We start from the raw sequence: 53,386 nt of genomic DNA on the forward strand, positions 1-53,386 counted from the left end.
ACAACCGCAAACGCGGATGTTCGCCCCGGGTTCCGGGCCTTTACAGCAAAGATCACCTGGCGCCGATGAAGTAAGGCGTACAGAACCACTCCACAGGAGGACCCCAGTGGCGAAGGCGAAGTTCGAGCGGACTAAGCCGCACGTCAACATCGGCACCATCGGTCACATCGACCACGGTAAGACGACCCTCACGGCCGCCATTACCAAGGTGCTGCACGACGCGTACCCGGACCTGAACGAGGCCACCCCGTTCGACAACATCGACAAGGCGCCCGAGGAGCGTCAGCGCGGTATCACCATCTCCATCGCGCACGTCGAGTACCAGACCGAGGCGCGTCACTACGCCCACGTCGACTGCCCTGGTCACGCGGACTACATCAAGAACATGATCACCGGTGCCGCGCAGATGGACGGCGCGATCCTGGTGGTCGCCGCGACCGACGGCCCGATGCCGCAGACCAAGGAGCACGTGCTCCTGGCCCGCCAGGTCGGCGTCCCGTACATCGTCGTCGCCCTGAACAAGGCCGACATGGTGGACGACGAGGAGATCCTGGAGCTCGTCGAGCTCGAGGTCCGTGAGCTCCTCTCCGAGTACGAGTTCCCCGGCGACGACCTCCCGGTCGTCAAGGTGTCCGCTCTGAAGGCCCTTGAGGGCGAGAAGGAGTGGGTGGACTCGGTCCTCAACCTGATGAACGCGGTCGACGAGTCGATCCCGCAGCCCGAGCGCGAGGTCGACAAGCCGTTCCTCATGCCGATCGAGGACGTCTTCACGATCACCGGTCGCGGTACGGTCGTCACCGGCCGTATCGAGCGTGGTGTCCTGAAGGTCAACGAGACCGTCGACATCATCGGCATCAAGACCGAGAAGACCACCACCACGGTCACCGGTATCGAGATGTTCCGCAAGCTGCTCGACGAGGGCCAGGCCGGTGAGAACGTCGGTCTGCTCCTCCGTGGCATCAAGCGCGAGGACGTCGAGCGCGGCCAGGTCATCATCAAGCCGGGCTCGGTCACCCCGCACACCGAGTTCGAGGCGCAGGCCTACATCCTGTCCAAGGACGAGGGTGGCCGTCACACGCCGTTCTTCAACAACTACCGCCCGCAGTTCTACTTCCGCACGACGGACGTGACCGGCGTGGTGACCCTCCCCGAGGGCACCGAGATGGTCATGCCGGGTGACAACACCGAGATGACGGTGGCGCTCATCCAGCCCGTCGCCATGGAAGAGGGCCTGAAGTTCGCCATCCGTGAGGGTGGCCGCACGGTGGGCGCCGGCCAGGTCACCAAGATCCTGAAGTAAGCTCCGCTTGCTCCAGGTCACCAGCTGACCTAGGGGAGGCCCGTACGACTCCGGTCGTACGGGCCTCTTCTGCGTTCGGGCGCCGCCACGCGGCCGTGGAGTGGCGGCGGTCCGGGCGGTCCCGGGCACGCGAGTACGTGGACTCAGGTGCCCCTCGTGCCGCGCCCATGGGCTCCAGCAGTGCGCGGACACCACTTCGTCCTGGCACAACCGCACCACCGTCACGACACGCGGAGGAAGCGCCGATGACGTGGGACGAGTGGGAGCAGCTCAAGGCCGGAGCGGCACGGCGGATGCAGATCGACCAGCTGGCCGACCCGGCCGGTGGAGGAGGCGGAGACCCGCGTGGTCCGTGCGGCGGGTCGGGCCCTGACTTGAAGGCGTCCAAGGGGCCGCGGACGAAGGGCTTCCGGTGTGGCCGCAGAACTGTGGACCGGTCACGCACGCGGGGCCGACCGAACTCAAGACGGCCCACGCGAGGGCACGGGCCTCAGTACTCAGTACTGATTCACCTCCGCTCACCCCGGATCAGAGGTGACCTGCGCTCACCACGCCCGGCCGGCGCAGCCGTTGACGGAGGACGCTCTCGCCCCGGCGGAACGGGCCACAGCGTCGGCGTGACGGTATTCCGGCTCGGTGTCCGACCGCCCCGGGTTTGACGTACGTCACTCTCGGGGTAATCTCTTCCGCTCGATTGGCGGAGCACCTGTCCTGTATGGCAGACTGTCCGAGTTGCTCGGTCGAGTGTTGATGCTGTACGCCTCCCGCCGGGAGGACCGGAAGCGAGTCCCACAGTACTCGTCGCCCTAACTGCCATCACGGCAGCGCTGGGGCGGACGTACGGGAATCTTTCGGGAAGTGTGGTGCGGCACCGGCCAGGCACCCGGTGGGCCTTTCGCCCCCGGCCTACGGTTCCGGAAGGGCCGTGTGCATTCCCCGCAGGGATGTTCGAACAAGGGACATCCGTGTCAGCGGGAGCGCGACACGCCCGACCGCGTGGGTCGGAAGAAAGGATACGGAACCACCGGGTTCCAGAGCGTGAGAAGAGACAGGACTACTGAGTAGCCATGGCGGGACAGAAGATCCGCATTCGGCTCAAGGCCTACGACCACGAAGTCATCGACTCTTCGGCGAAGAAGATCGTCGAGACGGTGACGCGCACGGGCGCGTCGGTCGCGGGCCCGGTGCCGCTGCCCACTGAGAAGAACGTGTACTGCGTCATCAAGTCGCCGCACAAGTACAAGGACTCGCGCGAGCACTTCGAGATGCGCACGCACAAGCGCCTGATCGACATCCTCGACCCGACTCCCAAGACCGTTGACTCTCTGATGCGACTCGACCTCCCGGCCGGTGTCGACATCGAGATCAAGCTCTGAGGCCGGGTGATCTGAGAGATGACTAAGCAGATCAAGGGCATCCTGGGCGAGAAGCTCGGCATGACGCAGGTGTGGGACGAGAACAACCGTGTTGTTCCGGTCACCGTCGTCAAGGCCGGCCCCAACGTCGTCACCCAGGTCCGTACGAACGATGTCGACGGCTACGAGTCCGTCCAGATCGCTTTCGGCGAGATCGACCCGCGCAAGGTGAACAAGCCCCTCAAGGGCCACTTCGCCAAGGCCGACGTCACTCCCCGCCGCCACCTCGTCGAGATCCGTACCGCTGACGCCAGCGAGTACACCCTCGGCCAGGAGATCACCGCTGAGGTGTTCGAGGCCGGCATCAAGGTCGACGTGACCGGCAAGAGCAAGGGCAAGGGCTTCGCCGGTGTCATGAAGCGTCACAACTTCAAGGGCCTCGGCGCCGGACACGGCACCCAGCGCAAGCACCGCTCGCCCGGCTCCATCGGTGGCTGTGCCACCCCGGGCCGCGTGTTCAAGGGCCTCCGCATGGCGGGTCGCATGGGCAACGAGCGGGTCACCACCCAGAACCTGACCGTCCACGCCGTTGACGCGGAGAAGGGTCTGCTGCTCATCAAGGGCGCGGTTCCCGGTCCGAACGGCGGCCTCGTCCTGGTCCGCACCGCGGCCAAGGGGGCCTGAGGTAACCGATGAGCACTGTTGACATCCTTTCGCCGGCGGGCGACAAGGCCGGTTCCGTCGAGCTCCCCGCGGAGATCTTCGACGTGGAAAAGATCAGCATTCCGCTGATCCACCAGGTCGTCGTCGCGCAGCTGGCCGCTGCCCGCCAGGGCACTCACAAGACCAAGACGCGTGGCGAGGTCCGCGGCGGTGGCAAGAAGCCGTACCGCCAGAAGGGCACCGGCCGCGCCCGTCAGGGTTCGACCCGCGCGCCGCAGTTCGCCGGCGGTGGCGTCGTCCACGGCCCGCAGCCGCGTGACTACTCGCAGCGGACCCCGAAGAAGATGAAGGCCGCGGCCCTGCGCCACGCCCTCACCGACCGGGCCCGCCACAACCGCATCCACGTCGTCTCCGGCGTCATCGAGGGTGAGAACCCGTCGACGAAGGCCGCCCGGACGCTGTTCGGCAAGATCTCGGAGCGCAAGAACCTGCTCCTGGTCGTCGAGCGCGCCGACGAGGCCGCGTGGCTGTCCGCCCGCAACCTGCCCCAGGTCCACATCCTGGAGCCGGGCCAGCTGAACACGTACGACGTTCTCGTCTCGGACGACGTGGTCTTCACCCAGGCCGCTTTCGAGTCCTTCGTGTCCGGCCCGAAGGCCACTGACACCGAAGGGAGCGAGGTCTGATGGCCATCCGTCACCCCGCTATCGCCTCGAAGGCCGCCAAGGCCGCCAAGGCCGCGCGCGTCGCCAAGGCGCGTCGTCACGCCGCCGAGGGCAAGAACACCGTCGAGACCCCGCTGAGCAAGTCCTTCACGGACCCCCGTGACGTGCTGCTCAAGCCGGTCGTCTCCGAGAAGAGCTACGCGCTCCTCGACGAGAACAAGTACACGTTCATCGTCGCCCCGGGCGCCAACAAGACCCAGATCAAGCAGGCCGTCCAGGCGGTCTTCGACGTCAAGGTCACCGGGGTCAACACGATCAACCGCCAGGGCAAGCGCAAGCGCACGAAGACCGGCTTCGGTCAGCGTGCCGGCAGCAAGCGCGCGATCGTGACCCTCGCCGAGGGCGACCGTATCGACATCTTCGGCGGTCCGACCGCCTGAGGGCGGTCCGGATCGTCCGATATCGGACGAGGACTGAGAAATGGGAATCCGCAAGTACAAGCCGACTACGCCGGGCCGTCGTGGCGCCAGCGTCGCCGACTTCGTCGAGGTCACGCGGTCCACGCCGGAGAAGTCGCTGGTCCGTCCCCTGCACAGCAAGGGCGGCCGTAACAACGCCGGTCGTGTGACCGTTCGCCACCAGGGTGGCGGACACAAGCGCGCCTACCGAGTGATCGACTTCCGTCGTCACGACAAGGACGGCGTGCCGGCGAAGGTCGCGCACATCGAGTACGACCCCAACCGCACCGCGCGCATTGCGCTGCTGCACTACGCGGACGGCGAGAAGCGCTACATCCTCGCCCCGCGTAACCTCCAGCAGGGCGACACCGTGGAGAACGGTCCCGGGGCCGACATCAAGCCGGGCAACAACCTGGCCCTCCGCAACATCCCGGTCGGTACCACGATCCACGCGATCGAGCTCCGTCCCGGTGGCGGTGCCAAGTTCGCCCGCTCCGCCGGTGCCTCGGTGCAGCTGCTGGCGCGTGAGGGTGCCATGGCGACCCTCCGTATGCCGTCCGGCGAGATCCGCATGGTGGACGCGCGCTGCCGCGCCACCGTCGGTGAGGTCGGCAACGCCGAGCAGAGCAACATCAACTGGGGCAAGGCGGGCCGCAAGCGGTGGCTGGGCGTTCGCCCGACCGTCCGTGGTGTGGTCATGAACCCGGTCGACCACCCGCACGGTGGTGGTGAGGGCCGGACCTCCGGTGGCCGCCACCCCGTGTCCCCGTGGGGCAAGAAGGAAGGCCGTACTCGTTCGCCCAAGAAGGCGTCGAACAAGTACATCGTCCGCCGCCGCAAGACGAACAAGAAGCGCTAAGGACGGGTTGAGATGCCTCGTAGCTTGAAGAAGGGGCCCTTCGTCGACGACCACCTGATCAAGAAGGTGGACACGCAGAACGAAGCCGGCACCAAGAACGTCATCAAGACCTGGTCCCGTCGCTCGATGATCGTCCCGGCGATGCTCGGTCACACGATCGCGGTGCACAACGGCAAGACCCACATCCCGGTGTTCGTCACCGAGTCGATGGTCGGCCACAAGCTCGGCGAGTTCTCGCCGACGCGCACCTTCCGGGGCCACGTCAAGGATGACCGGAAGTCGAAGCGCCGCTAGTAGCGGATCGCATTCAGACACGTAAGTAACTGAAGGGACAACCATGGAAGCCAGGGCCCAGGCGCGGTACATCCGCGTCACGCCCATGAAGGCCCGCCGCGTGGTGGACCTCATCCGTGGCATGGACGCCACGGAGGCCCAGGCCGTCCTGCGATTCGCTCCGCAGGCCGCCTCCGTGCCGGTCGGCAAGGTGCTCGACAGCGCCATCGCCAACGCCGCGCACAACTACGACCACACCGACGTCGACAGCCTCGTCATTTCCGAGGCCTACGTCGACGAGGGCCCGACCCTGAAGCGGTTCCGTCCGCGTGCCCAGGGCCGTGCCTACCGGATCCGCAAGCGGACCAGCCACATCACCGTGGTCGTCAGCAGCAAGGAAGGAACCCGGTAATGGGCCAGAAGGTAAACCCGCACGGGTTCCGGCTCGGTGTCACGACCGACTTCAAGTCGCGTTGGTACGCCGACAAGCTGTACAAGGACTACGTCAAGGAAGACGTCGCCATCCGTCGGATGATGACGTCCGGCATGGAGCGCGCCGGCATCTCCAAGGTGGAGATCGAGCGCACCCGTGACCGCGTGCGTGTGGACATCCACACCGCTCGTCCGGGCATCGTCATCGGCCGCCGTGGCGCCGAGGCCGACCGCATCCGCGGTGACCTCGAGAAGCTCACGGGCAAGCAGGTCCAGCTGAACATCCTCGAGGTCAAGAACCCCGAGACCGATGCCCAGCTGGTCGCCCAGGCCGTCGCCGAGCAGCTCTCCTCCCGCGTCTCCTTCCGTCGGGCCATGCGTAAGAGCATGCAGTCCGCCATGAAGGCCGGCGCCAAGGGCATCAAGATCCAGTGCGGTGGCCGCCTCGGTGGCGCCGAGATGTCCCGCTCGGAGTTCTACCGCGAGGGCCGCGTGCCCCTGCACACGCTCCGCGCGAACGTGGACTACGGCTTCTTCGAGGCCAAGACGACCTTCGGCCGCATCGGTGTGAAGGTCTGGATCTACAAGGGCGATGTCAAGAACATCGCCGAGGTCCGCGCCGAGAACGCTGCTGCCCGCGCCGGCAACCGCCCGGCCCGTGGTGGCGCTGACCGCCCGGCCCGTGGTGGCCGCGGTGGCGAGCGTGGCGGGCGCGGTCGCAAGCCGCAGCAGGCTGCCGGTGCCGAGGCCCCCAAGGCCGAGGCCCCCGCGTCCGCTCCGGCTGAGAGCACCGGAACGGAGGCCTGACCGACATGCTGATCCCCCGTAGGGTCAAGCACCGCAAGCAGCACCACCCGAAGCGCCGTGGTCAGGCCAAGGGTGGTACGACGGTCGCGTTCGGCGAGTACGGCATTCAGGCCCTCACGCCGGCGTACGTGACGAACCGCCAGATCGAAGCGGCTCGTATCGCGATGACCCGCCACATCAAGCGTGGCGGCAAGGTCTGGATCAACATCTACCCGGACCGCCCGCTCACGAAGAAGCCTGCCGAGACCCGCATGGGTTCCGGTAAGGGTTCGCCGGAGTGGTGGATCGCGAACGTGCACCCGGGCCGGGTCATGTTCGAGCTGTCCTACCCCAACGAGAAGATCGCCCGTGAGGCCCTGACTCGCGCAGCCCACAAGCTGCCGATGAAGTGCCGGATCGTCAAGCGCGAGGCAGGTGAAGCGTGATGTCGGCCGGTACCAAGGCGTCCGAGCTGCGCGAACTGGGTGACGAGGAGCTGCTGAACAAGCTCCGCGAAGCCAAGGAAGAGCTGTTCAACCTCCGCTTCCAGGCGGCGACGGGTCAGCTCGAGAACCACGGTCGGCTGAAGGCCGTCCGTAAGGACATCGCGCGGATCTACACCCTGATGCGTGAGCGCGAGCTGGGCATCGAGACGGTGGAGAGCGCCTGATGAGCGAGAGCAACGTGACTGAGCAGAACACCGAAGCGCGCGGTTTCCGCAAGACCCGTGAGGGTCTGGTCGTCAGCGACAAGATGGACAAGACCGTCGTCGTCGCCGTCGAGGACCGTGTCAAGCACGCGCTGTACGGCAAGGTCATCCGCCGTACGAACAAGCTCAAGGCCCACGACGAGCAGAACGCCGCGGGTGTCGGCGACCGCGTCCTCCTCATGGAGACCCGGCCGCTGTCCGCGACGAAGCGCTGGCGCGTCGTCGAGATCCTCGAGAAGGCCAAGTAATTCCTGCGGGCAAACCCGCAGGTCAGTTCCGCCAGGCTCGGCAGGGGTCCTCGATCTGAGGCCCCTGCCGGGAACCGGCAGACGATCAGGAGATAGACGTGATCCAGCAGGAGTCGCGACTGCGCGTCGCCGACAACACTGGTGCGAAGGAAATCCTTTGCATCCGTGTGCTCGGTGGCTCCGGTCGCCGCTACGCGGGCATCGGTGACGTCATCGTCGCCACCGTCAAGGACGCGATCCCCGGCGGCAACGTGAAGAAGGGTGACGTCGTCAAGGCGGTCATCGTTCGCACCGTCAAGGAGCGCCGCCGTCCGGACGGCTCGTACATCCGCTTCGACGAGAACGCCGCCGTCATTCTGAAGAACGACGGTGACCCTCGCGGCACCCGCATCTTCGGCCCGGTCGGGCGCGAGCTGCGCGAGAAGAAGTTCATGAAGATCATCTCGCTGGCTCCGGAGGTGCTGTAAGCATGAAGATCAAGAAGGGCGACCTGGTCCAGGTCATCACCGGCAAGGACAAGGGCAAGCAGGGCAAGGTCATTGCCGCTTACCCGCGCGAGGACCGCGTCCTGGTCGAGGGTGTCAACCGGGTCAAGAAGCACACCAAGGCCAGCCCGACCGCCAGCGGTTCCCAGGCCGGCGGCATCGTGACCACCGAGGCCCCGATCCACGTGTCCAACGTTCAGCTGGTCGTGGAGAAGGACGGCAACAAGGTCGTCACGCGCGTCGGTTACCGCTTCGACGACGAGGGCAACAAGATCCGCGTTGCCAAGCGGACGGGTGAGGACATCTGATGGCTACCACCACGACTCCGCGTCTGAAGCAGAAGTACCGCGAGGAGATCGCGGGCAAGCTGCGTGACGAGTTCAAGTACGAGAACGTCATGCAGATCCCCGGTCTCGTCAAGATCGTGGTCAACATGGGTGTGGGCGACGCCGCCCGCGACTCCAAGCTGATCGAGGGCGCCATCCGCGACCTCACCACGATCACCGGTCAGAAGCCGGCCGTCACCAAGGCCCGCAAGTCCATCGCGCAGTTCAAGCTGCGCGAGGGTCAGCCGATCGGTGCCCACGTCACGCTCCGTGGCGACCGCATGTGGGAGTTCCTGGACCGCACCCTGTCGCTCGCGCTGCCGCGCATCCGCGACTTCCGTGGTCTGTCCCCCAAGCAGTTCGACGGCCGCGGCAACTACACGTTCGGTCTCACGGAGCAGGTCATGTTCCACGAGATCGACCAGGACAAGATCGACCGTACCCGGGGCATGGACATCACCGTGGTCACCACGGCGACCAACGACGCTGAGGGCCGCGCGCTCCTTCGTCACCTCGGCTTCCCGTTCAAGGAGGCGTGAGCGAGATGGCGAAGAAGGCTCTGATTGCCAAGGCTGCTCGCAAGCCCAAGTTCGGTGTGCGTGGCTACACCCGCTGCCAGCGCTGCGGCCGCCCGCACTCCGTGTACCGCAAGTTCGGCCTGTGCCGCGTGTGCCTTCGTGAGATGGCTCACCGTGGCGAGCTGCCGGGCGTGACCAAGAGCTCCTGGTAATCCCCTTTCAGGGATTCCGGAGACTCTCGGTAAGCATCTGGGTCGGCAGAGGCCCGTCTCCGCATGCCGTAGGCTAGCGGGGTTGGGCGTCTGCCGCCCGTACGACTTACTACGCCGTAGGTCCACCGCGCCGCACCCGTCCCGTCTCGGATCGGGGAGAGGGATGGCGCACCAGGAAACCCCGGCGAGAGAGGCCGAAGGCCAATTCATGACCATGACTGATCCGATCGCAGACATGCTTACGCGTCTGCGGAACGCGAACTCGGCATACCACGACTCCGTGACGATGCCGGCATCGAAGATCAAGTCTCACATCGCGGAGATCCTCCAGCAGGAGGGCTTCATCACGGGCTGGAAGGTCGAGGACGCCGAGGTCGGCAAGAACCTCGTCCTGGAGCTGAAGTTCGGCCCCAACCGTGAGCGCTCCATCGCGGGGATCAAGCGCATCTCCAAGCCCGGTCTCCGGGTGTACGCGAAGTCCACCAACCTGCCGAAGGTGCTGGGCGGCCTCGGCGTGGCGATCATCTCCACGTCGCACGGTCTCCTCACCGACAAGCAGGCCGGCAAGAAGGGCGTGGGTGGGGAAGTCCTCGCCTACGTCTGGTAGCGGAAGGGAACGGAGGAAACAGCTATGTCGCGCATCGGCAAGCTCCCCATCGCGGTTCCCGCCGGCGTGGACGTCACCATCGACGGCCGTACGGTCAAGGTCAAGGGCCCCAAGGGCGAGCTGACCCACACCGTCGTGGCACCGATCGAGATCGTCAAGGGTGAGGACGGCGTTCTGAACGTCACCCGCCCGAACGACGAGCGTCAGAACAAGGCCCTGCACGGCCTGTCCCGCACGCTGGTGGCGAACATGATCACCGGCGTGACCACGGGTTACGTGAAGAAGCTCGAGATCAGTGGTGTCGGTTACCGTGTGACCGCCAAGGGTGCGAACCTCGAGTTCGCGCTCGGCTACAGCCACCCGATCGTGGTCGAGGCCCCCGAGGGCATCACCTTCAAGGTCGAGGCGCCTACGCGTTTCTCGGTCGAGGGCATCGACAAGCAGAAGGTCGGCGAGGTTGCGGCCAACATCCGCAAGCTGCGCAAGCCCGACCCGTACAAGGCCAAGGGCGTCAAGTACGAGGGCGAAGTCATCCGCCGCAAGGTCGGAAAGGCGGGTAAGTAAGCCATGGCATACGGACAGAAGATCCTCAAGGGCGACGCTTACAAGCGCGCCGCGATCAAGCGTCGCCACATCCGGATCCGCAAGCACATCTCGGGTACGGCTGAGCGTCCGCGCCTCGTCGTGACGCGCTCCAACCGCCACATCGTGGCCCAGGTCATCGACGACATCAAGGGTCACACCCTGGCGTCGGCGTCGACCCTGGACACCACGATCCGCGGTGGCGAGGGCGACAAGTCCGCGCAGGCCAAGCAGGTCGGCGCCCTGGTCGCCGAGCGTGCCAAGGCCGCCGGCGTCGAGGCTGTCGTATTCGACCGTGGTGGCAACCAGTACGCCGGGCGCATCGCCGCTCTGGCGGACGCCGCCCGCGAAGCCGGCCTGAAGTTCTGAGCCGGTTCCGTAGCTAGCGGAAACAGAGAGAGGTAATTCCAATGGCTGGACCCCAGCGCCGCGGTGGCGGTGCCGGTGGCGGCGAGCGGCGGGACCGGAAGGGCCGTGACGGCGGCGCAGCTGCCGCCGAGAAGACCGCGTACGTTGAGCGCGTCGTCGCGATCAACCGCGTCGCCAAGGTTGTGAAGGGTGGTCGTCGCTTCAGCTTCACCGCGCTGGTCGTGGTGGGCGACGGTGACGGCACCGTGGGTGTCGGATACGGCAAGGCCAAGGAGGTGCCGGCCGCCATCGCCAAGGGTGTTGAGGAGGCCAAGAAGCACTTCTTCAAGGTCCCCCGCATCCAGGGCACCATCCCGCACCCGATCCAGGGTGAGAAGGCTGCCGGCGTCGTGCTGCTCAAGCCCGCGTCCCCGGGTACCGGCGTCATCGCCGGTGGTCCCGTGCGCGCCGTGCTCGAGTGCGCCGGCGTTCACGACATCCTGTCGAAGTCCCTGGGCTCCGACAACGCCATCAACATCGTGCACGCCACCGTGGCGGCCCTGAAGGGTCTCCAGCGTCCCGAGGAGATCGCGGCTCGCCGTGGTCTGCCCCTCGAGGACGTGGCCCCCGCGGCCCTGCTGCGTGCGCGTGCCGGGGCGGGTGCGTAATCATGGCGCAGCTCAAGATCACGCAGGTCAAGTCCTACATCGGCAGCAAGCAGAACCACCGCGACACCCTGCGCTCCCTTGGTCTCAAGGGCATCAACACGCAGGTCGTCAAGGAGGACCGCCCCGAGTTCCGCGGCATGGTGCACACCGTCCGCCACCTCGTGACGGTCGAGGAGGTCGACTGATCATGGCGGAGAACAACCCGCTGAAGATCCACAACCTCCGTCCCGCCCCGGGCGCCAAGACCGCCAAGACCCGTGTGGGTCGTGGTGAGGCGTCGAAGGGTAAGACGGCCGGTCGTGGTACCAAGGGCACGAAGGCCCGTTACCAGGTTCCGGAGCGCTTCGAGGGTGGCCAGATGCCCCTCCACATGCGTCTCCCGAAGCTCAAGGGCTTCAAGAACCCGTTCAAGACCGAGTACCAGGTCGTGAACCTCGACAAGCTGGCCTCTCTCTACCCCGAGGGTGGTGAGGTCACCGTCGAGTCGCTGATCGCGAAGGGTGCCGTTCGCAAGAACAGCCTCGTCAAGGTCCTCGGCCAGGGCGAGATCTCCGTGGCGCTCCAGGTGACGGTCGACGCCGTCTCCGGGTCCGCCAAGGAGAAGATCACCGCCGCCGGCGGCACGGTCACCGAGCTCGTCTGAGTCGCTCAGACGACGCCTCGATGACGTAGAACGAACCCGACCGGGGATACCTCACAGTGAGGTATCCCCGGTTGGTCGTTCCTAGGGAGGCAGTGTCGCCGGTATGGTGGCCTGCACTGTTCTTTTTCGTATTCGTCGAACCTCAGACCGTCACCCTTGACGCAGTTGCGCGGGGGTCGCAGGAGGCACCGTGCTCACCGCGTTCGCCCGGGCGTTCAGGACGCCCGACCTGCGCAAGAAGCTGCTCTTCACGCTGGGCATCATCGTGGTCTACCGGGTCGGTACCCACATCCCGATCCCCGGCGTCAACTACCAGGCCGTCCAGAAGTGTGTGAACGAGGCGTCGGGCAACCAGGGCCTCTTCGGCCTCGTGAACATGTTCAGCGGTGGCGCGCTGCTCCAGATCACGGTCTTCGCGCTCGGCATCATGCCGTACATCACCGCCAGCATCATCCTTCAGCTGCTGACCGTGGTCATCCCGCGCCTGGAGGCCCTGAAGAAGGAGGGCCAGGCCGGCACGGCGAAGATCACGCAGTACACCCGCTATCTGACGGTGGCGCTCGCCATCCTCCAGGGCACGGGCCTGGTCGCCACCGCCCGCAGCGGCGCGCTCTTCAACGGCTGCTCGGTCGCGTCGAGCATCGTTCCCGACCAGGCCATCTTCACGACGATCACCATGGTCATCTGCATGACCGCGGGTACGGCCGTCGTGATGTGGCTCGGTGAACTGGTCACCGACCGCGGTATCGGCAACGGCATGTCGATCCTGATGTTCATCTCGATCGCCGCGACGTTCCCGTCCGCGCTGTGGGCCATCAAGAAGCAGGGCACGCTGGCCGGCGGCTGGATCGAGTTCGGCACGGTCATCGCCGTGGGCCTGGTCATGGTCGCGCTCGTCGTCTTCGTCGAGCAGGCCCAGCGCCGCGTCCCGGTGCAGTACGCGAAGCGGATGATCGGCCGCCGGTCCTACGGCGGTACGTCCACCTACATCCCGCTGAAGGTGAACCAGGCGGGTGTGATCCCCGTCATCTTCGCCTCGTCGCTGCTCTACATCCCGGCGCTCGTGGCCCAGTTCGCGGGCAATGACAAGTCGGGCTGGAAGACCTGGGTCGAGCAGAACCTGACCAAGGGCGACCACCCGATCTACATCACCACGTACTTCCTGCTGATCGTTTTCTTCGCGTTCTTCTACGTGGCGATCTCCTTCAACCCCGAGGAAGTCGCCGACAACATGAAGAAGTATGGTGGCTTCATCCCGGGCATCCGGGCTGGCCGACCGACCGCTGAGTACCTCAGTTACGTGCTCAACCGGATCACCTGGCCGGGTTCGCTGTATCTGGGCCTGATCGCTCTCGTACCGACAATGGCGTTGGTGGGCTTTGGGGCAAGCCAGAACTTCCCCTTCGGCGGCACCAGCATCCTCATCATCGTGGGTGTCGGCCTCGAGACGGTGAAGCAGATCGAGAGCCAGCTCCAGCAGCGCAATTACGAAGGGTTCCTCCGCTGATGCGTATCGTCCTCGTCGGGCCGCCGGGTGCCGGTAAGGGAACGCAAGCCGTCCGGCTCGCTGAGAAGCTGGCCGTCCCGCACATCTCCACGGGTGACCTGTTCCGGGCCAACATCAGCCAGCAGACCGAGCTGGGCAAGCTCGCGAAGTCCTACATGGACGCCGGCAATCTCGTACCCGACGAGGTCACGATCGCGATGGCCAAGGACCGCATGGAGCAGCCGGACGCCGCGAACGGTTTCCTGCTGGACGGCTTCCCGCGCAATGTCTCGCAGGCCCAAGCGCTGGACCGGCTGCTGAGGGACGAGGACATCACGCTGGACGCGGTCCTGGACCTGGAGGTCCCCGAGGAAGAGGTCGTCAAGCGGATCGCCGGCCGGCGCATCTGCCGCAACGACTCGTCCCACGTCTTCCACGAGACGTACAGCCCGGCGAAGCAGGAGGGCGTGTGCGACGTCTGCGGCGGTGAGCTGTACCAGCGCGACGACGACTCCGAGGACACGGTCCGCAAGCGGCTCGAGGTCTACCACTCGCAGACCGAGCCGATCATCGACTACTACAAGTCGCAGGGCCTGGTCCGTACGATCTCCTCTCTGGGGCCCGTGGACGAGATCACGCGGAGGGCGCTGGAGGCCCTCAAGCGCGAGAAGGCCGAGCAGTAGAGCCCGGCCCTTTCCGGCCGCGGTGCCCTCCTCCTCCCGGATGACGTCCGGGAAGACCCCCTGGGCGCCGCGGCCGTACTGTTGTACAGGTAACCCAGTCGACGTGAGTGACGGAGAGCGCAGGCCCCCCATGGTGCAGATCAAGACCCCCGAGCAGATCGCCACGATGCGGGCGGCGGGCCTGGTCGTCGCCGCCATCCACGCGGCCACGCGCGAGGCCGCCGTGCCGGGTGCCAGCACCAAGGACCTGGACGAGGTGGCCCGCAAGGTCCTCGCCGAGCACGGCGCCCGGTCGAACTTCCTCGGCTACGGCGGCTTCCCGGCCACCATCTGCACCTCCGTCAACGACGTCGTCGTGCACGGCATCCCCTCCGAGGACGTCGTCCTGAAGGACGGCGACATCATCTCCGTCGACTGCGGCGCGATCGTCGACGGCTGGCACGGCGACGCGGCCTACACGGCGTTCGTCGGTTCCGGTCACGCGCCGGAGCTGATCGAACTGTCGCGGGTCACGGAGGAGTCGATGTGGGCCGGCATCGCGGCCATGAAGCCGGGCGGCCGCCTGGTCGACGTCTCCCGGGCGATCGAGACGTACATCCGCCGCCAGCCCAAGCCCGGCGGCGGCCGGTACGGGATCATCGAGGACTACGGCGGCCACGGCATCGGCACCGAGATGCACATGGACCCGCACCTGCTGAACTACGTCGACCGCCGGCGCGGCAAGGGCCCGAAGCTGGTGCCCGGTTTCTGCCTGGCGATCGAGCCGATGGTCTCCCTCGGCACCCCGCGCACCGAGGTCCTCGAGGACGACTGGACCGTCATCACCACGGACGGCACCTGGTCCTCCCACTGGGAGCACTCGGTCGCCCTCACCGAGCAGGGACCGCTGGTCCTGACGGCGCCGGACGGCGGCCGGGCGAAGCTGGCGGAGCACGGCATCACGGCCGCTCCGGATCCTCTCGCATAAGGATCACCCGCATGGGGCAGACTTCCTCGATTCGCCTTTCCGGGTGCGCCGACGTAGACTGACTCGTCGGCTCTCGTGCACCCGCATGTCCGCATGCTCCCGCAAGGGAATCCCAGGGAAACGCCCGAGCGTCGATCAAGGTAGTCGATTCGAAGGGCGAAGCGTGGCCAAGAAGCAAGGTGCCATCGAGATCGAGGGCACTGTCGTCGAGTCTCTTCCGAACGCCATGTTCAAGGTCGAGCTCCAGAACGGCCACCAGGTCCTGGCGCACATCAGCGGCAAGATGCGTATGCACTACATCCGTATCCTCCCTGACGACCGGGTCGTGGTGGAGCTTTCTCCGTACGACCTCACGCGCGGCCGGATCGTCTACCGGTACAAGTAGATCTTGCCCGAGCCCCGGGCCCGCCCGGAGCGATGGCACTGACCCGGAGAACCTCACCCCATGAAGGTCAAGCCGAGCGTCAAGAAGATCTGCGACAAGTGCAGGGTGATCCGCCGTCACGGCCGGGTCATGGTCATCTGCGAGAACCCGCGCCACAAGCAGCGCCAGGGCTGACGCAGGAACACCACCCTCTGCACCGCTATCGCAGAGATTCGCGCGACGCGAGCTGAATATGTTCATACGCAGGGCCCAAGTCGTCGCGAGCGGCTTGACACCCCCGGTCGGAGGCCGGGGACCCGGTTCGTACCTGGTACGGCGGCCGGGAACCGGTCCTGTGGAAGACCTCCGAAGATTCACCAGGAGCCATTGAATGGCACGCGTTTCCGGTGTCGACATCCCGCGCGACAAGCGCGTGGAGATCGCGCTCACCTACGTGTTCGGCATCGGCCGGACCCTTTCGAAGGAGACGCTGGCTGCGACCGGCGTCGACCCGAACGCCCGCGTCCGTGACCTGTCCGAAGAGCAGCTGGTCGCGATCCGCGAGTACGTCGACAACAACATCAAGACCGAGGGTGACCTCCGTCGCGAGATCCAGGCCGACATCCGCCGCAAGGTCGAGATCGGTACCTACCAGGGTCTCCGTCACCGTCGCGGTCTGCCCGTCCGCGGTCAGCGCACCAGCACCAACGCTCGTACCCGCAAGGGTCCGCGTCGCGCCATCGCCGGCAAGAAGAAGCCGGGCAAGAAGTAGTCCGCAGCGGACATCTGTCCACGGTCTTCGCTGTAGGACCGACCACCTCCCTAGGAGTAAGTAGATGCCCCCCAAGGGACGTCAGGGCGCCGTCAAGAAGGTGCGCCGCAAGGAAAAGAAGAACGTCGCTCATGGCCACGCCTACATCAAGAGCACGTTCAACAACACGATCGTCTCCATCACGGACCCGTCCGGCAACGTGATCTCCTGGGCCTCCGCCGGCCACGTCGGCTTCAAGGGCTCCCGGAAGTCCACGCCGTTCGCCGCGCAGATGGCCGCCGAGTCGGCTGCCCGCCGCGCGCAGGAGCACGGCATGCGCCGCGTCGACGTGTTCGTCAAGGGCCCGGGTGCCGGTCGTGAGACCGCGATCCGTTCCCTTCAGGCCACGGGTCTCGAGGTCGGCTCCATCCAGGACGTCACCCCGACCCCGCACAACGGCTGCCGCCCGCCGAAGCGTCGTCGCGTCTGACGCGTCGGCCGCGTGCCGGTCTGAGGTTTTCGGGCGGTACGGCTCCGTGAAAGGGCCGTATCGCCCGTACCCTTGCCATACCCGTGCGGTGCGAACCCACGGTTTTGTCGGACGTCAAATAGCGGGCGTCCACGAATGAAGGATCTGATCCACTCATGCTGATCGCTCAGCGCCCCTCGTTGACCGAAGAGGTCGTCGACGAGTTCCGCTCCCGGTTCGTGATCGAGCCGCTGGAGCCGGGCTTCGGTTACACCCTCGGCAACTCCCTGCGCCGTACCCTCCTGTCCTCGATCCCGGGTGCCGCCGTCACCTCCATCCGGATCGACGGCGTGCTGCACGAGTTCACCACCGTGCCGGGCGTCAAGGAGGACGTCACCGACCTGATCCTCAACATCAAGCAGCTGGTCGTCTCCTCGGAGCACGACGAGCCGGTCGTGATGTACCTGCGCAAGCAGGGCCCGGGTCTGGTCACCGCCGCCGACATCGCGCCCCCGGCCGGTGTCGAGGTGCACAACCCCGACCTGGTCCTCGCCACGCTCAACGGCAAGGGCAAGCTGGAGATGGAGCTGACCGTCGAGCGCGGTCGCGGCTACGTCTCCGCCGTGCAGAACAAGCAGGTGGGCCAGGAGATCGGCCGTATCCCGGTCGACTCCATCTACTCGCCGGTGCTGAAGGTCACGTACAAGGTCGAGGCCACGCGTGTCGAGCAGCGCACCGACTTCGACAAGCTGATCGTCGACGTCGAGACCAAGCAGGCGATGCGTCCGCGTGACGCCATGGCCTCCGCGGGCAAGACGCTGGTCGAGCTGTTCGGTCTCGCCCGCGAGCTGAACATCGACGCCGAGGGCATCGACATGGGTCCGTCCCCGACGGACGCCGCCCTGGCCGCCGACCTCGCGCTGCCGATCGAGGAGCTGGAGCTCACGGTCCGCTCCTACAACTGCCTCAAGCGTGAGGGCATCCACTCCGTGGGTGAGCTGGTCGCGCGCTCCGAGGCCGACCTGCTGGACATTCGCAACTTCGGTGCGAAGTCCATCGACGAGGTCAAGGCGAAGCTGGCCGGCATGAGCCTGGCCCTGAAGGACAGCCCGCCCGGATTCGACCCGACCGCCGCCGCCGACGCCTTCGGCGCCGACGACGACGCGGACGCCGGGTTCGTGGAGACCGAGCAGTACTGAGCACTCCGCGAGGAGGCCGGTTCTGCGGCTGCCGGCCCGCTGTGGCGGGTCGCGCGGTTCCCCGCGCCCCTGACGGGGCGCGGACCCTCCGGGTGCCTTGAGAGAGGCGCCCGGATCTCCGACGGGTGATCGCCCGCTCGGACACTGACCCCGGTACCTGACACGGCCGGGGCAGACACCTAGGAGAGACACCATGCCGAAGCCCACCAAGGGTGCCCGTCTGGGCGGCAGCGCCTCGCACGAGAAGCTGCTCCTCGCGAACCTCGCGAAGGCGCTGTTCGAGCACGGCCGCATCACCACCACCGAGGCGAAGGCGCGCAAGCTGCGTCCGTACGCCGAGCGTCTGGTCACCAAGGCGAAGAAGGGCGACCTTCACAACCGCCGTCAGGTGCTCCAGGTCATCACGGACAAGAGCATCGTGCACACGCTCTTCACCGAGATCGGCCCGCGGTACGAGAACCGTCCCGGTGGCTACACCCGCATCACCAAGATCGGTAACCGCCGTGGCGACAACGCGCCCATGGCCGTCATCGAGCTGGTCGAGGCACTGACGGTGCAGCAGAACGCCGTGGGTGAGGCCGAGGCCGCCACCAAGCGCGCGGTCAAGGAGTCCGACGAGGCCAAGGCCGAGGAGACCAAGGTCGAGGAGACCGAGGCTCCGGCCGAGGAGTCCAAGGACGCCTGAGGCTCTGCCTGAGCTGTGAGCGGGTCCGCCCTCCGGGGCGGGCCCGCTCTCGCGTTCTCCGCCCCCGGTCCCGCCCTGAGAGGATCCCTACGTGAGTGACGAAGTACAGCCCGGACTCGTACGCATCCGCCTCGACCTGTCCTACGACGGCAGCGCCTTCCACGGCTGGGCCAAGCAGGCCGGCGGGAGGCGGACCGTGCAGGGCGAGATCGAGGACGCCCTGCGGACGGTGACGCGGTCGAAGGAGACGTACGACCTGACCGTGGCCGGGCGGACCGACGCGGGCGTGCACGCCCGTGGGCAGGTGGCGCATGTCGACCTGCCGGCCGGGCTGTGGGCGGAGCACGGGGAGAAGCTGCTCAAGCGGCTCGCCGGGCGGCTGCCGAAGGACGTCCGGGTGTGGCGGCTGTCCGAGGCCCCGGCCGGGTTCGACGCCCGGTTCTCGGCGATCTGGCGGCGCTACGCGTACCGGGTCACCGACCATCCGGGCGGGGTCGATCCGCTGCTGCGCCACCACGTGCTGTGGCACGACTGGCCGCTCGACGTGGACGCCATGAACGAGGCGGCCCGGGCGCTGCTGGGGGAGCACGACTTCGCCGCGTACTGCAAGCGGCGGGAGGGCGCCACGACCATCCGGACGCTCCAGGAGCTGAGCCTGGTGCGGGGGGCCGACGGGATCATCACCGCCACCGTCCGCGCGGACGCGTTCTGCCACAACATGGTGCGTTCGCTGATCGGGGCGCTGCTGTTCGTGGGCGACGGGCACCGGGGCCCGGAATGGCCGGGGAAGGTGCTGGCCGCCGGGGTGCGGGACTCCGCCGTGCATGTCGTACGGCCGCACGGGCTGACCCTGGAAGAGGTCGGCTACCCCGCCGACGAACTGCTGGCGGCCCGGAACAAGGAGGCCCGGAACAAGCGGTCGCTTCCCGGGACCTCGGGTTGTGAAACCTGTTAGTTGCTACGCGCGCCGGAATCTGTGGATCCTGACGATCAGTTCACTCGTCAGCTTCTGCTGTCTGGTGGTGAGCCAGTTCAAGCTGGCGTCGTCCACGCCGGTGCTGTGGATCTACACACCGCTGCTGGTGTTCACGGTCTTCTACTACCTGGTGTCGTTGCGGGTGAACGGTTTCACCCGGGACTTCGACATCGCTCACCACCGGCGGCTGGTGCACGACTGGCGGCCCGAGGTGTATCCGACCGTCGACGTGTTCCTGCCGGTGTGCGGGGAGCCCATCGAGGTGCTGCACAACACCTGGCGGCATGTGCGGGCGATGGCCGACCGCTACCCCGGGGTGTGCGTGCCGTTCGTGCTCGACGACGGCGCGAACCCCCAACTGGCCGCGATGGCGCGGGACTTCCGGTACCGCTACGGCACCCGGGAGAATCGCGGCTGGTTCAAGAAGGCCGGCAACCTGCACTTCGGCTTCGGCCGGTCCGACGGCGAGTTCATCCTCATCCTGGACGCCGACTTCACCCCGCGGGCCGACCTGCTGGAGGAGCTGCTGCCGTACATGGACGACGATCCGCGAACCGGAATCGTCCAGTCGCCGCAGTACTTCCGTGTGCTCGACTCGCAGAACTGGATCGAGCGCGGGGCGGGCGCGGTGCAGGAGCTGTTCTACCGCTCCGTGCAGGTCTCACGGCAGGGCAGTGACGGCGCCATCTGCGTCGGGTCCTGCGCGATCTACCGGCGGGCGGCCCTGAAGACCAACGGCGGCACGACACTGATCGAGCACTCCGAGGACGTGCACACCGGCTTCGACCTGCGGGGGCTCGGCTGGGACCTGCGGTACGTGCCGGTCGCGGTGTCCACCGGCGTCTGCCCGGACACCGCGGGCGCCTTCTTCAACCAGCAGTACCGCTGGTGCTCGGGCTCGATGAGCCTGCTCGGCAGCAGGAAGTTCTGGCAGCGCAAGATCCGGCTGTCCAGCCGCTTGTGCTACATGTCCGGGTTCTTCTACTACATCCACACCGCGCTGTTCACCTTCGCGGCGCCGGTCATCCCGATCGTGCTGCTGCTGATGATGCCGGACAAGCTCAAGGTCGAGCACCTGCTCCTGGTGGTGCCGAGCATCGTCTACACCACGATCGTCTTCCCGGTGTGGCACCGGGCGCCCTACCGCCTGGAGGCCTGGGCGGCCCGCATGATGTAAAGCAAGGAAGACCGTCCCCGTGCGGCTCACCGTCACCGGCACCGGTTACCTCGGTGCCACCCGCGCCGCCGGCACGGCGGAGCCGGACTCCGGAAGGTGACCCTACGCGCCCAGCCGGAGTCGGCGGTGGTCCCGCTGCGGCCGCGCCCGAAGCGGCGCCGGCCGCCCGGCGGCTGCCGCCGCGCGGCTAGCGTTCGGCGGCGGCCGACGCCTGGATCCGGCCGCGGCGGTTGATCTGGTTGACGGTGAACTGGGCCAGGTCGTTGCCGGTGCGGAAGACCGTGGTGTCCTTGGTGGTGACGTCCTTGCCGTTGGTGAAGCCGGAGATCGTGAAGTAGGCGTAGCGGCCGTAGGCGTTGCGGGTCGAGCGGCAGAACGCCCCGTCGCAGAACGGCTTGACCCCCTTGCCGAACAGCGAGCGCACGATGCTCCTGTCGTCGGTCTGGGAGCGGGCCTTCGCGGCCTGGGCGGCGGTGTCGAAGACGGCGACGCCGACGGTGACCCCGATGCCGCCGTCGGTGTAGGTCACCCGCATCAGACGGGTGCAGCCGTTGGCGGTGAGGATCTTGGGCAGGGTGGCGCCGGCGGCCGTGGCACAGCTCGTGGTGTCGGCCGTCAGGCCCTTCTTGTACACCGTGCCGCCGACGGTCAGCCGCGTGCCCGGGAACAGCGTGTCGGGGCTGAGCGGGGCGGTGTCCTTCCTGGCGCTGGAGATGAACTCCTTGGGGTCCAGCGGCGGCGGGGCGCTGGTGGGCGCGAACGACGGCGTCGCGGTGCCGGTGCCGGGCAGCGCGGAGCCGGCGGGCGGACTGCCGGCGCCCGCCTTGCCGTCCCCGCCGTTCGCGGAGACGACGGCCATGGCGACCGCGGTGCCTATCGCGACGGTGGCGAGCGCGCCGCCGGCTGTGAACAGCAGCTTGCGGCGCTTGTTCCGCGTCTCCGAGGCCTCGGCGAGCGCGGCCCAGTCCGGCGACCCGTCGTCGGCTGCGCTGTTCCATGGCTGCTGGGAATGCGGTTTCCAGGGATCCCACTGAGACTGGGGTCCCCCCTGCCCGTAACTCATGGGGCGCATCTTAGACGGGGCGCGGGGGGTGCCGGAGGGCGTCGGGCGGCATGCCGTGTTTGTCCGCCGCCCGGTTCCGGGGCGTTTCGTGCGGGGTGTCGGGCGGACTCGTTTTGACCCGTCCGGGGGCTGACCGGTAACCTACTTCTTCGTTGTGTATTGGCTTGCTCATTCTCACGGGACGGGCCCTTACACCGGTCCACCGGGCCGATGACCAGCGACCAGCACGCGGTTTGCGTCACCGCTGTGCGGTCAGGGCTGTCGTGATCGTTTCGGTGACCTTGTTTAGGACCATTCACTCGAAGCGAAGGCTACGAACCGTGCGTACGTACAGCCCCAAGCCCGGCGATGTGACGCGCCAGTGGCACGTCATCGACGCTCAGGACGTAGTCCTGGGCCGTCTCGCCACCACCGCAGCGACCCTCCTCCGGGGCAAGCACAAGCCGATCTACGCGCCGCACGTCGACGCTGGTGACTTCGTCATCATCATCAACGCCGACAAGGTGCACCTGTCCGGCAACAAGCGGACCCAGAAGATGGCGTACCGCCACTCCGGCTACCCGGGTGGTCTGCGCTCCGTCCGCTACGACGAGCTGCTCGACAAGAACCCCGAGAAGGCCATCGAGAAGGCCGTCAAGGGCATGCTCCCCAAGAACACGCTGGGCCGTCAGATGCTCTCGAAGCTGAAGGTCTACAAGGGTGACCAGCACCCCCACGCTGCCCAGCAGCCGGTGCCGTTCGAGATCACCCAGGTCGCGCAGTAAGTCCGGCCACCCCCTAAGACCGTAGAGAATCTGAGGAGAATCGTGGCCGAGACCACTGCCGAGCAGCCGCTCGAAGAGCTTGACATCGACAGCTACACCACCGAGTCCGAGGTCCCCGTCGAGGGTGAGTACACCTCGGAGTCCCTGGCCTCCCGCTTCGGCGAGCCCCAGCCGGCCGCCGGCCTGGGCCGCCGCAAGAACGCCATCGCCCGCGTCCGGATCGTTCCGGGCACCGGCAAGTGGAAGATCAACGGCCGCACCCTCGAGGACTACTTCCCGAACAAGGTGCACCAGCAGGAAGTCAACGAGCCCTTCAAGGTGCTCGAGCTGGAGGGTCGCTACGACGTCGTCGCCCGCATCGCGGGTGGCGGTGTGTCCGGTCAGGCCGGTGCGCTCCGTCTCGGTGTCGCCCGTGCGCTGAACGAGGCCGACGTCGACAACAACCGCGGCCCGCTGAAGAAGGCCGGCTTCCTCACGCGTGACGACCGTGCGGTCGAGCGCAAGAAGGCCGGTCTGAAGAAGGCCCGTAAGGCTCCGCAGTACAGCAAGCGCTAAGCTTCGCTGCCTGCTCGTACGTGGTACGGGCTTCGGCTCCGCGTACTCCGAACGCCCCGGCGGCACGCCATATGTGCCGCCGGGGCGTTCGTTTATCCCAGCCAAGGGCGTATAACGACACAAGACGCTCAGAGGCTTGTGTGATCGGATGCCGAGGCGTCTGCCACCCGACGCGGCACCCCTCCGCTTCCGACAATGACGTTTCCTCAGGAGGACAAGTGGGACGACTCTTCGGCACGGACGGCGTGCGCGGTGTCGCCAACGCGGATCTGACGGCCGAGATGGCGCTCGCCCTCTCGGTCGCCGCGGCGCACGTACTGGCCGAGGCGGGCACCTTCGAGGGCCACAAGCCGACGGCGGTGGTCGGACGGGACCCGCGGGCGTCCGGCGAATTCCTGGAGGCGGCGGTCGTGGCCGGCCTGGCCAGCGCCGGCGTCGACGTCCTGCGTGTCGGGGTGCTCCCGACCCCCGCGGTGGCGCATCTCACCGGCGCGCTCGGCGCCGACCTCGGCGTGATGCTTTCCGCCAGCCACAACGCCATGCCTGACAACGGCATCAAGTTCTTCGCCCGCGGCGGCCAGAAACTCGCCGACGAGCTGGAGGACCGGATCGAGTCGGTCTACGAGTCCCACCGGCACGGCGAGCCCTGGCAGCGGCCGACGGGCGCCGGGGTGGGCCGCGTGCGGTCGTACGAGGAGGGCTCCGAGCAGTACATCGCCCACCTGCTGTCGGTCCTGCCCAACCGGCTCGACGGACTGAAGATCGTCCTGGACGAAGCGCACGGCGCGGCCTCGGGGGTCTCGCCGGAGGCGTTCGCCCGGGCGGGTGCCGAGGTCATCACCCTCGGCGCCGAGCCGGACGGGCTCAACATCAACGACGGCTACGGTTCCACCGACCTGGCCCAGCTGAAGGCCGCGGTCGTCGCGCACGGCGCGGACCTCGGTGTCGCGCACGACGGGGACGCCGACCGCTGCCTGGCCGTGGACCACACCGGCGCGGAGGTCGACGGCGACCAGATCCTCGCCGTCCTCGCGCTGGCGATGCGGGAGCGCTCCGCGCTGCGCTCCGACACCGTGGTCGCCACCGTGATGTCCAACCTGGGCTTCAAGCTGGCCATGGAGCGGGCGGGCATCCGGCTCGTGCAGACGGCCGTGGGCGACCGGTACGTGCTCGAGGAGCTGAAGGAGCACGGGTACGCCCTCGGCGGCGAGCAGTCCGGGCACGTGATCATCCTCGACCACGCCACCACCGGCGACGGCACGCTGACCGGCCTGCTGCTGGCGGCGCGGGTCGCGGCGAGCGGCCGCACGCTGCGGGAGCTGGCGTCCGTGATGGAGCGGCTCCCGCAGGTACTCGTCAACGTGCCCGACGTGGACAGGTCGCGGGTGGGCACCTCCGCGGATCTCGCCGCCGCCGTCGCCGAGGCGGAGCGGGAACTGGGGGAGACCGGACGGGTCCTGCTGCGCCCCTCCGGCACCGAACCGCTGGTCCGCGTGATGGTCGAGGCCGCGGACATCGACCAGGCCCGGGCGGTCGCCGGGCGGCTGGCCGACGCGGTGAAGTCGGCGCTGGGCTGACGCCGGGCAGAGGTGCCGGGGCGCCGCCGGTCGGCGGCGCCCCGGCACCTCTCAGGCCGGCTGGCCCCGCCGTCGCCAGAAGAACTTCTGGGCGAGCAGCGTCAGCGTCCCGGCGACGATGATGCCGATCAGGTTCAGCAGCAGCTGTTCCGAGGAACGCGCCGCCTGGTGGGTGTCGCTGTAGACCAGGGCCACGGCCGCGTTCGCGGCGGCGGGCACGGTCGTCACCGAGATGGCGACGCCGACCAGGGCACCCGACTTGGCGGACGTCAGCGACAGGGTGCCCGCGATCCCGGCGAGCACCGCCACGACGAACGAGAACCAGTCCGGGGCGTAGATGAAGCCGGTGTTGGGCCGGTCGCCCTCCAGCTGGGACTTGTGGAACAGGCCGACCGCGTCCATGAACAGGCTGAACGCGGACGTCAGCGCCATGGCCGCCGCGAAGCCCACCACCAGCGCGATCACCGACCGCCACGCCAGGCGTGGACGGCGCCGGACCAGGGCCGTGCAGATGCCGGCCAGCGGACCGAACTCCGGTCCCACCGCCATCGCGCCCACGATCAGGATGGCGTTGTCCAGCACCACACCGCAGGCCGCGATCATCGTGGCCAGTGTGATGAACGCTACATAGGTGAACGACAGCGTCGACTCCTCGTGGGTGGCCTCGGTCAGGCCCTCCCACAGCACCGCGTCCGCGCCCTCGCCCGGTGCCGCCTTCTCCGCCTCGTCGGCCCGGCGGGACAAGGAGAGGTCGATGCTCTCGACGGCGATCGAGCCGGTGTCGTCCAGGCCCAGGCGCCGCAGCCCGGCGATGAGCCCGTCACCCGCCTCGCGGGCCACGTCGCACAGGACGACGTCCCCGGCCGGGTCACGGGCGGTACCCGGCAGCACGACGAGGTGGGCGGTGCCGACCGTCTCCTCGATCAGCCGGACCACCTCGCCGGTCCGCTCCTTCGGGGTGATCAGACGCAGATGCAGCATGCGCCCCATCTAACAGGGCGGTTCACAGCTTGCGCAGGCGCAGGCGCTGCACCGTGTGGTCCGCACCCTTGCGCAGGATGAGACCGGCCCGGCCGCGGGTCGGGGCGATGTTCTCCACCAGGTTCGGCTTGTTGATGGTCCGCCACAGCATGCGGGCGTAGTCCACGGCCTCCTCCTCGGAGACCTGGGTGTACTTGCGGAAGTACGACGACGGGTCCTGGAAGGCCGTGCGGCGCAGCTTCCGGAAGCGGTTGAGGTACCAGCGCTCGATGTCCTCGGCGCTCGCGTCGACGTACACGCTGAAGTCGAAGTAGTCGGCGAGACCGACCCGGGTCCGGCCGTCCTTGCCGGGCAGCGCGGGCTGGAGGACGTTCAGGCCCTCCACGATCAGGATGTCGGGCCGGCGGACGGTCAGCTTCTCGCCCGGCACGATGTCGTAGATGAGGTGGGAGTAGACCGGCGCGGACACCTCGGCCTTGCCCGCCTTGATGTCGGCGACGAAGCGGGTGAGGGCCCGGCGGTCGTAGGACTCGGGGAACCCCTTCCGCGACATCAGGCCGCGGGCCTCCAGCTCCCGGGTGGGCAGCAGGAAGCCGTCGGTCGTCACCAGTTCCACCCGCGGGTGCTCGGGCCAGCGGGAGAGCAGGGCCTGGAGCAGCCGGGCGACGGTGGACTTGCCCACGGCCACCGAGCCGGCCACGCCTATGACGAACGGGGTGCCGGACTGGGAGCCCTTCTCACCGAGGAAGGTGTTCAGCGCCCCTCTCAGGCCGTCCGTGGCGCCGACGTAGAGGTTGAGGAGCCGGGAGAGCGGGAGGTAGATGTCCCGCACCTCGTCCAGGTCGATGACGTCGCCGAGACCGCGCAGCTTCTCCACCTCCTCGGCGGTGAGCGGCAGCGGAGTCTTGTCGCGCAGCGCGCTCCACTCGGCGCGGGTGAGGTCGACGTAGGGAGTCGCCTCCGGCCTGTGCCGGTGGGCGCTCCGGGGCATCGGGGAGACCGGTGAGATCACAGTCCATTGTTAACGGAGTCTGAACGGGGTGGCGGGGTGGGGTACGTCACGTGGGAGCTGAGGCTCAGGTCTGTCTGGGGCGAGTTGCCGTCTCGCTCGCGCTGCCGTCGGCCCGCTCCCACCAGAAGGCGGTTCCCCTCCCGGTCGCCGGGAGGGGAACCGCGAGGGGCTCGGATCAGCTTGTCGCGGCGGCGTCCTCGACGGCCCTCACCAGGCCGTTGGCGAGCTCGAACGCATTTTCGCGGTAGAAGCCCAGCTGGGTGTTGAAGGCCTCCTCGGACGCGAACATGCTGTGCACGGACAGGAGGACGGCGTGCAGGATGTGCAGTTCGCCGAGCGAGAGAACCACTTCGTCGCCACCGCGCAACTTGTCATGAAGCTCCTCGAGTTGCTCTCTGCCGCATCCCGCCCACACGGTGAGGGCGGGTTCGCCTTCCCGTCGATAGGCGAGCCTCGCCGTCACAGTTGTGGACGAGAACCGGCGTGGTGCCGGCGAGCACGTAGAAGGTGTGCAGGTCGTCGACCGTGAGGTCCGAGGGCGGAACCATGGTCTGGAACGCAACGAGGCATTCCTTTCTTGTCGCAGGGGTGCGTGGCCGGACGGGCCGCCGAGGAGCCGGAGGACGGAGAACGGTGACGTGCTGTCGTCCTCAGCAGGCTTGCGTTCTGTGCGCGGGGGTGCCGTCTGTGTCCGGCCGGACCGCGAGGAGATGGCCGATTTCCGCCCACGAGAAGTCGCCCGCCCGGACACCCGCCGGCGTCGCGTTCCGCTGTGGATTTCCGATTTCGGGCACGCGCTGACGGTTTCGTGCCGTCATCCGCCCGTAGGCTGCCGCTCATGTGCGGAATCGTGGGATACGTAGGGTCGCAGTCGGCGCTCGATGTCGTGATGGCCGGGCTGAAGAGGCTGGAGTACCGGGGGTACGACTCGGCGGGTGTCGCCGTGCCGGCGGACGGCGGGCTGGCCGCGGCGAAGAGGGCCGGGAAACTGGTCAACCTGGAGAAGGAACTGGTCGACCGGCCGCTGCCGGCGGGCTCGACCGGCATCGGGCACACGCGCTGGGCCACGCACGGCGGCCCCACGGACGCCAACGCCCACCCGCACCTGGACAACGCGGGCCGGGTCGCCGTCGTCCACAACGGCATCATCGAGAACTTCGCCGCGCTGCGGACCGAACTGGCCGAGCGGGGGCACGAGCTGACCTCCGAGACGGACACCGAGGTGGTCGCCCACCTCCTCGCCGAGGAGTTCTCGGTGACCGCCGACCTGGCCGAGGCCATGCGGCTGGTGTGCCGGCGGCTGGAGGGAGCGTTCACGCTCGTCGCGGTGCACGCCGACGAGCCGGACGTGGTCGTCGGCGCGCGCCGCAACTCCCCGCTCGTGGTGGGCGTGGGGGAGGGCGAGGCGTTCCTGGCCTCCGATGTCGCCGCGTTCATCGCCCACACGCGCTCCGCGATCGAACTGGGCCAGGACCAGGTGGTGGAGCTGCGCCGCGACGGTGTCACGGTGACCGGTTTCGACGGCCGCCCGGCCGACGTCCGCTCCTACCACGTGGACTGGGACGCCTCCGCCGCCGAGAAGGGCGGTTACGACTACTTCATGCTCAAGGAGATCGCCGAGCAGCCCAAGGCGGTCGCCGACACCCTGCTCGGACGCATCGACCCCGTCGGCTCGCTGACCCTGGACGAGGTGCGGATCAGCCCCTCCGAGCTGCGAGAGATCGACAAGGTCGTGATCGTCGCCTGCGGTACGGCCTTCCACGCCGGCCTGATCGCCAAGTACGCCATCGAGCACTGGACGCGGATCCCGTGCGAGGTGGAGCTGGCCAGCGAGTTCCGCTACCGGGACCCCATCCTCGACGCGCAGTCGCTGGTGATCGCGATCTCCCAGTCCGGCGAGACCATGGACACCCTCATGGCGCTCCGGCACGCGCGCGAGCAGGGCTCCAAGGTGCTGGCGATCTGCAACACCAACGGCTCGACGATCCCCCGTGAGTCGGACGCGGTGCTGTACACGCACGCGGGTCCCGAGGTCGCCGTCGCCTCCACGAAGGCGTTCCTGACCCAGCTGGTCGCCTGCTACCTGGTCGCCCTGTACCTGGGCCAGGTCCGCGGCACCAAGTGGGGCGACGAGATCCAGGACGTGGTCAGGGAGCTGTCCCGGATCTCGGTGGAGGTCGAACGGGTCCTGGAGACCATGGAGCCGGTGCGCGCGCTGGCCCGCACGCTGGCCGACAAGAACACGGTGCTCTTCCTCGGCCGGCACGTGGGCTACCCGGTGGCGCTGGAGGGCGCGCTCAAGCTGAAGGAACTCGCCTACATGCACGCCGAGGGCTTCGCGGCGGGCGAGCTGAAGCACGGCCCGATCGCGCTGATCGAGGAGGACCTGCCGGTGGTGGTGGTCGTGCCGTCACCGCGCGGCCGGTCCGTCCTGCACGACAAGATCGTGTCCAACATCCAGGAGATCCGGGCGCGGGGCGCGCGGACGATCGTGATCGCGGAGGAGGGGGACGAGACGGTGGTGCCGTACGCCGACCACCTGATCCGGATCCCGGTCACGCCGACGCTGCTCCAGCCGCTGGTGGCCACGGTGCCGCTCCAGGTCTTCGCGTGCGAACTGGCGACGGCGCGGGGCAACGAGGTGGACCAGCCCCGGAACCTGGCGAAGTCGGTGACGGTGGAGTGAACGGCCAAGGGGCGAACGGCCGGCCGCCGTTCGCCCCTTGCCCGACCGGTCCGCGTGGGTCACCAGTTGATGCAGGTCTTCGGGACCCAGCCGTCCTTCTTGTCGCCGCCGTAGTACCACAGGTTGCTCTTCTTGCCGCAGGCCGTGTACGAACCGCCCTTGTAGGCCTTGCCGTCGTTGCAGACCCCGCCCTTCTTGCCCTTGCCCCAGATGCCGACGGCCGTGGCCGTCGTCTTCGGCGAGGTGCGGACGTTGACGGTCTCCTTGGCCTTGACGTTGACGATCGCCTTGCTGCAGTCCCTCGGCAGCGTGGCCGCGGCGGCGGTGCCGGCGGTGGCGACGGCGCCGGTGAGGGCCGTGCCGATGAGGGCGACGGTGGTGAGTGCGGTGCCCAGAGACTTCAACTTCAAGGCGGATTCCTCCCGTTGTGCGCGATGGCGTCCGTGCGGACACGGATCACCGGACACCAGGAAGACTAAGGCCCGCGAACCCCTGTCATGATCGCGGGGTTTCAGTGCACCGAGAAGCCGCCGTCCACGTGGATCGACTGGCCCGTGACGTAGCCGGAGGCGCGGCTCGCGAGGAAGACGGCGGCGCCCTCGAAATCCTCGGCGAGGCCGTTGCGGCCGGCCATGGTACGCGCGGCCAGCGCCGACACCTTCCCGGGGTCGGCCGACAGCCGGGCGTTGAGCGGGGTCATCACGAAGCCCGGCACGAGCGTGTTGCAGGTGACCCCGTACGGCGACCAGGCCTCCGCCTGCGAGCGCGCCAGTGACTCCAGCCCGCCCTTCGAGACGCCGTACGCGCCGCTGTGCACGAACGCCCGGTGTGCCTGCTGGGAGCTGATGTGGATGATCCGGCCGAAGCCCCGCCCGGCCATACCCGGCCCGAACCGCTGCCCCAGCAGGAACGGGGCCTCCAGGTTCACCGCCAGCGTGGCGTCCCACACCTCCTCGTCCAGCTCGCCCATCGGCGGACGCAGGTTGATCCCGGCGGAGTTGACCAGGATGTCCGGCTCCCCGAAGACCCCCGCCGCCTCCTCGGCGACCGCGCGCACGCCCTCCCGGGACCCCAGGTCACCGCTGACCCAGGCCGCCCGGCAGCCCTCGGCGGCCAACTCGGCGACGGTCGCGGTCAGCTGTTCCTCGCCGCGCGCCACGACCACCACCCGTGCCCCGGCCCGCGCCAGCGCACCGGCCACGGCCCGGCCGATACCGGAAGTGCCGCCGGTCACCAGGGCGGTGCGGCCGTCGAGGGAGAACAGCTGCGAGAGGTACGAGGGGGAGGAAGGCATGGCGGAAGCGTAGGCGAGCGCGGGGGAGCGGTACGGCGGCCGGCTCGGGTGCGGGTGGCCGGGCACGCCGTTCCGTCGCGGTGGACGGACCGGCGGGGCCGTGGTCGTAGGGTGCACGGCATGAGCATCATCGGGGTGGGCATCGACGTCGCCGAGATCGACCGGTTCCGGGCGTCCCTGGAGCGGACCCCCGGGCTGGCCGACCGGTTGTTCGTGGAGCGCGAGCTGCTGCTGCCCAGCGGGGAACGGCGCGGGATCGCCTCGCTCGCGGCGCGGTTCGCCGCCAAGGAGGCGCTGGCGAAGGCGCTGGGGGCGCCGCCCGGGCTGCACTGGACCGACGCCGAGGTGTTCGTGGAGGCCAGCGGGCAGCCCCGGCTGCGGGTGAAGGGGACCGTGGCCGCGCGGGCCGCGGAGCTGGGCGTGCGGGCGTGGCATGTGTCGCTCAGTCACGACGCGGGCATCGCCTCGGCCGTGGTGGTCGCCGAGGGCTGACCCGTGCGGCGGTCCGGGTGTGGGCGGCGGGGATTCCGGGGCAGACTCGGTGCCATGCGTACTGCGTACAGCGTGGAGACGGTAAGGGCGGCCGAACGGGTGCTGCTGGCGCGGCTGCCGGAGGGCGCGCTGATGCAGCGGGCCGCCGCCGGGCTGGCCGCCGCCTGCGCCGGACTGCTCGGACGGGTGTACGGCAGCCGGGTGGTGCTGCTGGTCGGCAGCGGGGACAACGGCGGGGACGCCCTGTACGCGGGGGCGCGGCTGGCGCGGCGCGGGGCCGGGGTCACCGCCGTACCGCTGTCGCCCGGCCGGGTCCACCACGCGGGGCTCGCCGCCCTGCGGCGGGCGGGCGGCGCGGTCGCCGCCGCCGAGGCCGCCGAGGACCTGATCCTGCGGGCCGACCTCGTCGTGGACGGGATCGTCGGCATCGGCGGCAAGGGCGGGCTGCGGCCCGACGCCGAGCGGCTCGCCGGGACGGTGGCGCGGTCCCGGGCCGCCGTCGTGGCCGTGGACCTGCCCAGCGGGGTCGACGCGGACACCGGGGAGGTGCGGGGGGCCGCGCTCCGGGCCGACCTGACCGTCACCTTCGGCACGTACAAGCCGGGACTGCTGGTGGACCCCGCACGGGAGTACGCCGGCGTCGTGCGGCTCGTCGACATCGGGCTGGAGCCGCCCGCCGTACCCGAACTGGAGGCCCTGCAACACGCCGACGTGGCCCGGCTGTTGCCGGAACCGGCGGCGGAGAGCGACAAGTACCGGCGCGGGGTCGTCGGGATCGCCGCCGGGTCGGCACGCTATCCGGGGGCCGCCGTGCTGGCCGTGTCCGGGGCGCTGCGGGGCGGGGCGGGGGCCGTACGGTACGTCGGCCCGGCCGGGGACGCGGTCCTCGCGCGCTTCCCCGAGACCCTCGTCTCCGACGCCGGTCCCGCCGCGGCCGGGCGGGTGCAGGCCTGGGTGGTGGGGCCGGGCGCCGGTGACGACGCGGCGACCGTGGCGGAGGTGCTGGCGACGGACGTACCGGTGCTGCTGGACGCGGACGGGCTGCGGCTGGCCGGGCGGGAGGCGGTACGGGGGCGTACGGCGCCGACGCTGATGACCCCGCACGCGGGCGAGGCCGCCGCGTTGCTCGGGGTACGGCGGGAAGAGGTCGAGGGCGCCCGGCTGGCCGCGGTGCGGGAGCTGGCGGGGCGGTACCGGGCGACGGTGCTGCTGAAGGGGTCGACGACGCTGGTCGCCGACTCCGGGGGCGGGCCGGTGCGGGTGAACCCCACGGGGACGCCGTGGCTGGCCACCGCGGGCAGCGGGGATGTGCTGTCCGGGCTGGCGGGGTCGCTGCTGGCGTCGGGGCTGGCCGCGGTGGACGCGGCGAGCGCGGGCGCGTACCTCCACGGCCTGGCGGGCCGCCTCGCAGCCGGTGGCCCCCACCCCCACGGCGCCCCGACAGCCGCCCACGACATCGCGTCCCACATCCCCCAGGCCTGGCAGAACACCCGAACCTGACCCCCGACCTCACCCCCTCAGGGGCGCGGGGAACGGCACGCCCAGCCACGACGTCCCCGCACCCGCCCCCGCAGGCCCCCGAGTCACCCCCGGCCCACCCCAACCCCCTCAGGGGCGCGGGGAACTGCGCGACCAGCCACGAAGGCCCCGCACCCGACACCCCGCCCCGGCACCCAACTGCCCCGCCCGCCGCCAGGCGTCCGCCCCCCGGGTGACCCCCTCCGCGCGGCACCCCCATCCCCGCGGCTCCCCGCGTTTGGCTGATTGCATGATCAGCGGACGACTTGTGTACCGGGGTATCGCGGTGCTGCTCGCCGCCGGCACGGCATTCCCGGTGGCCGGCAGCCCCGGCACGGCCGTGGCCGCCGTAGCCGCCGTACGCGCCGTACCCACCCCCCGCAGCCCGGACATCCCCCCGGAGCCACCCGCCCCCGGCCCGGCCCCCGGCTCCGCCCGTGCCACCGCCCCCCTGTCCGACCTCGTCCCCGGTGTGCCGCCGAGCCCCGCGCAGCCCGGGCAGATCGACACGCCCGACCAGGCTCTGCCGCCGAGGGTGCATGCCGTCGCCAAGGTGACGTGCACCAGGCGGACCGGCCCGTACCAGCGGCAGGTCGAGCGATGGCTGAAACTGAAGGTGGACGGCAGACAGTCCGCCTCCGACTGCAAGACGATCCGCGCGTTCCAGATCGCGTACCGGATCAAGCCGGCCGGCGGGTTCGCCGGACCCGTCACCTGGTCGACGATGATGCTGATCTCGGCCGGGAAGAACCCGAACGCCGCCGGGAAGTGCCCGGTACGGTCCTACCGGGTCGCCTGTGTCGATCTGGACCGCCAGCTCACCTGGGTGCAGAAGGGCTCCCGGGTGGTGTTCGGTCCGGTGCCGATGCGCAGCGGAGGCAGGGGCCACGTCACCCGCAAGGGCTGGCACACCGTGTACTGGCGGCACAAGAACCACGTGTCGACCCTGTACGGCCAGGCCATGCCGTACGCCCAGTTCTTCGACGGCGGCCAGGCCTTCCACGCCGTGCACGGCAGCATCCACACCACCGCCGGCTCCATGGGCTGTGTGAACCTCAGGCTCGCCGACGCACGCACGCTGTGGGGCGTGCTGAAGAAGGGTGACCGCGTCTTCGTGTGGGGGCGCAGGGCGGGTACCTGACACGGCGCCCGGAGCCCGTACGGCCCCCTCTGAGACACTGGGGGCGCCATGAGTGAGACTTCAGCTGTGCCGACCGCATCCCTGCGGGCCCGCGCCGAGATCGATCTGGGCGCCCTGCGCGCCAACGTGCGGGCCCTGCGCGCCCGCGTGGGGGGCGCCGGCGTGATGGCCGTCGTCAAGTCCGACGGGTACGGCCACGGAGCGGTGCCCTGTGCGCGCGCCGCCCTCACGGCGGGCGCGTCCTGGCTCGGCACGGCCACCGCCGAGGAGGCCCTCGCGCTGCGCGCGGCCGGGCTGCCGGGCCGGATCCTGTGCTGGCTGTGGGTGCCGGGCGGGCCCTGGCGGCAGGCGATCGAGGCGGACATCGACGTGTCGCTGAGCGGCATGTGGGCCCTGCGGGAGGTCACCGCCGCCGCCCGGGAGGCCGGGCGGGTCGCGCGGGTGCAGCTCAAGGCCGACACCGGGCTCGGCCGCAACGGCTGCCAGCCCGGCGAGGACTGGGCCGCCCTGGTCGCCGAGGCGCTGCGTGCCGAGGCCGCGGGCCTGGTCCGCGTCACCGGCCTGTGGTCGCACTTCGCGTGCGCCGACGAGCCAGGTCACCCGTCCGTCGCCGCGCAGCTCGGCCGGTTCCGGGAGATGGTGGCCGACGCCGAGGAGCGGGGCGTACGGCCCGAGGTGCGGCACATCGCCAACTCGCCGGCCGCCCTCACCCTGCCCGAGTCCCATTTCGACCTGGTCCGCACGGGCATCGCCCTGTACGGGATCTCGCCCAGCCCCGAGTTGGGCACCCCGGCCGACCTCGGACTGCGCCCGGTGATGACGCTCAGCGCGTCGCTGGCCCTGGTCAAGCGGGTGCCCGGCGGGCACGGCGTGAGCTACGGCCACCACTACGTCACCCCCGGTCCGACGACGCTCGGCCTGGTGCCGGTCGGCTACGCGGACGGCATCCCGCGGCACGCCTCCGGCACCGGTCCGGTGCTGGTCGACGGCAAGTGGCGGACGGTCGCCGGGCGGGTCGCCATGGACCAGTTCGTGGTGGACCTCGGCGGTGACGAGCCGCCGGTGGGGGCGGAGGCGGTGCTGTTCGGGCCCGGTGACCGGGGGGAGCCGACCGCCGAGGACTGGGCGCAGGCGTGCGGCACGATCGCGTACGAGATCGTCACGCGCATCGGAACGCGCGTTCCCCGCGTCCATGTGAACGGGCAGCAACCCGGGTAACCCGTTCGGGAGCGGCATCCCCGGACCGTCCGTCAGGCGGTCCCGCGAGTCCTGCACGAGCACAGGGGCACCATCCGTTTCACCCCACGAGCGAACTGTTGTACGGCGAAGAGGAGCGGTACGTGAGCGAGAGCACCGCGGAGGTCGTGGCCGACGTCGTCGCCTCGGCGGCAGCCGCCTCCGCCGCGGGGGCGGCCGGGAGCTGGCGCAGGGCGACCGGCGTCGCCGGCACCGCGATAGGCGTCCTCGCCGCGGGCGCGGCGGCCGGTGTCGCCATCGAGCGGATGACGGTCGGGCGCGGGATGCGCCGCCGGGCCCGGCTGGCGCTGGACTCCACCGGGCCGTACGGCACCCTGCGCGGGACCCCCGGCAAGGCGTACGCCGACGACGGCACCGAGCTGTACTACGAGGTCGACGACACCGAGCCCGACGTGGGCCCGGACGTCTCCCCGCGCCGGCGCCGGCTCTTCGGCCGCAAGGCGCCCGCCCCGGTCACCGTCGTCTTCTGCCACGGCTACTGCCTCAGCCAGGACTCCTGGCACTTCCAGCGGGCCGCCCTGCGCGGGGTGGTGCGCACCGTGCACTGGGACCAGCGCAGCCACGGGCGGTCCGCGCGGGGCGTGGCCCAGACCCGGGACCGGGTGCCGCTGACCATCGACCAGCTCGGCCGCGACCTCAAGGCCGTGCTCGACGCCGCCGTACCGGAAGGGCCGGTGGTGCTGGTCGGCCATTCCATGGGCGGCATGACCGTCATGGCCCTCGCCTCCCAGTACCCCGAGCTGATCCGGGAACGGGTCGTCGCCACCGTCTTCGTGGGGACGTCGTCCGGGCGGCTCGGCGAGGTCAACTTCGGGCTGCCGGTGGCCGGTGTCAACGCGGTGCGCCGGATCCTGCCCGGGGTGCTCAGGGCGCTGGGGCAGCAGGCGGAGCTGGTGGAGCGGGGGCGCCGGGCCACCGCCGACCTGTTCGCCGGGATCATCAAGCGGTACTCGTTCGCCGGGCGCGACGTCGACCCGGCGGTGGAACGGTTCGCCGAGCGGATGATCGAGTCGACGCCGATCGACGTGGTCGCCGAGTTCTACCCGGCCTTCACCGACCACGACAAGACCGATGCCCTCGCATGCTTCCGGGACATGCCCGTGCTGGTGCTGGCCGGGGTGCGGGACCTGGTCACGCCGAGCGAGCACAGCGAGGCCATCGCCGACCTGCTCCCGGACGCCGAGCTGGTGCTCGTGCCGGACGCCGGGCACCTGGTGATGCTGGAGCACCCGGAAGTGGTCACCGACCGCCTCGCCGACCTGCTCACCCGCGCGGGCGCGGTACCCGCAGGAGCTACCGTAAGTGGCTATGGAACGACCAGCAGCACCCCTGGCACCGCACCGAAGCGCTGAGACCCGGCTGACGGTCACCTCGCCCGAGCAGATGCGGGAGCTGGGCCGTCGGCTCGCCGCGCTGCTGCGCGCGGGTGACCTGGTGATGCTCACCGGGGAACTGGGCGCGGGCAAGACCACGCTGACCCGCGGGCTCGGCGAGGGCCTGGGCGTGCGCGGCGCGGTCACCTCGCCGACGTTCGTCATCGCCCGGGTGCATCCCCCCCTCGGCGGCGGCCCGCCCCTGGTCCATGTGGACGCCTACCGGCTCTCCGGCGGTCTGGACGAGATGGAGGACCTGGACCTCGACGTCTCCCTGTCGGACTCGGTGATCGTCGTGGAGTGGGGCGAGGGCAAGGTCGAGGAGCTGACCGAGGACCGGCTCCAGGTCGTCATCCACCGCGCCGTCGGCGACACCACCGACGAGGTGCGGCACGTGACCCTGGCGGGGCTGGGGGAACGGTGGTCCGGCGCCGGTCTGGACACGCTGTCCGGCTGAGGCCGCGGCGGACTTCCCGACAAGCTGTCGGCACCGTATTGCGCGGGACGTCCCGGGCGTGGTCACATGGTATCCAGCCCGTGGTTAGGTGTACCTAACTACGCCCGCCCCCGCACTCCAGGAGGCGTCCATGACCGCAGCCCGGCCCCCGCACCGGCCCGCCGTGCCCGCCGGGGTGTCCATGCGCGATCTGCTGGCGTCGTGCGCCGCCGCGGACGCCGTCTCCCGGCCGCCGCGGGACCCGGAACCGCGCCGGAACCCGGAGCCCGCGGTCCTGCCCGTGCGGGAGGCCCACCCCCGGGCGGCCTGAGGGGCGCCCCGGCGGCCGGGAGCGCGCTAGCGGATCACGACCACCCGTACGCCGATCGTCGCGAACCGCCACATCGCGTCCCCGTCCTCCCGGTTCTCCCTGATCCCGCCCGTCCTCACCCCCGGGTCGGCCGCCGGACCGGTGCCGTCGCCCACCGCCGCGCTGAAGCCGATCGCCACGCCCTGCACGCTGGTGAAGCGCACCACGTGCTCGACGGGCCGGCCGTCGGTCCCGATGACCGCGTGGGAGCGGGAGGTCACCCAGTAGGTGCCGGGCGGCGGGTCCACGTTCCCCGGGCGCACCGGGAACGTGCGCTGCATCCGGCCGCGGTCGTCGACCAGCCAGACCCGGTCGTCGTCCACCGAGTACACCACCCGTTCACCCGTACCGGAGCCGCCCGGCAGGGCGGTCGGGTTGTGCCGGTCCCGGGGTGCCTTGGACGCGGACGCCGAGGGGGACGCGTGCGCGGCGGGCGTGCCGCCCAGGGCCGCCGGGGCGGTCGTCTGGGCCCGGTAGGCGAGGAGACCGACCGTGCCGAGGGCCGCGACGGTGAGGGCGGTCACGGCTGCCGAGCTGGTCCCTGCCACGTGCGCCCACCTCTGCTTCATCCGATATGTCGTACTTCGTACAGACCGTAGCAGTCGGTGACCGTACGACCCGGACGGCCATGCGGGCGGCGCGGGCGCCGTAGGCTGTTCGCGTGCTCTTGCTCGCTCTGGATACCGCAACACCCGCCGTCACCGTCGCGCTGCACGACGGCACCGACGTCATCGCCTCGTCGAGCCAGGTGGACGCGCGCCGGCACGGAGAGCTGCTGCTGCCGGCCGTCGACCGCGTGCTCACCCGGGCCGGACTGAAGCTGGAGGCGGTCACCGGGATCGTCGTCGGCACCGGTCCCGGCCCCTACACCGGTCTGCGCGTCGGCCTGATGACCGCGGACACCTTCGGCCTCGCACTCGGCGTCCCGGTGTACGGCGTGTGCACGCTCGACGGCCTCGCCCACGCCGCAGGCATCGCGACGGGCCCCTTCGTCGTGGCGACCGACGCCCGGCGCAAGGAGGTCTACTGGGCCACGTACGCCGACCCCCGAACCCGCCTGACCGGCCCGGCCGTCGACCGCCCGGCCGACATCGCCGGACAGGTCGCCGGACTCCCGGCGGCCGGCGCCGGCGCGCTGCTCTACCCGGACACGTTCCCGGACGCCCACGAGCCCGAGCACGCGTCCGCCGCCTCCCTCGCCTCGCTCGCCGCCGAGAAGCTGGCCGCGGGCGAGGAACTCCCGGCGCCCCGGCCGCTGTACCTGCGCCGGCCCGACGCCCAGGTCCCCAAGAACTACAAGGTGGTCACCCCCAAGTGACACAGCCGGCAGCCCCCGTCCTGCGCGAGATGCGCTGGTGGGACATCGACCCGGTCCTGGTGCTGGAGAAGGACCTCTTCCCCGAGGACGCCTGGTCCCGGGGCATGTTCTGGTCCGAACTGGCCCACTCCCGGGGCCCCGACGCCACCCGGCGCTACCTCGTGGCCGAGTCCGGCGGCCGTGTCGTCGGCTACGCCGGCCTCGTCGCCGCCGGTGACCAGGCCGACGTCCAGACCATCGCCGTCGCCCGCGACCACCAGCGCACCGGCCTCGGCGCCCGCCTGCTCACCGAGCTGCTGCGCGCCGCGACCGCGTTCGAGTGCGACGAGGTGATGCTCGAGTGCCGGGTCGACAACGTCCGCGCCCAGAAGCTCTACGAGCGCTTCGGCTTCGCCCCCATCGGCTTCCGGCGCGGCTACTACCAGCCGGGCAACGTCGACGCCCTGGTGATGCGCCTGACCACGGAACCCGGCAGCGGCTCCGCCGCGGGCTCCGCCCCCGTACAAGGAACCGATATCAATGACTGACGAACCCCTCGTCCTCGGCATCGAGACCTCCTGCGACGAGACCGGCGTCGGCATCGTCCGCGGCACCACCCTGCTGGCGGACGCCATCGCCTCCAGCGTCGACGAGCACGCCCGCTTCGGCGGCGTCGTGCCCGAGGTGGCGTCCCGGGCGCACCTGGAGGCGATGGTCCCCACCATCGACCGCGCGCTGAAGGAGGCGGGCGTCTCGGCCCGCGACCTCGACGGCATCGCGGTCACCGCCGGCCCCGGACTCGCGGGTGCGCTGCTCGTCGGCGTCTCGGCGGCCAAGGCGTACGCCTACGCCCTCGGCAAGCCCCTGTACGGCGTCAACCACCTCGCCTCGCACATCTGCGTGGACCAGCTGGAGCACGGCCCGCTGCCCGAGCCGACGATGGCCCTGCTGGTCTCCGGCGGCCACTCCTCGCTGCTGCTGTCCTCGGACATCACCTCCGACGTCCGCCCGATGGGCGCGACCATCGACGACGCGGCCGGCGAGGCCTTCGACAAGATCGCCCGCGTGCTGAACCTGGGCTTCCCCGGCGGCCCGGTCATCGACCGGTACGCCAAGGAGGGCGACCCGAAGGCCATCGCCTTCCCGCGCGGCCTGACCGGCCCGCGCGACCCGGCGTACGACTTCTCCTTCTCGGGTCTGAAGACGGCCGTGGCCCGCTGGATCGAGGCCCGGCGCGCGGCCGGCGAGGACGTCCCGGTGCGCGATGTGGCCGCGTCCTTCCAGGAGGCCGTCGTCGACGTCCTCACCCGCAAGGCCGTCCGCGCCTGCAAGGACGAGGGCGTCGACCACCTGATGATCGGCGGCGGGGTGGCCGCCAACTCCCGGCTGCGCGCCCTCGCCCTGGAACGCTGCGAGGCGGCCGGCATCCGGCTGCGCGTGCCCCGCCCCAAGCTGTGCACGGACAACGGCGCGATGGTGGCCGCGCTCGGCGCCGAGATGGTCGCCCGCAACCGGGTCCCCTCTGCCTGGGACCTGTCGGCCGACTCCTCCCTGCCGGTGACCGACCCGCACGTCCCGGGCCACGGCCACGATCACGTGCACGAGGTCGGCGAGGAGAACCTGTACTCGTGACCGTCGCGCTGATGTGGGAGGCGCGGGCCGCCGCGGGCCGCGGGGAGGACCTGCTGGCCTGGGTCCGCGGACAGGCCCTGACCCCCGGGCCGGCGCGGCGCGAGACCTTCCGCGCGCCGCAGGACCGGGTGCTGGTCGTCACGTGGTGGGACGCGCCGTACGACGCCCCGCTGCCCGAGCTGCCCGAGCCGGACGCGGATCTGGTGACCCGCGCCGTGCACCGCTGGCGGTTCGAGGCGGTGACGGACGGCGGCGCGGACGGCTGAGCGGCCGGGTTGATCCTTCCGGCCGGACTGCGCTATGATCATCACACAGCGAACGGCCGGAACACCGGCCCGGACGCAGTGCGTTGGTGGTCCAAGGAAAGACGTCCCGCTTCCTGCGGGGAGATGCAGGTGCAAGGCCTGCCCGGCGCTCCACTCGATACCCCGCCCCCGGGTTCCCGGAGGCGGGGTATCGGCGTTACGCCCCCCGGCCGACGGAAGTCCGCGGTGCCGCGCCCGGTTGTCGTGCTCCGAGCAGCCCCGTCACCGCCACCCACTGCGACGACCCGGCCGCCCTCGCCGTCTGTGCCGGGAACCTGTCTGGGTCTCGACGCCCTCTAGGAGTGCGGCGCGTTCCGTACCCTGGCGGCATGCGCATGCGCCCCACTCTGAGCTGGACCCCCACCGAGGACCTGCCCGCGGGCACCACGGACCCGGAGCCGGTCGCCGCCGCGCTGGACGCCGGCGGTGTGCTGGTGCTCAGCGGGGCGGGCATCTCCACGGAGTCGGGCATCCCCGACTACCGGGGCGAGGGCGGAAGCCTGAGCCGGCACACCCCGATGACCTACCAGGACTTCACCGCCGACGCCGGGGCCCGGCGCCGGTACTGGGCGCGCAGCCACCTCGGCTGGCGCACGTTCGGCAGCGCCCGGCCCAACGCCGGGCACCGGGCCGTGGCCGCCTTCGGGCGGCACGGCCTGCTCTCCGGAGTGATCACCCAGAACGTCGACGGCCTGCACCAGGCCGCGGGCAGCGAGGGCGTCGTGGAACTCCACGGCAGCCTGGACCGCGTCGTCTGCCTTTCCTGCGGCACTCTCGGCCCGCGCCGCGAACTCGCCCGGCGGCTGGAGGAGGCCAATCCGGGCTTCGAGCCGGTGGCCGCCGGGATCAACCCGGACGGTGACGCGGACCTCAGCGACGAACAGGTCGGCGACTTCCGGGTGCTGCCCTGCACGGTGTGCGGGGGCATCCTCAAACCGGACGTGGTGTTCTTCGGCGAGGCCGTTCCGCCCCAGCGGGTGGAGCACTGCCGGGAGCTGGTCCGGGCCGCGTCCTCGCTGCTGGTCCTCGGGTCCTCGCTGACGGTGATGTCCGGGCTCCGGTTCGTCCGCCAGGCGGCCGAGGCCGGGAAACCGGTGCTGATCGTCAACCGGGACCCGACCCGCGGCGACCGGCACGCCCTCACCCGGGTCGCGCTGCCCCTGGGAGCGGCCCTCACCACCGTGGCCGGCCGGCTGGGCCTGCCCGTCGAGGACCGAGCAGCGGCCTGAACCCGCCATGGTGGAGTCCTCCGCACCGAATATTTCTGATTACACAGCGAATGTTGCGGGCGCCCACGTTACGGGCGTGACCCTTCGTCGCGACGGGCACCGGGGTTACGATCGCGGGCATGAAGCCTTCGAAGCCCGCAGAGACGCAGACGGCGACCCTCGCCGAGATCGCCCGTGAGGCCGGGGTGTCCGCTCCGACTGTTTCGAAGGTCCTCAACGGCCGGGCCGACGTCGCCCCCGCCACCCGCGCCCGCGTCGAGGATCTGCTGCGCGCCTACGGCTACCGGCGCCGGCGCGCCGAGGCCTCCCGGTCGCCGCTGATCGACCTCGTCTTCCACGAGCTGGAGAGCGCCTGGGCGATGGAGGTCATCCGGGGCGTGGAGAACGTGGCCCGGGACGCGGGTCTGAGCGTCGTCCTGTCCGAGTCGGCCGGGCGGCTCACCCCGGGCCGGACCTGGGCCGACCAGGTCGCCGCCCGCCGCCCGCACGGCGTGGTGCTGGTGCTGTCCGGGCTCGACGAGTCCCAGCGGGCGCTGCTGACCAGCCGGTCCATCCCGTTCGTGGTGATGGACCCGGCCGGCGACCCGGGCCCGGACGTGCCCTCGATCGGCGCCACCAACTGGCAGGGCGGGCTGGCGGCCACCCGGCACCTGGTGGAACTCGGCCACACCCGGATCGGCGCGATCAGCGGCCCGTCCCGGATGATGTGCAGCCGGGCCCGGGTCGACGGCTACCGGGCGGCCCTGGAGACGGCCGGCGTGTCCGTGGACCCCTCGCTCGTCGTGACCGGCGACTTCCACCACGACGCCGGCTACCGCCTGGGCCTGAAGCTGCTGCGCCGCCCGGACCGGCCGACCGCCGTCTTCGCGGGCAACGACCTCCAGGCGCTCGGCCTGTACGAGGCCGCCCGCGAACTCGGCCTGCGCGTCCCGGAGGACCTGAGCGTCGTCGGCTTCGACGACCTGCCGGTGGCCCGCTGGGTGGGCCCGCCGCTCACGACCGTACGGCAGCCGCTGACCGAGATGGCCGAGGCCGCGGCCCGGCTGGTGCTGGAGCTGGGGCGCGCCGAGGGGGAGCGGGCGGCGACCCGGGTGGAGCTGGCGACGAGTCTGGTGGTGCGGTCGAGCACGGCGGCGCCCGCCGCGGTCTGAGGGCCGCGGTGTATTGACGGGTGCCGGACACCACCCCACACTGCTCCGAGTCAATCGGTTGTTCGACCGAAACTTTCGGAGGCACCCGCCATGAGATCTCTGAGGGCCGGTTTACCCCTCGCATCCCTCGCATCCCTGCTGACCGGCGCCGCGCTGCTGTTCACCGCGCCCGCCGCGCACGCCGCCGACCCCCCGCTGCGCGACCTCGCGGCGGCGAAGGGCAAAGTCGTCGGCACCGCCGTCACCGGCTCCCGGCTCACCGGGGCCTACGGCGACATCGCCGGAAGCCAGTTCGGTTCGCTCACCCCCGGCAACGCCATGAAGTGGGAGACCGTCGAGCCCACCCGGGGCAGCTTCAACTGGACCGAGGCCGACCAGATCGTGGCGTTCGCCCAGGCCCATGACCAGCAGGTGCGCGGCCACACCCTGGTCTGGCACAGCCAGAACCCGGGCTGGCTCACCAACGGCACCTGGACCCCCGCCCAGCTCGGCGGCCTGCTCCAGAACCACATCAGCACCGAGGTCGGCCGCTACAAGGGCAAGATCGCCGCATGGGACGTCGTCAACGAACCCTTCAACGAGGACGGCACCTACCGCTCCGACCTCTGGTACAACGGCCTCGGCCCGGGTTACATCGCGAACGCCCTGACCTGGGCGCACGCGGCCGACCCGGACGCCAAGCTGTACATCAACGACTACAACGTCGAGGGCGTCAACGCGAAGTCCACCGCCCTGTACGACCTGGTGAAGTCCCTCAAGGCGCAGGGCGTGCCGATCGGCGGCGTCGGCCTCCAGGCCCATCTGATCCTCGGCCAGGTGCCGTCGACGCTCCAGCAGAACATCCAGCGCTTCGCCGACCTGGGCGTCGACGTGGCGATCACCGAGCTGGACGTCCGCATGCAGCTGCCGGCCGACAGCACCGAGCTCGCCCAGCAGGCGGCCGACTTCAAGTCCGTCGTGGCCGCCTGCACGGCCGTGACCTGCTGCGCCAACGTCACCGTCTGGGGCTTCACCGACGCCGACTCGTGGGTGCCGGGCACCTTCCCGGGCTACGGGGCGGCGACCCCGTACGACGAGAACTACCAGCCCAAACCGGCGTACCACGGCATCGCGGAGGCGCTCGGCGGCTCCACCACCACCCCGCCCCCGGGTCCCGGTGCCTGCACCGCCGCGTACACCGTCACCAGCCAGTGGAACGACGGCTTCACCGGGCAGGTGAAGATCTCCTGCTCCGGCGCCTCGCTGTCCTCGTGGAAGGTGGGCTGGAGCTACGGCGCGGGCCAGCGGATCACCCAGGCCTGGAACGCCGCCTGCACCCAGTCGGGGACGACCGTGTCGTGCGCCAACGCCTCCTACAACGGCGCCGTCCCGGACGGCGGTTCGGTGACCTTCGGGTTCAACGCCTCCTGGAGCGGCAGCAATCCGGTGCCGGCGGTGACACTGGGATGAGCGGCGGGCCGGCGGCCGGTGATGGCTGAGGACCGCCGGCCCCGCCCCGGCGGGCGTTCTGGTGCCGGGCCCGGCGGCGGGCTGTGGAAGAGCGCCGGGGCCGCGGGGGCGACGAGTTCGCGGCCGCGTGCAACCCCGGGTCACGCGGGTTCCGTGCAGGACGTGGGGAGAAGCGGACCGGCGGCCGGGACGCGTCCGCGCCGCAGCCGCTCGCCGACGCCGGCAGTCGCACAACCCTCCGGGCGGCCCCCGGGTCTCCTGCGGTGACCAAGTCGCCGTACATCAGGGGGTTTCCCGTTGTTCCGCCTGCGTTCGCACGCCCGTTGGGCGCTGCCACTGTCCCTGGGGCTGACCGCCCTCACCGTCACCGTCCCGGCCGCGTCCGCCGCCCCGTCCGGGGCGAGCCCGTCCAAGGCCGCACCGGCCCGTGACGACTTCAACGGCGACGGATACGCCGACCTGGCCGTCGGGGCCCCGAACGCCACCGTCGGCGGGCGGGCCGGGGCGGGCTACGTCGCCGTGATGTACGGCGGCCCGCACGGCCTGTCCACCGGTCACCGCGCGATCCTCAGCCGGGCCACCGCGGGCATCCCCGGCGACCCCGTCAAGGGACAGGGCTTCGGACAGCAGATCTCCGAGGGCGACCTGGACGGCGACGGCTACGCGGACCTCGTCGTCGGCAGCCGTTCGCCGCGGGACGGCGGGGCCGTCGTCTGGGGCGGGCCGCGCGGACTGTCCGGCGGCAGGCAGATCCCGGCCACCGACACCCAGACCGGTGACTTCGACGGCGACGGGCGCCTCGACCTCGCCGTGTTCAGCGCCGGTTCCGGCGGGGGCGACGACCCGGCCGGCACCACCGCCACGATCTGGAAGGGCCCGCTCAAGCGCACCGGCACCCCGGCCGCGCGGACCCCGCTCGACCCCGACCACCTCCAGTACATCGACATCCGCGACGGCGACACCGGCGACATCAACGGCGACGGCCGCACCGACCTGGTGCTGACCGGCTACTGCGGCGACGGCAACGATTGCAGCGTGCTCTACCTGAGCGGTCCCGGCGGCCTCACCCGTGTCACCGACCTGCACCCGGGCGGTGACGGCGCGGCCGCCATCGGCGACCTCGACGGCGACGGGTACGACGACCTCGTCACCGGGTTCCAGAACGACAACGCGGTCTGGGTGATGTACGGCGGCGCCGCCGGGCTGGGCGGCCGGGACACCTGGAAGCGGTTCACGCAGGACACGCCCGGCGTCCCCGGCAGCCGGGAGGGGACCGACAAGTTCGGCCGGTCGGTCGCGGTCGGCGACATCACCGGTGACGGCATCGACGACCTCGCGGTCGGCGCGCCCGACGAGAACGGCGAGGGAGTGGTGGACGTGCTGCGCGGCAGCCGCTCCGGACTGACCGGCGCCGGCGCCCAGGCGTTCGGCCAGAACACCGAGGGCGTCCCCGGCACCGCCGAGCAGTCCGACTCCTTCGGGTACGTGGTCCGGCTGCTCGACATCAACGGCAACGGCCACGCCGACCTGGCCGCCGCCGCCCCCGGCGAGGACGGCGGCAACGGCGCGGTCTGGGTGCTGCGCGGACGCCCCTCGGGCCTGACCACGGACGCGGCCCTGGCCTTCGGCGGCAAGGCCGTGCGGGCGCCGTACACGAAGGCGGCGTTCGGCTTCGAGCTGCGGTAGCGCGGGGCCGGCGGGGCGGCGGGAAGAAGGCGGGCGCGGGCCTTACCGGTACGAGGAGAGCGACCGGCACGCCGTCGCCGTCCCCACGACGCGAGGTACGGGCCCTGCCGCTCAGCAGGGCCCGTACGCTCCGGCGGCGGCCCGGACCGGGGCCCCGACCAGCATCGTCGGCGCTCCCGCCACCCGCGTGAGGAACACGGTGGCCGCGTTCGGCCCCTGGGGTTTCACCTTCCGGCGCAGTTCCTCCGGCTCGACCGCCGAGCCGCGCTTCTTCACGGTCAGCGTGCCGACCCCGCGCTCGCGCAGCAGCGCCTTCAGCTTCTTGACGTTGAACGGGAGCCGGTCGGTGATCTCGTAGGCGGAGGCGTACGGCGTGGGCCGCAGCTCGTCGGCGGTGACGTAGGCGATGGTGGGGTCCACGAGGCCGCCGCCGATCTCCTCGGCCACCTCCGCGACCAGGTGGGCGCGGATCACGGCGCCGTCCGGCTCGTACAGATACCGTCCCACCGGCCGCACCGCGGGATCGGGCAGGCCGCGGCCGGCCAGTGTGCGCGGGCCGGGCAGCAGCGTGGCCCGCACGGCACCCGGCGTCCCGGTGCCGAACCACAGCACCGCCTCCTTGACGTCGCCGCCGTCGGAGACCCACTCGGCCTCGGCGGCGTCGGGCACCGCCTCGTGCGGGATGCCCGGGGCGATCTTCAGCGCGGCGCGCGGTGCCGCGGCGGCGGTATGGACCGCCCAGGACAGCGGCGGCGAGTACGCCTCCGGGTCGAAGATCCGGCCGCGTCCGCCCCGCCGGGCCGGGTCCACGAACACCGCGTCGTACCCGGTGACGCCGACCTCCGTGACGTCCGCCTCCCGCACCTCGATCAGTCCGGCGAGCCCCAGCGCCTCGGCGTTCGCGCGGGTCGCCGCGGCGGTCAGCGGGTCCCGGTCCACGGCCAGCACGCGGATCCCGGCCCGCGCGAACGCGATGGCGTCACCGCCGATCCCGCAGCACAGGTCGGCGACGGAGGTGACGCCGAGGTCCGCGAACCGCCGCGCCCGGTACGCCGCCACGGCGGCCCGTGTCGACTGCTCGACCCCGTTCGGTGTGAAGAACATCCGCCCGGCGTCCTCGGCCCCGAACTTGGCCGCCGCCCGCTGCCGCAGCCGGGCCTGGCCGAGCGCGGCCGACACCAGCTCGGCGGGGTGGTCGCGGCGCAGCCGGGTGGCGACGGCGAGTTCGTCCGCCGGGGCGGTGTCACGCACCTCGTCGAGGAGGGCGCGGCCTTCGGGGGTGAGGAGCAGAGCGAGGTCGTTCACCGGGTCATTGTGGGCCAGTCGGTGGATGGTGCGCGTCCGGCGGCGGTGTCGGCCGGGAGCGGGGGCCGCGGCCTGGGAGGATCCGACACCATGCGAGTAGTAGTACAAAATGACAAAAGTCAGGCATCGGGCGTGCCGGTGGCCGTCCGCTGCGCAGCCCTCGCCCTGGCCGCCGCCGCCCTCCTCACCGGCTGCGCCGGAGGCACCGAACCGGCCGCCGGACAGGGCGGCCCGGCCCGCGCCTCCGACCCGCGGACCCGCCAGGCCGCCGAACGCGCCCGCCAGGCCGCGGAACACGCCCGGCTGGCCGCCGCCGCCCACCGCTGGGGCCTGGCCGGCACCCCGCTCACGCCCCCGGCCCCGCCCGCCAGGAAGCCCGAGATCACCGCCCGGGACGGCTTCGAGGTGGACGGGCAGGAGGAGGAGCGGCTCCCGCCGGTCTTCACGACCGTCCCCACCCGGCAGAAGGTCGTCTTCCTCACCATCGACGACGGCGCGGAGAAGGACCCCGCGTTCCTGCGCATGATGAGCGAGCTGAAGATCCCGTACACGGCCTTCCTGAGCAACTACCTCGTCAAGGAGGACTACGGCTACTTCCGCAGGATGCAGGCGCAGGGCGTGACCCTCAACAACCACACCCTGACCCACCCCTACCTGCCCGGACTGTCCTACGACGAGCAGCGGCACGAGATCTGCGGCATGCAGGACATCATGAAGAAGCAGTTCGGCAAGGCGCCCACCGTCTTCCGGCCGCCGTACGGCAACTACAACGGCGACACCCTGCGCGCCGCCAAGTCCTGCGGGATCAAATACGCGCCCATCTGGGACGAAGAGGTCTTCGTGGACCACTGGGAGTACCGCGAGTGGGACCGCAGCCTGCACCCCGGCGACATCGTCCTCACCCACTTCCGGGGCCGGGACGACTGGGACGGCACGATGCTGGACGACATGCGCCGCTTCCTGGACAAGGTCACGCGCGAGGGCTACGCCGTGGCCCGCCTGGAGGACTACCTGTGACGCCGCGGGGCCCGGCCGCGGTCCTCGCCGCGGCCCTGCTCCTGACGGGCTGCGCCCCGTCCGTCGACCCCATCGAGCGGCTCGGCAAGAAGGCCGCCGAAGGGGTGCGCCCGCACGGCCCGGCCCCCGACCGCGGCTACCGCCGCTGGGGGCTGAGCGAACCGCTCGCCCGCTCCCCGCTGCACACCGCCCGGCCGCTGTCCGCGCACCCGGGGGCACACACCCTGCCCCCGGTGGCCGACCACGTCCCCACCCGCGACCGGGTCGTCTTCCTCACCTACGACGACGGCGCCGAACAGGACCCCCGCTTCGTCGACATGGTCCGCGAACTGCGGCTGCCGGTCAGCGTGTTCCTCACCGACAGCGTCGCCGGCCCCGGCTACGGCCACTTCGCCCGCCTGCGCGCGCTCGGCGCCGGCATCGAGAACCACACCCTCGACCACCGGGCGTCGGCCGGCACGCCGTACGCCTCCCAGCGGGCCGAGATCTGCGGCCAGCAGCACCGGCTCCGCGCCCGCCTCGGCGTCCGCCCGCGCCTCTTCCGCCCGCCGTACGGCTCGTACGACACCACCACCCGGCGCGCGGCGGCGGACTGCGGCATCACCGCGATCGCCCTGTGGCGCGCCGCCCTGACCCCGGCCGGCCTCGTCTACACCCACGGCCCGCGTCGGCTGCGCCCCGGCGACATCGTCCTGGTGGGCCCGGACGAGTCGACCGGCCTGTCCCTGCGCGAACGCACGACGCGGGTGCTGCGCAAGGTGCAGGAGCGCGGGCTGACCGTCGGCCGTCTCGAGGACTATCTGTAGGTCCGGCACCGGCCGCCAGCGGGTCAACGGCAGGCCCCGGCACCCCCCGAATCGGGGCGACGCGCCGCGCGCACTGGCACTCCGCTTGACCGAGTGCTAATCGCGGTCATAGTCTCGGCCCTGGCACTCGGCAGTCGAGAGTGCCAACAAAGCGACGGGCAGATCCGGCACCCGCGACGACGGATCGACCTGGTCGCCACCTCAGACAGTCAACCCCGAGATCTCCGAAGGGGGAGGTCGGATCGTGACGACCACCAGCTCCAAGGTTGCCATCAAGCCGCTCGAGGACCGCATCGTGGTCCAGCCGCTGGACGCCGAGCAGACCACGGCCTCTGGCCTGGTCATCCCGGACACCGCGAAGGAGAAGCCCCAGGAGGGCGCCGTCCTCGCCGTGGGCCCGGGCCGGTTCGAGAACGGCGAGCGTCTGCCGCTCGACGTCAAGGTCGGTGACGTCGTCCTCTACAGCAAGTACGGCGGCACCGAGGTGAAGTACAACGGCGACGAGTACCTCGTGCTCTCGGCTCGCGACGTCCTCGCGATCATCGAGAAGTAATCACCTCAAGCACTTCGCTGCTCTGAGCTGCGCCCCTGGCCCCCGCGAATCGATAAGAAGCCGGGCGCCCGGGGCGCAGTCTCTTTTCACCCACTGATTTCGGAGAGGGCTCCCGCTGTCATGGCGAAGATCCTGAAGTTCGACGAGGACGCCCGTCGCGCCCTTGAGCGCGGCGTCAACAAGCTTGCCGACACGGTGAAGGTGACGATCGGCCCCCGCGGCCGCAACGTCGTCATCGACAAGAAGTTCGGCGCCCCCACCATCACCAATGACGGTGTCACGATCGCCCGCGAGGTCGAGATCGAGGACCCGTTCGAGAACCTCGGTGCCCAGCTGGTGAAGGAGGTGGCGACCAAGACCAACGACATCGCTGGTGACGGCACCACCACCGCCACCGTGCTCGCCCAGGCGCTGGTACGCGAGGGTCTGAAGAACGTCGCCGCCGGTGCCTCCCCGGCCGCCCTGAAGAAGGGCATCGACGCCGCGGTCAAGGCCGTCTCGGACGAGCTGCTCGCCACGGCCCGCCCCATCGACGAGAAGTCCGACATCGCCGCCGTCGCCGGGCTGTCCGCCCAGGACCAGCAGGTCGGCGAGCTGATCGCCGAGGCGATGGACAAGGTCGGCAAGGACGGTGTCATCACCGTCGAGGAGTCCAACACCTTCGGTCTGGAGCTGGACTTCACCGAGGGCATGGCCTTCGACAAGGGCTACCTGTCGCCGTACTTCGTGACGGACCAGGAGCGCATGGAGGCCGTCCTGGAGGACCCGTACGTCCTCATCCACCAGGGCAAGATCGCCGCCATCGCCGACCTGCTGCCGCTGCTGGAGAAGGTCATCCAGGCCGGTGCCTCCAAGCCGCTGCTGATCATCGCCGAGGACGTCGAGGGCGAGGCCCTGTCGACCCTGGTCGTCAACAAGATCCGCGGCACCTTCAACGCCGTCGCGGTGAAGGCCCCCGGCTTCGGCGACCGCCGCAAGGCCATGCTCCAGGACATCGCCACCCTCACCGGCGGCACCGTCATCTCCGAGGAGGTCGGCCTCAAGCTCGACCAGGTCGGCATCGACGTGCTGGGCTCGGCCCGCCGCATCACCGTCACCAAGGACGACACCACGATCGTCGACGGCGCCGGCAAGACCGAGGACGTGCACGGCCGCGTCGCGCAGATCAAGGCCGAGATCGAGAACACCGACTCCGACTGGGACCGCGAGAAGCTCCAGGAGCGCCTCGCGAAGCTGGCCGGCGGCGTGTGCGTGATCAAGGTCGGCGCCGCCACCGAGGTGGAGCTGAAGGAGAAGAAGCACCGCCTGGAGGACGCCATCTCCGCGACCCGCGCCGCGGTCGAGGAGGGCATCGTCTCCGGTGGCGGTTCCGCCCTGGTGCACGCCTCCAAGGTCCTGGCCGGCAACCTGGACAAGACCGGCGACGAGGCCACCGGTGTCGCCGTGGTCCGCAACGCCGTGGTCGAGCCGCTGCGCTGGATCGGCGAGAACGCCGGCCAGGAGGGCTACGTCATCGTCTCCAAGGTCAAGGACCTCGAGGCGGGACAGGGCTACAACGCCGCCACCGGTGAGTACGGCGACCTGATCAAGGCCGGCGTCATCGACCCGGTCAAGGTCACCCGCTCCGCCCTGGAGAACGCCGCCTCCATCGCCTCCCTGCTGCTCACGACCGAGACCCTGGTCGTCGAGAAGAAGGAAGAGGAGCCGGAGGCCGCGGGCCACGGCCACGGTCACGCTCACTGAGCGAGCACGCGCCCGAGTGAAGGCCCGGTTCCCGGCAGGGGACCGGGCCTTCGCCCTGTTCACCGTGTGTACCGCCGCCCGCTGCCCCCGGTCCGCGCGGCCCGGTCGCCCGGACGGGCCAGCGGACCGCCGCGATCACGGGACGGCGGCGTCCCCCGTCCGCTACCGCGGCCCGTACTTGCGCCCGGTCTTCGCGCTGATCCCGCCCAGCAGCCCGCGCGGCGCCACCTTCACCAGCCCCATCAGCGTCTTGTACCGGGGATCGGGGACGGACACCGTCTTGCCGCGCGCGAGGTCGGCCAGGGCCGCCGCGACCAGCTTGTCGGCGTCCAGCCACATCCAGCCCGGGATGTTGTCCGTGCCCATGCCGGCCCGCTCGTGGAACTCGGTGCGCACGAAGCCCGGGCACAGCGCCATCAGCCGGACCCCGCTGCCGGCCAGGTCCTTCGCCGCCCCCTGGGTGAACTGCACGACCCACGCCTTGGACGCGCCGTACGTGCCGCGCGGGACGAAGGCGGCCACGGAGGCGACGTTCACCACCCCGCCGCGGCCCCGCTCGCGCATCGCCGCGGTCGCCGCCGACGTCAGCCGGAGCACCGCCTCGCAGTGCACCTTGAGCATCTTCAGCTCGTCCGCCATGGGCACGTCCAGATAGCGGCCCTTGTTGCCGAAGCCGGCGTTGTTCACCAGCAGGTCGACCGGGTTCTTCCGGTCGGCGAGCCGGTCGGCGACCGCCTCGATGCCCTTGTCCTCGGACAGGTCGGCGGTCAGCACCTCCACCTCGATGCCGTGCCGGTCGTGCAGTTCGGTCGCCTGCTCGCGCAGCCGCCCGGTGTCCCGGGCCACCAGGACCAGGTCGTGCCCGTCAGCCGCGAGCCGCCGCGCGAACGCGGCACCGATTCCCGCGGTCGATCCCGTAATCAGAGCCGTTGTCATGGCCCAAGCGTAGTGACCCGGGTCCCCGGGGTCCGCTGCGGCGACGGCCGTCAACCGCTCCGCGCGGCCAGGTACGCGCGGGCCGCCGCCAGCGTCTCCGGGTGCAGCGCGTCACCCGCGGCCAGCAGCCCCGGCAGCAGGTCCCGGTCGGTGGTGACCGCGCGGAACTGCGCCGCCGCCGTCACCCCGTGGCCCGGCCGGTGCACGATCTCCACGGTGTCCCCCGCCTGGATCTCGCCCGGCTCGATCACCCGGAGGTAGGCACCCGATGCGCCCTTCTGTGTGAACCTCCTGACCCAGCCGCGCTCGCCCAGATGGCCCTGGAACGTACGGCACGGGACACGGCCCGAGGTCACCTCCAGCACCACCGCGGGACCGATCCGCCAGCGCTCGCCGATCAGCGCCCCGGAGACGTCCAGGCCGTCCGTCGTCAGGTTCTCGCCGAAACAGCCGTTGGGCAGCGGCCGGCCGAGTTCGCGCTCCCACGCGTCGAGGTCCTCGCGGGCGAACGCGTACACCGCCTGGTCGTTCCCGCCGTGGAAGCGCCGTTCGCACACCGCGTCCCCGGCGAGTCCGCTCCCGCCGGTCCCCTTGGGCCCGGGCGCGGCCACCCGCACCGGCCCGTCGGCCGGCCGCTTGTCGATACCGGTCAGCCCGTTCGGCTGACCCGTGTAGGGCACGCGCCGGGGGCAGCCCACATTCACCGAGAGCACCTTCATTCCCCGCACGGTACGGGACCTCAGCCCAAAGCGCCGACGCGCGATCGGACGTCCCATCCAAGGTTGCCTTATGCTCCAGGAGTGATCGAGGCCCGTCATCTCCGCGTACTGCGCGCCGTCGCCACCACCGGCTCCTTCTCCGCGG

At 70.5% G+C, this 53,386-nt stretch carries 67 protein-coding genes and 1 pseudogene (1 of these 68 cut by a window edge); 57 read left to right on the forward strand and 11 right to left on the reverse strand.

Annotation, left to right across the window (positions count from 1 at the left end):
• Positions 1–106: 106 nt before the first annotated feature.
• From tuf to AB0F03_RS17125, 33 genes and pseudogenes are all read left to right on the forward strand, one after another.
• A complete protein-coding gene (tuf, locus tag AB0F03_RS16965) occupies positions 107–1,300 on the forward strand; it encodes an elongation factor Tu (protein ID WP_361991941.1) in 1,194 nt (397 codons plus the stop codon).
• 1,067 nt (positions 1,301–2,367) lie between these two features.
• On the forward strand, positions 2,368–2,676 hold the full coding sequence (gene rpsJ, locus AB0F03_RS16970; protein WP_003948644.1) for a 30S ribosomal protein S10: 309 nt from the start codon (positions 2,368–2,370) through the stop codon (positions 2,674–2,676).
• Positions 2,677–2,694: 18 nt separating this feature from the next.
• Positions 2,695–3,339 carry a 50S ribosomal protein L3 gene (rplC, locus tag AB0F03_RS16975; protein ID WP_356818731.1) on the forward strand — a complete coding sequence of 215 codons (645 nt, stop codon included), beginning with the start codon at positions 2,695–2,697 and terminating at the stop codon, positions 3,337–3,339.
• Between the two features lie 8 nt (positions 3,340–3,347).
• A complete protein-coding gene (rplD, locus tag AB0F03_RS16980) occupies positions 3,348–4,004 on the forward strand; it encodes a 50S ribosomal protein L4 (RefSeq protein ID WP_356818729.1) in 657 nt (218 codons plus the stop codon).
• Positions 4,004–4,423, forward strand: coding sequence for a 50S ribosomal protein L23 (gene rplW / locus AB0F03_RS16985; RefSeq protein WP_121787376.1), 420 nt, complete (start codon positions 4,004–4,006; stop codon positions 4,421–4,423). The genes rplD and rplW overlap by 1 nt, the downstream gene beginning before the upstream one ends.
• Before the next feature lie 40 nt (positions 4,424–4,463).
• Complete coding sequence (gene rplB / locus AB0F03_RS16990; RefSeq protein ID WP_041665436.1) at positions 4,464–5,300, forward strand: 50S ribosomal protein L2; 837 nt, start codon at positions 4,464–4,466, stop codon at positions 5,298–5,300.
• Between the two features lie 12 nt (positions 5,301–5,312).
• A complete protein-coding gene (rpsS, locus tag AB0F03_RS16995; RefSeq protein WP_003974263.1) occupies positions 5,313–5,594 on the forward strand; it encodes a 30S ribosomal protein S19 in 282 nt (93 codons plus the stop codon).
• Between the two features lie 43 nt (positions 5,595–5,637).
• A complete protein-coding gene (gene rplV, locus AB0F03_RS17000) occupies positions 5,638–5,985 on the forward strand; it encodes a 50S ribosomal protein L22 (RefSeq protein WP_026252021.1) in 348 nt (115 codons plus the stop codon).
• Entirely contained in the window at positions 5,985–6,812 is an 828-nt protein-coding gene (gene rpsC / locus AB0F03_RS17005; RefSeq protein WP_116148545.1) for a 30S ribosomal protein S3, read from the forward strand. The genes rplV and rpsC overlap by 1 nt, the downstream gene beginning before the upstream one ends.
• Positions 6,813–6,817: 5 nt before the next feature.
• The gene (rplP, locus tag AB0F03_RS17010; protein WP_004927269.1) at positions 6,818–7,237 is read left to right on the forward strand and encodes a 50S ribosomal protein L16; all 420 of its coding nucleotides are present in this window, start codon (positions 6,818–6,820) and stop codon (positions 7,235–7,237) included.
• Positions 7,237–7,461, forward strand: a complete 225-nt coding sequence (gene rpmC / locus AB0F03_RS17015) for a 50S ribosomal protein L29 (protein WP_005481220.1) — start codon at positions 7,237–7,239, stop codon at positions 7,459–7,461. Before rplP ends, rpmC begins: the two co-directional genes overlap by 1 nt.
• Complete coding sequence (gene rpsQ, locus AB0F03_RS17020) at positions 7,461–7,748, forward strand: 30S ribosomal protein S17 (RefSeq protein WP_030641193.1); 288 nt, start codon at positions 7,461–7,463, stop codon at positions 7,746–7,748. The genes rpmC and rpsQ overlap by 1 nt, the downstream gene beginning before the upstream one ends.
• Positions 7,749–7,846: 98 nt before the next feature.
• On the forward strand, positions 7,847–8,215 hold the full coding sequence (gene rplN / locus AB0F03_RS17025; RefSeq protein WP_003998823.1) for a 50S ribosomal protein L14: 369 nt from the start codon (positions 7,847–7,849) through the stop codon (positions 8,213–8,215).
• Between the two features lie 2 nt (positions 8,216–8,217).
• Positions 8,218–8,541 (forward strand): 50S ribosomal protein L24, encoded by a 324-nt coding sequence (rplX, locus tag AB0F03_RS17030; protein WP_356818727.1) that lies wholly within the window; start codon positions 8,218–8,220, stop codon positions 8,539–8,541.
• Positions 8,541–9,098: a 50S ribosomal protein L5 gene (gene rplE / locus AB0F03_RS17035; protein ID WP_023547375.1), complete on the forward strand. Its 558-nt coding sequence runs from the start codon at positions 8,541–8,543 to the stop codon at positions 9,096–9,098. Before rplX ends, rplE begins: the two co-directional genes overlap by 1 nt.
• A gap of 5 nt (positions 9,099–9,103) precedes the next feature.
• The gene (locus AB0F03_RS17040; RefSeq protein ID WP_003948630.1) at positions 9,104–9,289 is read left to right on the forward strand and encodes a type Z 30S ribosomal protein S14; all 186 of its coding nucleotides are present in this window, start codon (positions 9,104–9,106) and stop codon (positions 9,287–9,289) included.
• Positions 9,290–9,497: 208 nt separating this feature from the next.
• Positions 9,498–9,896 carry a 30S ribosomal protein S8 gene (gene rpsH, locus AB0F03_RS17045; RefSeq protein ID WP_007384075.1) on the forward strand — a complete coding sequence of 133 codons (399 nt, stop codon included), beginning with the start codon at positions 9,498–9,500 and terminating at the stop codon, positions 9,894–9,896.
• Positions 9,897–9,920: 24 nt separating this feature from the next.
• A complete protein-coding gene (rplF, locus tag AB0F03_RS17050) occupies positions 9,921–10,460 on the forward strand; it encodes a 50S ribosomal protein L6 (protein ID WP_121787372.1) in 540 nt (179 codons plus the stop codon).
• Positions 10,461–10,463: 3 nt separating this feature from the next.
• The gene (gene rplR / locus AB0F03_RS17055; protein ID WP_356818725.1) at positions 10,464–10,847 is read left to right on the forward strand and encodes a 50S ribosomal protein L18; all 384 of its coding nucleotides are present in this window, start codon (positions 10,464–10,466) and stop codon (positions 10,845–10,847) included.
• 41 nt (positions 10,848–10,888) lie between these two features.
• Positions 10,889–11,494, forward strand: coding sequence for a 30S ribosomal protein S5 (rpsE, locus tag AB0F03_RS17060; protein WP_016645168.1), 606 nt, complete (start codon positions 10,889–10,891; stop codon positions 11,492–11,494).
• Between the two features lie 2 nt (positions 11,495–11,496).
• Entirely contained in the window at positions 11,497–11,679 is a 183-nt protein-coding gene (gene rpmD / locus AB0F03_RS17065) for a 50S ribosomal protein L30 (protein WP_003974250.1), read from the forward strand.
• Positions 11,680–11,681: 2 nt separating this feature from the next.
• On the forward strand, positions 11,682–12,137 hold the full coding sequence (gene rplO, locus AB0F03_RS17070) for a 50S ribosomal protein L15 (protein ID WP_121787371.1): 456 nt from the start codon (positions 11,682–11,684) through the stop codon (positions 12,135–12,137).
• A gap of 190 nt (positions 12,138–12,327) precedes the next feature.
• Positions 12,328–13,644 carry a preprotein translocase subunit SecY gene (gene secY / locus AB0F03_RS17075; RefSeq protein ID WP_356818721.1) on the forward strand — a complete coding sequence of 439 codons (1,317 nt, stop codon included), beginning with the start codon at positions 12,328–12,330 and terminating at the stop codon, positions 13,642–13,644.
• Positions 13,644–14,306, forward strand: coding sequence for an adenylate kinase (locus AB0F03_RS17080; RefSeq protein ID WP_361991951.1), 663 nt, complete (start codon positions 13,644–13,646; stop codon positions 14,304–14,306). Before secY ends, AB0F03_RS17080 begins: the two co-directional genes overlap by 1 nt.
• A gap of 130 nt (positions 14,307–14,436) precedes the next feature.
• On the forward strand, positions 14,437–15,273 hold the full coding sequence (gene map / locus AB0F03_RS17085) for a type I methionyl aminopeptidase (protein WP_361992205.1): 837 nt from the start codon (positions 14,437–14,439) through the stop codon (positions 15,271–15,273).
• A gap of 163 nt (positions 15,274–15,436) precedes the next feature.
• Positions 15,437–15,658 carry a translation initiation factor IF-1 gene (gene infA, locus AB0F03_RS17090; RefSeq protein ID WP_003948620.1) on the forward strand — a complete coding sequence of 74 codons (222 nt, stop codon included), beginning with the start codon at positions 15,437–15,439 and terminating at the stop codon, positions 15,656–15,658.
• A 60-nt stretch (positions 15,659–15,718) separates the two neighbouring features.
• The gene (gene rpmJ, locus AB0F03_RS17095) at positions 15,719–15,832 is read left to right on the forward strand and encodes a 50S ribosomal protein L36 (protein ID WP_003998809.1); all 114 of its coding nucleotides are present in this window, start codon (positions 15,719–15,721) and stop codon (positions 15,830–15,832) included.
• Positions 15,833–16,028: 196 nt separating this feature from the next.
• A complete protein-coding gene (rpsM, locus tag AB0F03_RS17100; protein WP_121787367.1) occupies positions 16,029–16,409 on the forward strand; it encodes a 30S ribosomal protein S13 in 381 nt (126 codons plus the stop codon).
• A gap of 64 nt (positions 16,410–16,473) precedes the next feature.
• On the forward strand, positions 16,474–16,878 hold the full coding sequence (gene rpsK / locus AB0F03_RS17105) for a 30S ribosomal protein S11 (RefSeq protein WP_201832311.1): 405 nt from the start codon (positions 16,474–16,476) through the stop codon (positions 16,876–16,878).
• A 155-nt stretch (positions 16,879–17,033) separates the two neighbouring features.
• Positions 17,034–18,056, forward strand: a complete 1,023-nt coding sequence (locus AB0F03_RS17110; protein ID WP_228993327.1) for a DNA-directed RNA polymerase subunit alpha — start codon at positions 17,034–17,036, stop codon at positions 18,054–18,056.
• A 193-nt stretch (positions 18,057–18,249) separates the two neighbouring features.
• Entirely contained in the window at positions 18,250–18,741 is a 492-nt protein-coding gene (gene rplQ, locus AB0F03_RS17115) for a 50S ribosomal protein L17 (RefSeq protein WP_356818716.1), read from the forward strand.
• A 91-nt stretch (positions 18,742–18,832) separates the two neighbouring features.
• Positions 18,833–19,696 carry a tRNA pseudouridine(38-40) synthase TruA gene (gene truA, locus AB0F03_RS17120; RefSeq protein ID WP_361991957.1) on the forward strand — a complete coding sequence of 288 codons (864 nt, stop codon included), beginning with the start codon at positions 18,833–18,835 and terminating at the stop codon, positions 19,694–19,696.
• A 64-nt stretch (positions 19,697–19,760) separates the two neighbouring features.
• Positions 19,761–20,891, forward strand: a pseudogene (locus AB0F03_RS17125) (cellulose synthase catalytic subunit); the annotation flags it as partial.
• Between the two features lie 190 nt (positions 20,892–21,081).
• On the opposite strand, the gene AB0F03_RS17130 reads toward AB0F03_RS17125, so the two are convergent.
• Complete coding sequence (locus AB0F03_RS17130) at positions 21,082–21,957, reverse strand: hypothetical protein (RefSeq protein ID WP_361991960.1); 876 nt, start codon at positions 21,955–21,957, stop codon at positions 21,082–21,084.
• Positions 21,958–22,277: 320 nt separating this feature from the next.
• Between AB0F03_RS17130 and rplM the strand changes: the two genes are divergently transcribed.
• From rplM to glmM, 3 genes are all read left to right on the forward strand, one after another.
• Entirely contained in the window at positions 22,278–22,721 is a 444-nt protein-coding gene (gene rplM / locus AB0F03_RS17135; protein WP_030345455.1) for a 50S ribosomal protein L13, read from the forward strand.
• A 42-nt stretch (positions 22,722–22,763) separates the two neighbouring features.
• Positions 22,764–23,276, forward strand: a complete 513-nt coding sequence (gene rpsI / locus AB0F03_RS17140; protein WP_301972785.1) for a 30S ribosomal protein S9 — start codon at positions 22,764–22,766, stop codon at positions 23,274–23,276.
• 218 nt (positions 23,277–23,494) lie between these two features.
• On the forward strand, positions 23,495–24,853 hold the full coding sequence (glmM, locus tag AB0F03_RS17145; protein WP_361991963.1) for a phosphoglucosamine mutase: 1,359 nt from the start codon (positions 23,495–23,497) through the stop codon (positions 24,851–24,853).
• Positions 24,854–24,904: 51 nt separating this feature from the next.
• On the opposite strand, the gene AB0F03_RS17150 is transcribed toward glmM, so the two are convergent.
• From AB0F03_RS17150 to AB0F03_RS17165, 4 genes are all read right to left on the reverse strand, one after another.
• The gene (locus tag AB0F03_RS17150) at positions 24,905–25,834 is read right to left on the reverse strand and encodes a DUF389 domain-containing protein (RefSeq protein ID WP_361991966.1); all 930 of its coding nucleotides are present in this window, start codon (positions 25,832–25,834) and stop codon (positions 24,905–24,907) included.
• 22 nt (positions 25,835–25,856) lie between these two features.
• Positions 25,857–26,825 (reverse strand): type I pantothenate kinase, encoded by a 969-nt coding sequence (gene coaA, locus AB0F03_RS17155; protein WP_356818838.1) that lies wholly within the window; start codon positions 26,823–26,825, stop codon positions 25,857–25,859.
• Positions 26,826–27,021: 196 nt separating this feature from the next.
• Complete coding sequence (locus AB0F03_RS17160) at positions 27,022–27,213, reverse strand: hypothetical protein (RefSeq protein WP_361991969.1); 192 nt, start codon at positions 27,211–27,213, stop codon at positions 27,022–27,024.
• Between the two features lie 4 nt (positions 27,214–27,217).
• On the reverse strand, positions 27,218–27,394 hold the full coding sequence (locus tag AB0F03_RS17165) for a hypothetical protein (RefSeq protein ID WP_361991971.1): 177 nt from the start codon (positions 27,392–27,394) through the stop codon (positions 27,218–27,220).
• Positions 27,395–27,684: 290 nt separating this feature from the next.
• Here AB0F03_RS17165 and glmS point away from each other — a divergent pair, with 290 nt between their 5' ends.
• Complete coding sequence (glmS, locus tag AB0F03_RS17170) at positions 27,685–29,532, forward strand: glutamine--fructose-6-phosphate transaminase (isomerizing) (protein WP_361991974.1); 1,848 nt, start codon at positions 27,685–27,687, stop codon at positions 29,530–29,532.
• A 59-nt stretch (positions 29,533–29,591) separates the two neighbouring features.
• On the opposite strand, the gene AB0F03_RS17175 is transcribed toward glmS, so the two are convergent.
• On the reverse strand, positions 29,592–29,942 hold the full coding sequence (locus tag AB0F03_RS17175; protein WP_361991977.1) for a hypothetical protein: 351 nt from the start codon (positions 29,940–29,942) through the stop codon (positions 29,592–29,594).
• Between the two features lie 101 nt (positions 29,943–30,043).
• A complete protein-coding gene (locus tag AB0F03_RS17180) occupies positions 30,044–30,826 on the reverse strand; it encodes an SDR family oxidoreductase (protein WP_361991980.1) in 783 nt (260 codons plus the stop codon).
• A gap of 120 nt (positions 30,827–30,946) precedes the next feature.
• On the opposite strand from AB0F03_RS17180, the gene AB0F03_RS17185 reads away from it, so the two are divergent.
• From AB0F03_RS17185 to AB0F03_RS17215, 7 genes are all read left to right on the forward strand, one after another.
• Positions 30,947–31,318 carry a holo-ACP synthase gene (locus AB0F03_RS17185; protein WP_361991983.1) on the forward strand — a complete coding sequence of 124 codons (372 nt, stop codon included), beginning with the start codon at positions 30,947–30,949 and terminating at the stop codon, positions 31,316–31,318.
• Positions 31,319–31,372: 54 nt separating this feature from the next.
• Positions 31,373–32,818 carry an NAD(P)H-hydrate dehydratase gene (locus AB0F03_RS17190; RefSeq protein WP_361991986.1) on the forward strand — a complete coding sequence of 482 codons (1,446 nt, stop codon included), beginning with the start codon at positions 31,373–31,375 and terminating at the stop codon, positions 32,816–32,818.
• Between the two features lie 268 nt (positions 32,819–33,086).
• Complete coding sequence (locus tag AB0F03_RS17195) at positions 33,087–33,977, forward strand: L,D-transpeptidase (protein ID WP_361991989.1); 891 nt, start codon at positions 33,087–33,089, stop codon at positions 33,975–33,977.
• Between the two features lie 48 nt (positions 33,978–34,025).
• Complete coding sequence (gene alr / locus AB0F03_RS17200) at positions 34,026–35,195, forward strand: alanine racemase (RefSeq protein WP_361991992.1); 1,170 nt, start codon at positions 34,026–34,028, stop codon at positions 35,193–35,195.
• 122 nt (positions 35,196–35,317) lie between these two features.
• On the forward strand, positions 35,318–36,586 hold the full coding sequence (locus AB0F03_RS17205; protein ID WP_361991995.1) for an alpha/beta hydrolase: 1,269 nt from the start codon (positions 35,318–35,320) through the stop codon (positions 36,584–36,586).
• Positions 36,543–37,064, forward strand: coding sequence for a tRNA (adenosine(37)-N6)-threonylcarbamoyltransferase complex ATPase subunit type 1 TsaE (gene tsaE / locus AB0F03_RS17210; protein ID WP_361991998.1), 522 nt, complete (start codon positions 36,543–36,545; stop codon positions 37,062–37,064). The genes AB0F03_RS17205 and tsaE overlap by 44 nt, the downstream gene beginning before the upstream one ends.
• Positions 37,065–37,194: 130 nt before the next feature.
• On the forward strand, positions 37,195–37,374 hold the full coding sequence (locus AB0F03_RS17215) for a hypothetical protein (RefSeq protein WP_361992001.1): 180 nt from the start codon (positions 37,195–37,197) through the stop codon (positions 37,372–37,374).
• Between the two features lie 26 nt (positions 37,375–37,400).
• On the opposite strand, the gene AB0F03_RS17220 is transcribed toward AB0F03_RS17215, so the two are convergent.
• Positions 37,401–37,961 carry a hypothetical protein gene (locus AB0F03_RS17220; RefSeq protein WP_361992003.1) on the reverse strand — a complete coding sequence of 187 codons (561 nt, stop codon included), beginning with the start codon at positions 37,959–37,961 and terminating at the stop codon, positions 37,401–37,403.
• Positions 37,962–38,074: 113 nt separating this feature from the next.
• Between AB0F03_RS17220 and tsaB the strand changes: the two genes are divergently transcribed.
• The 8 genes from tsaB (at position 38,075) to AB0F03_RS17260 (ending at position 46,162) form a co-directional block, all read left to right on the forward strand.
• Positions 38,075–38,731 carry a tRNA (adenosine(37)-N6)-threonylcarbamoyltransferase complex dimerization subunit type 1 TsaB gene (tsaB, locus tag AB0F03_RS17225; protein ID WP_361992006.1) on the forward strand — a complete coding sequence of 219 codons (657 nt, stop codon included), beginning with the start codon at positions 38,075–38,077 and terminating at the stop codon, positions 38,729–38,731.
• Positions 38,732–38,760: 29 nt separating this feature from the next.
• Complete coding sequence (rimI, locus tag AB0F03_RS17230; RefSeq protein WP_361992208.1) at positions 38,761–39,258, forward strand: ribosomal protein S18-alanine N-acetyltransferase; 498 nt, start codon at positions 38,761–38,763, stop codon at positions 39,256–39,258.
• Positions 39,251–40,342: a tRNA (adenosine(37)-N6)-threonylcarbamoyltransferase complex transferase subunit TsaD gene (gene tsaD / locus AB0F03_RS17235; RefSeq protein ID WP_361992009.1), complete on the forward strand. Its 1,092-nt coding sequence runs from the start codon at positions 39,251–39,253 to the stop codon at positions 40,340–40,342. Before rimI ends, tsaD begins: the two co-directional genes overlap by 8 nt.
• Positions 40,339–40,608 carry a hypothetical protein gene (locus tag AB0F03_RS17240; RefSeq protein ID WP_361992012.1) on the forward strand — a complete coding sequence of 90 codons (270 nt, stop codon included), beginning with the start codon at positions 40,339–40,341 and terminating at the stop codon, positions 40,606–40,608. Before tsaD ends, AB0F03_RS17240 begins: the two co-directional genes overlap by 4 nt.
• A gap of 368 nt (positions 40,609–40,976) precedes the next feature.
• Complete coding sequence (locus AB0F03_RS17245; RefSeq protein WP_361992015.1) at positions 40,977–41,876, forward strand: NAD-dependent protein deacetylase; 900 nt, start codon at positions 40,977–40,979, stop codon at positions 41,874–41,876.
• A gap of 119 nt (positions 41,877–41,995) precedes the next feature.
• Positions 41,996–43,027, forward strand: coding sequence for a LacI family DNA-binding transcriptional regulator (locus AB0F03_RS17250; RefSeq protein WP_361992018.1), 1,032 nt, complete (start codon positions 41,996–41,998; stop codon positions 43,025–43,027).
• A 90-nt stretch (positions 43,028–43,117) separates the two neighbouring features.
• On the forward strand, positions 43,118–44,476 hold the full coding sequence (locus tag AB0F03_RS17255) for an endo-1,4-beta-xylanase (protein ID WP_361992021.1): 1,359 nt from the start codon (positions 43,118–43,120) through the stop codon (positions 44,474–44,476).
• Between the two features lie 297 nt (positions 44,477–44,773).
• Positions 44,774–46,162, forward strand: a complete 1,389-nt coding sequence (locus tag AB0F03_RS17260) for an FG-GAP-like repeat-containing protein (RefSeq protein ID WP_361992023.1) — start codon at positions 44,774–44,776, stop codon at positions 46,160–46,162.
• 111 nt (positions 46,163–46,273) lie between these two features.
• Here AB0F03_RS17260 and AB0F03_RS17265 read toward each other — a convergent pair whose 3' ends face one another.
• Entirely contained in the window at positions 46,274–47,467 is a 1,194-nt protein-coding gene (locus AB0F03_RS17265; RefSeq protein ID WP_361992025.1) for an SAM-dependent methyltransferase, read from the reverse strand.
• 90 nt (positions 47,468–47,557) lie between these two features.
• On the opposite strand from AB0F03_RS17265, the gene AB0F03_RS17270 reads away from it, so the two are divergent.
• From AB0F03_RS17270 to groL, 4 genes are all read left to right on the forward strand, one after another.
• Positions 47,558–48,484, forward strand: coding sequence for a polysaccharide deacetylase family protein (locus tag AB0F03_RS17270; RefSeq protein WP_361992028.1), 927 nt, complete (start codon positions 47,558–47,560; stop codon positions 48,482–48,484).
• Positions 48,481–49,290 (forward strand): polysaccharide deacetylase family protein, encoded by an 810-nt coding sequence (locus AB0F03_RS17275; protein WP_361992031.1) that lies wholly within the window; start codon positions 48,481–48,483, stop codon positions 49,288–49,290. Before AB0F03_RS17270 ends, AB0F03_RS17275 begins: the two co-directional genes overlap by 4 nt.
• A gap of 244 nt (positions 49,291–49,534) precedes the next feature.
• The gene (gene groES / locus AB0F03_RS17280; protein ID WP_066995800.1) at positions 49,535–49,843 is read left to right on the forward strand and encodes a co-chaperone GroES; all 309 of its coding nucleotides are present in this window, start codon (positions 49,535–49,537) and stop codon (positions 49,841–49,843) included.
• A 120-nt stretch (positions 49,844–49,963) separates the two neighbouring features.
• Complete coding sequence (gene groL, locus AB0F03_RS17285; RefSeq protein ID WP_361992034.1) at positions 49,964–51,586, forward strand: chaperonin GroEL; 1,623 nt, start codon at positions 49,964–49,966, stop codon at positions 51,584–51,586.
• Positions 51,587–51,748: 162 nt separating this feature from the next.
• On the opposite strand, the gene AB0F03_RS17290 is transcribed toward groL, so the two are convergent.
• Together AB0F03_RS17290 and AB0F03_RS17295 are read right to left on the reverse strand one after the other, a co-directional pair.
• The gene (locus AB0F03_RS17290; RefSeq protein ID WP_361992037.1) at positions 51,749–52,522 is read right to left on the reverse strand and encodes an SDR family oxidoreductase; all 774 of its coding nucleotides are present in this window, start codon (positions 52,520–52,522) and stop codon (positions 51,749–51,751) included.
• A 50-nt stretch (positions 52,523–52,572) separates the two neighbouring features.
• The gene (locus AB0F03_RS17295) at positions 52,573–53,241 is read right to left on the reverse strand and encodes an MOSC domain-containing protein (RefSeq protein WP_361992040.1); all 669 of its coding nucleotides are present in this window, start codon (positions 53,239–53,241) and stop codon (positions 52,573–52,575) included.
• An 81-nt stretch (positions 53,242–53,322) separates the two neighbouring features.
• Here AB0F03_RS17295 and AB0F03_RS17300 point away from each other — a divergent pair, with 81 nt between their 5' ends.
• Positions 53,323–53,386: the 5' end (the start) of a LysR family transcriptional regulator gene (locus AB0F03_RS17300; RefSeq protein WP_361992042.1), read on the forward strand. 848 nt of this gene lie beyond the right edge of the window; only the first 64 of its 912 coding nucleotides appear in the window; the start codon lies at positions 53,323–53,325; the stop codon falls past the right edge of the window.

The organism is Streptomyces sp. NPDC028722 (assembly GCF_040637655.1).
Lineage (GTDB): Bacteria > Actinomycetota > Actinomycetes > Streptomycetales > Streptomycetaceae > Streptomyces.

Excerpts from the sequence above, each read along its gene's own strand:
- rplR (WP_356818725.1), top strand. The coding sequence starts at position 10,464 with ATGGCATACGGACAGAAGATCCTCAAGGGCGACGCTTACAAGCGCGCC.
- glmS (WP_361991974.1), top strand. The coding sequence starts at position 27,685 with ATGTGCGGAATCGTGGGATACGTAGGGTCGCAGTCGGCGCTCGATGTC.
- rplW (WP_121787376.1), top strand. The coding sequence starts at position 4,004 with ATGGCCATCCGTCACCCCGCTATCGCCTCGAAGGCCGCCAAGGCCGCC.
- AB0F03_RS17290 (WP_361992037.1), bottom strand. The coding sequence starts at position 52,522 with ATGACAACGGCTCTGATTACGGGATCGACCGCGGGAATCGGTGCCGCG.
- AB0F03_RS17190 (WP_361991986.1), top strand. The coding sequence starts at position 31,373 with ATGCGTACTGCGTACAGCGTGGAGACGGTAAGGGCGGCCGAACGGGTG.
- AB0F03_RS17270 (WP_361992028.1), top strand. The coding sequence starts at position 47,558 with ATGCGAGTAGTAGTACAAAATGACAAAAGTCAGGCATCGGGCGTGCCG.
- rpsQ (WP_030641193.1), top strand. The coding sequence starts at position 7,461 with ATGAGCGAGAGCAACGTGACTGAGCAGAACACCGAAGCGCGCGGTTTC.
- rpsJ (WP_003948644.1), top strand. The coding sequence starts at position 2,368 with ATGGCGGGACAGAAGATCCGCATTCGGCTCAAGGCCTACGACCACGAA.
- rpmC (WP_005481220.1), top strand. The coding sequence starts at position 7,237 with ATGTCGGCCGGTACCAAGGCGTCCGAGCTGCGCGAACTGGGTGACGAG.
- tsaD (WP_361992009.1), top strand. The coding sequence starts at position 39,251 with ATGACTGACGAACCCCTCGTCCTCGGCATCGAGACCTCCTGCGACGAG.
- rplO (WP_121787371.1), top strand. The coding sequence starts at position 11,682 with ATGGCGGAGAACAACCCGCTGAAGATCCACAACCTCCGTCCCGCCCCG.
- rpsK (WP_201832311.1), top strand. The coding sequence starts at position 16,474 with ATGCCCCCCAAGGGACGTCAGGGCGCCGTCAAGAAGGTGCGCCGCAAG.
- tsaE (WP_361991998.1), top strand. The coding sequence starts at position 36,543 with ATGGAACGACCAGCAGCACCCCTGGCACCGCACCGAAGCGCTGAGACC.
- coaA (WP_356818838.1), bottom strand. The coding sequence starts at position 26,825 with ATGCCCCGGAGCGCCCACCGGCACAGGCCGGAGGCGACTCCCTACGTC.
- rpsS (WP_003974263.1), top strand. The coding sequence starts at position 5,313 with ATGCCTCGTAGCTTGAAGAAGGGGCCCTTCGTCGACGACCACCTGATC.
- alr (WP_361991992.1), top strand. The coding sequence starts at position 34,026 with ATGAGTGAGACTTCAGCTGTGCCGACCGCATCCCTGCGGGCCCGCGCC.
- rplD (WP_356818729.1), top strand. The coding sequence starts at position 3,348 with ATGAGCACTGTTGACATCCTTTCGCCGGCGGGCGACAAGGCCGGTTCC.
- AB0F03_RS17215 (WP_361992001.1), top strand. The coding sequence starts at position 37,195 with ATGACCGCAGCCCGGCCCCCGCACCGGCCCGCCGTGCCCGCCGGGGTG.
- AB0F03_RS17250 (WP_361992018.1), top strand. The coding sequence starts at position 41,996 with ATGAAGCCTTCGAAGCCCGCAGAGACGCAGACGGCGACCCTCGCCGAG.
- rplP (WP_004927269.1), top strand. The coding sequence starts at position 6,818 with ATGCTGATCCCCCGTAGGGTCAAGCACCGCAAGCAGCACCACCCGAAG.
- AB0F03_RS17040 (WP_003948630.1), top strand. The coding sequence starts at position 9,104 with ATGGCGAAGAAGGCTCTGATTGCCAAGGCTGCTCGCAAGCCCAAGTTC.
- AB0F03_RS17295 (WP_361992040.1), bottom strand. The coding sequence starts at position 53,241 with ATGAAGGTGCTCTCGGTGAATGTGGGCTGCCCCCGGCGCGTGCCCTAC.
- AB0F03_RS17150 (WP_361991966.1), bottom strand. The coding sequence starts at position 25,834 with ATGCTGCATCTGCGTCTGATCACCCCGAAGGAGCGGACCGGCGAGGTG.
- AB0F03_RS17255 (WP_361992021.1), top strand. The coding sequence starts at position 43,118 with ATGAGATCTCTGAGGGCCGGTTTACCCCTCGCATCCCTCGCATCCCTG.
- rpsC (WP_116148545.1), top strand. The coding sequence starts at position 5,985 with ATGGGCCAGAAGGTAAACCCGCACGGGTTCCGGCTCGGTGTCACGACC.
- rpmD (WP_003974250.1), top strand. The coding sequence starts at position 11,497 with ATGGCGCAGCTCAAGATCACGCAGGTCAAGTCCTACATCGGCAGCAAG.
- AB0F03_RS17110 (WP_228993327.1), top strand. The coding sequence starts at position 17,034 with ATGCTGATCGCTCAGCGCCCCTCGTTGACCGAAGAGGTCGTCGACGAG.
- rplQ (WP_356818716.1), top strand. The coding sequence starts at position 18,250 with ATGCCGAAGCCCACCAAGGGTGCCCGTCTGGGCGGCAGCGCCTCGCAC.
- map (WP_361992205.1), top strand. The coding sequence starts at position 14,437 with ATGGTGCAGATCAAGACCCCCGAGCAGATCGCCACGATGCGGGCGGCG.
- rplV (WP_026252021.1), top strand. The coding sequence starts at position 5,638 with ATGGAAGCCAGGGCCCAGGCGCGGTACATCCGCGTCACGCCCATGAAG.
- AB0F03_RS17165 (WP_361991971.1), bottom strand. The coding sequence starts at position 27,394 with ATGGTTCCGCCCTCGGACCTCACGGTCGACGACCTGCACACCTTCTAC.
- rpsE (WP_016645168.1), top strand. The coding sequence starts at position 10,889 with ATGGCTGGACCCCAGCGCCGCGGTGGCGGTGCCGGTGGCGGCGAGCGG.
- AB0F03_RS17180 (WP_361991980.1), bottom strand. The coding sequence starts at position 30,826 with ATGCCTTCCTCCCCCTCGTACCTCTCGCAGCTGTTCTCCCTCGACGGC.
- rpsM (WP_121787367.1), top strand. The coding sequence starts at position 16,029 with ATGGCACGCGTTTCCGGTGTCGACATCCCGCGCGACAAGCGCGTGGAG.
- AB0F03_RS17245 (WP_361992015.1), top strand. The coding sequence starts at position 40,977 with ATGCGCATGCGCCCCACTCTGAGCTGGACCCCCACCGAGGACCTGCCC.
- rplB (WP_041665436.1), top strand. The coding sequence starts at position 4,464 with ATGGGAATCCGCAAGTACAAGCCGACTACGCCGGGCCGTCGTGGCGCC.
- AB0F03_RS17080 (WP_361991951.1), top strand. The coding sequence starts at position 13,644 with ATGCGTATCGTCCTCGTCGGGCCGCCGGGTGCCGGTAAGGGAACGCAA.
- rplE (WP_023547375.1), top strand. The coding sequence starts at position 8,541 with ATGGCTACCACCACGACTCCGCGTCTGAAGCAGAAGTACCGCGAGGAG.
- rplF (WP_121787372.1), top strand. The coding sequence starts at position 9,921 with ATGTCGCGCATCGGCAAGCTCCCCATCGCGGTTCCCGCCGGCGTGGAC.
- AB0F03_RS17195 (WP_361991989.1), top strand. The coding sequence starts at position 33,087 with ATGATCAGCGGACGACTTGTGTACCGGGGTATCGCGGTGCTGCTCGCC.
- rpmJ (WP_003998809.1), top strand. The coding sequence starts at position 15,719 with ATGAAGGTCAAGCCGAGCGTCAAGAAGATCTGCGACAAGTGCAGGGTG.
- rplX (WP_356818727.1), top strand. The coding sequence starts at position 8,218 with ATGAAGATCAAGAAGGGCGACCTGGTCCAGGTCATCACCGGCAAGGAC.
- rplC (WP_356818731.1), top strand. The coding sequence starts at position 2,695 with ATGACTAAGCAGATCAAGGGCATCCTGGGCGAGAAGCTCGGCATGACG.
- AB0F03_RS17185 (WP_361991983.1), top strand. The coding sequence starts at position 30,947 with ATGAGCATCATCGGGGTGGGCATCGACGTCGCCGAGATCGACCGGTTC.
- rimI (WP_361992208.1), top strand. The coding sequence starts at position 38,761 with ATGCGCTGGTGGGACATCGACCCGGTCCTGGTGCTGGAGAAGGACCTC.
- rpsH (WP_007384075.1), top strand. The coding sequence starts at position 9,498 with ATGACCATGACTGATCCGATCGCAGACATGCTTACGCGTCTGCGGAAC.
- groL (WP_361992034.1), top strand. The coding sequence starts at position 49,964 with ATGGCGAAGATCCTGAAGTTCGACGAGGACGCCCGTCGCGCCCTTGAG.
- AB0F03_RS17130 (WP_361991960.1), bottom strand. The coding sequence starts at position 21,957 with ATGAGTTACGGGCAGGGGGGACCCCAGTCTCAGTGGGATCCCTGGAAA.